Consider the following 57,671-nt stretch of genomic DNA (forward strand, 5'->3'; position numbering starts at 1 on the left):
CAGCGGCAGCAGCAACAAACCGCCCAGGGCACCTGAGCCGCCACCCGTGGAAGCCGCCGGCTGGCTGGGCGTACCGGGGTTGCTGCCCGTCCCGCCCACGCTCACCGTCGCCTTGGCCGTCGCGGTGGATTCGTCACTGGCCGTGACCATCAGGCTGGGCTCGTAGCTGCCCGGTCGGGTGTACACGTAGGTGGCCGTGTCTTCGGTCCCACACTGCGGGGCCTCACCGTCATCGAAGTCGAAGCAGTACTCGGTGATGGTTTCCCCTTCGCTGGTAAACGACTGCGAGCCGTCGAAGACCACCTGCAGCGGCGCCGGCCCCGAAGTCTCGTCGACCGTCAGCTGCGCCACCGTGCCGTTGTCGCCGCCCACCGTGATCAGAATCGTGGTCTCGATCATCACTTCATTCGACTCAGCGGAGTTACCGAATTCATCGACGACGATAACGTAAGCGGTGTATGTGCCGGCCGCCTCATACTCATGCGTGACCACGGCCTCGGTGGTCGGCGCCGAATACTCTTCGGAAGAGGCCTCATCACCAAACACGAACTGGTAGGTGAACGCATTGCCCTCCGCGTCTGCATAGGCCGAATCCGAGGCGTCGAAAGTTAGCGTCGCAGGGGCCTGGGCCTCGACTCGCTCCGACTGATCGTTGACGCGCAGCGAGGCACTGATACTGGAACCCGGTCCGGGCTCGTTCCCACCGGTTTCACCGCCGGTCACGGTGATGCTGTGGCTCGCGGTATCCATCGAACCTTCAGGATCGGTAACAGTCACCGTCACCAGGTAATCACCAGCCTCCTGGTACCGATGCAAAACAGTTGCATCGGAGGAAGGCGGCGTGACGGTGCCATCACCCAGATCGAAACCGTACTGCAACGAATCGCCATCGGCATCCGTAGATTCTGCTGCCGTGAAAACGACCTCTTCGTTGATCTCCGCCACCGTGGGCCCGGTCAGCACCGCCACCGGCGCAGCGTTGTCCCCGCTACCGATCTGCCCCGAGCCACCCGGATCATTGGATTCCGGATGCGTCGGCACCATGGAGTCGCAGTAGATGAACGGATCTTCTTCTGGCGTCTGCCCCGTGAGCTCACCGCCTGTCACGGTGGGAAGCTGAGGCGCGATATCGTTCCAGTACGTCTGACGCTGCAACAGCAGTTCCGTCTGGAACTCGCAGAACCCCAGATCCTTGACACGATCCTCGCCCTGGAAACCCAGGTGAGCCAGTGCGGAATCCACCACGCCTTTGGCTGGAACAGCCGAGAGTTCACCCCAGGCAATCTGCAACCACGGCGCAAGCGGATTGATCGGCGTCGATGTCGATAAGGGGTCCGTTAGCGAGCCGACCACGCCGAAATCTCCACCGGACGGGATGTAAGCCGCCTGCTCCATGGCGCGCCGGATAAACCAGTTGTTCATGGTCACCCCATTGGCGTCGACCATGGCCATCGCACCCTCCCCGGAGTCGACAATCCCGCCACTGTGCCCGAGACGCTTGCGTGCTTCGAGCAGGACGGCGGAGGTGACCCCTGCGGCCAGTGGCGTCGAGAAACTCGTGCCGGGAACGCTGGAGTTGATTTCGGTTTCGCAGTTCATGCAGTAAGGCAAGGCCTGCGTGTAGTCCGAGACGAAATCGGGAAGAATGCCCGAGAGCAACTGATCGGATTCGCTGCCCGGCTCTGCCTCGGGATCTTCCTCGATACCCGACACGCCGATCGACCACCAGGGTCCGGCTCCCGCTCGAAGATTGGAGAAGCCGACGTTGTTACCGGCTGAGCTGAAGTGCAGCTTGCCTTTGCCCACAACCGACTCGTAGGTGTGCTCGAAAGCGCGATTCTCCGGCAGCTGGAAGCCCGTGCCGGGAATCGAGACGCCGTAGCTCGTCGAGACGATATCGACCGCCGGATGAAGGAATGCCGCGCGATGCGATTCCTCACTACCCAGGGCGCCCTCCGACTCCACGAAATAAATGATGGCTTCAGGATTACCCGCCAGCACGGAGGAGCTGGTGCCCACGCCATGCGAGCTCTTACTGGATTCAGGAAGCAGCGGATTGATGCCTGCACCTGCGTATGAAGTGGCGATGATGTTCGTGCCGACAAAGTGATAGGGCGTGTTCGGCTCGACAGCGCTCCAGAAGGCGGCATCGGCAGCCAGATCCGCGGCGAAGTCACCGGTGCGGGTCAAGGCCACGACGTTCTCTGGACTGACACCGAGCTCGGCCAGCACCTCCTTGGTCACCGTCGATGGCTGCTGGTAGTAACCATCGTGGTACGGGTTGATTGCCGAGTCGATCACCGCAACAACAACCCGAGGCTGAGCCGGAACGGACGGCACGAGATCGTAGGCGTCGCCCGGCTCCACCTCCGATCCTCCCCCATCTCCATTGCCCGATGGCTCCCGCACAACCAGCTCGACGGCGCCGCCGAATCCAGCCGGTACGCCGAGATACAGATTGAAATCAACGGTGTAGCTGGTGAGCCCGTCCTGCACGAGGAACGAGGCCGTTTCGGGGTTGCTCGTCGTCACCGCCGAGGTCACCGTGGCACCGGACGCGTCCTCGCGCACAACGAAATCGTAGTCGCTTGTGGACTCGAGACTGATCTCAACCGTGGACCCGGGGAACTGCTCTGTGAACCCAGCCGGTACATCCACCGTCAGGGTCAAGCGGTCGCACTCGGCCAAGTTGGCGCCGGGGCATGCGCCCAGCGGATTCGAAAGCAACATGTCGCCGCCGGCAAACTCGACCCGCGGATTGGACGCCGTGAGTTCGGCCGTGGCCGGGCTGGTGTCGAATGCTGACACCGCCGGTGAAAGACACAACAACAACGCTGGCAGACTGCCTGCCAGAAAAGACTTACGCATTATGACTCCCCAAGTGGGTACAGAGACCCACAGACCAAGATCGGTTCCCGGTGCCGCTGACACCGAGCGCCAGTGAATATTCCGTTAACGGGAGCAAGATTGGGACCGTTGCCACCGGCGCTTCAAGCCGTGGCCGCAGCTTCCCACAAAAAAAGGCGGACCCCGGAGGGTCCGCCCTTGTAAGCCTCGAGCCCCGGGCGTAGCCGGGAACTCTTAGCCGATTACTTGCCTGAGGGCGCGAACTCCGGATAGGCCTCCATGCCGCATTCGGAGATATCCACACCTTCGGCTTCTTCTTCCTCGGAAACCCGTAGACCCATGACGGCCTTGAGGATGCCCCAGACGATGAGGCTGGTGAGGAACACCCAGAAGAAGATGACCGCCGCGCCGACCAGCTGACCGACGACGCTGGCGCCACCGGTCACACAGACCGCCATGACACCGAACAGGCCAACCACGCCGTGCACGGAGATGGCACCGACCGGATCGTCGATCTTCAGCTTGTCCAGACCGATGATGGAGAACACCACGATGACGCCACCCAGGGCACCGACGATGGTGGACATCAGCGGCGACGGCGATGCCGGATCGGCCGTAATGGCCACCAGCCCGGCCAGCGCGCCGTTCAGGGCCATCGTCAGGTCAGCCTTACCGAACAGGATCTTGGCGACCAGCAATGCCGCGACCAGACCACCGGCCGCAGCCGCGTTGGTGTTCAGGAACACGTTAGCGACTTCGTTGGCCACGGCGATACCGCCCAGCTTCAGCGTGGAACCACCGTTGAAGCCGAACCAGCCCATCCACAGGATGAACGTGCCCAGCGTCGCCAGCGGCAGGTTGGCCCCCGGGATGGCCTTGGCCTTGCCGTCTGCGCCGTACTTGCCCTTGCGGGGGCCCAGCAGCAGCACGCCAGCCAGTGCAGCGGCCGCGCCGGCCATGTGCACGATGCCGGAACCGGCGTAATCGCTGTAGTTCAGTTCGAACAGACCGAAAACGGCATCGCCATTCCAGGTCCAGGAGCCTTCCATCGGGTAGATGAAGCCCGTCATGACGACGGCAAAGGCCAGGAAGGCCCAGAGCTTCATGCGCTCGGCAACGGCACCGGAGACGATGGACATGGCCGTGGCCACGAACACCACCTGGAAGAAGAAGTCCGAAGCGCCTGCGTACTCGCCCATGTCGCCGAAGCCGGCTTCGTTGGAGGCGGCGAGAATGCCTGCGATGGCCTCTTCATCCATGCCGGCAACCGTGGTCACACCGGAGAGGAAGAAACCGCCGTCGTACATGATCTGGTAACCGCAGACCAGGTACATGATGGAGGCGATGGCGTAGAGCGAGACGTTCTTCGTCAGGATTTCCGTGGTGTTCTTGGCGCGGACGAGGCCGGATTCCAGCATGGCAAAGCCGGCGGCCATCCACATCACGAACGCACCACAGATCAAAAAGTAGAACGTGTCGATCGCGTATTGAAGCTCAAAAATTTCGTTTTGCATGATTCAGTCCTGTGCTCAGGGTTGAATAAAGACAGCCTGATCGCGATCGATCAGAGTGCGTCCTTGCCCGTTTCGCCAGTTCGGATACGAATGGCCTGTTCCAGCGGGACGACGAAGATCTTGCCGTCGCCGATCTTGCCGGTGTGGGCGGACTTGCTGATCGCCTCGATGGCTGGATCGAGCTGGTCGTCGTCGACGGCGACCTCGATCTTCACCTTGGGCAGGAAATCCACGACGTATTCAGCGCCGCGATACAACTCCGTGTGTCCCTTCTGCCGACCGAATCCCTTTACTTCCGTGACCGTGATGCCCTGGACCCCGACTTCGGAAAGAGACTCGCGCACTTCGTCGAGCTTGAAGGGCTTGATGACTGCTACGAGTAATTTCATGGTTATGACTGCTCCTTTCATGTGGTGGTAGAGCCGTCATCCCGCCGGCTCTGAACAGCACGGACGGTGAACGCAACGGGCGTGCCACCCCTCTGCCTCACCCCGGAAGACACGCGCCATCACGTGGGTTGGGTAGACTGTCGGTCTGAATCCCACATCGGATGCCCCCGTTGGATACCCGACAAATCGACGAAATCGCCCAGCGCTTGGCCATGACCCTGCCCCCAGGGCTCAAAAGCCTACGTAACGAGTTGGCCGACAACTTCAGGGCAATCCTGCAAAACCAGCTGGAACGCCTGGATCTGGTCAGCCGTGACCAGTTCGAAGCCCAGGCAGCGCTGCTATCGCGCACCAGTGCACGACTCAAGAGCCTGGAGTCGCGCGTCGAGGAACTTGAGGCCCAGCAGCGCCAGCGCGGCTAGCCGCTAACTCACGCGTGGGGCTGGCCACCGTCGCATCCCGAGCCCAGAACGGGCTGGAAGCCACCGCTGTGGCGGTGGAAGTCCATGTCGCTGGCGGCCTGCCCGGCATGACGATTGTGGGACTGCCCGAAGCGGCGGTCCGTGAATCCAAGGACCGGGTCCGCGCGGCCCTGGTCAACGCGGGGTTCCAGATGCCCCCTAGCCGGATCACGGTCAATCTCGCTCCGGCCGACCTGCCCAAAGAGGGCGGGCGATTCGACCTGGCCATCGCCATCGGCATCCTGGCCGCCAGTGGCCAAATTGATGACGCGCGCCTCGGCGACTGCGAATTACTGGGTGAACTGTCGCTGTCGGCCGAACTGCGCCCCATCCGCGGCGCCCTGCCATCCAGCGTACATGCGGGCCGAGCCGGCAAGACGCTCATCCTGCCGCAAGACAACGCCGCAGAAGCCGCGCTGGCAGGGCAGACGGTCGTCCGTGCCGCCGGCCATTTGCTCGAAGTCTGCGGCTGGCTGGCTGGACAAACCGACCTTCAGTCGGCCACCCCGCCAGCACAGTCGACCGCCGTCCAGCCCATGCCCGACCTACAGGATGTGCTGGGTCAACATCAGGGCCGTCGCGCGCTGGAGATCGCCGCCGCGGGGGGACACAGCCTGCTGATGATCGGGCCACCGGGCAGCGGCAAGTCCATGTTGGCCAGTCGACTGCCGGGCATCCTGCCGCCGCTGTCCGAAGCCGCGGCCCTGGATTGCGCCCAGGTTCAAAGCATTGGGCGCGACGGTTTTGACCCCCGGCATTGGGGGCAACGCCCCTTCCGGGCACCGCATCACACCGCCTCGGCGCCCGCCCTGGTGGGCGGGGGCGCCCCGCCACGGCCGGGGGAGATCACGCTCGCCCACCAGGGGGTGTTGTTTCTGGATGAACTGCCCGAGTTTCAGCGGGTCGTGCTGGAAGCCTTGCGCGAGCCGCTGGAGTCCGGACATGTCGTCATCTCCCGAGCCGCGCAACAAACCACCTACCCGGCTGACTTTCAGCTCGTGGCCGCCATGAATCCCTGCCCCTGTGGCTATGCGGGCGACCCGGAGCAGGCCTGCCGCTGTACGCCCGACCAGGTTTCACGGTATCGCGGGCGCCTGTCCGGGCCGCTACTGGACCGCATCGATATGCAGATTCATGTCCACCGTGCACCGATACGTGAGCTGGCCACGCAGCACGAGACGGGTGAACCGAGTGCCAAGGTGCGTCGGCGCGTCGAACAGGCACGCGCAACGGCGTGGACGCGGCAGGGCTGCGCCAATGCACAGCTGGTGGCAACCGCGCTGGACGCGCACACCCGGCTCTCCGATGCCGACCGCGATTTTCTGATCACGGCCGCCGAACGTCTCAAACTCTCGGCGCGCGGCCTGCACCGCACACTCCGGGTGGCTCGCACCATTGCAGACCTTTCGGGCGAGGACCGCCTCAGCAAAACGCACCTGACTGAAGCATTGAGCTACAGAAATCAGCTTAATACCTGAGATTTGCAACCACCGCACCATGGCGGTGCGCCTCGCCTGCACCACTTTCTTGCAGGCATGAAAAAGCCCGCAACTGCGGGCTTGTTCGAACCGGGACCACATTCGCCAGTGTGAATTACTCGACCGGCAACGCCCAGCTATACCCCACGATGGTGGAGAAACCCCCACCGGAACCTTCCAGATAAGTGAGCGCTAGAAAGTAGTCTTGGATATTGAGAGAAACGCCAAAGTCGAAGCGACCATCGTCAGCATTCTTGACAAAATTTGGGTCGCTCTCTGGTAACGAAGCCCGAACTTCGTAGGCATCGCCAAGAGGCTCCACATAGCCAACATGCCAGCCCAGCGACGTGCTGTCCGTCAGCGGTGTGTCGACATTGAGGTCGACATAGAGATACTCGTCATCGTCCGGCCCATCGACGCCAGCGGGGGCGTACCAGAGATAACCTGTGAACGGCCCGATGGCCGTGCCCGCGTAGATTTCGGTGATGCTGGATCCGCCCTGGCTGGGCTGTGACGGGTAGGCGTAGTAAATCGCCCCGAGGTCGACCAGACCGTTGCCCCAGCCCGCATAGAAGTCGACTTCCTCGTTACCATCAGCCACGGAATCGACCTGTCCATCACCGTCGGAATCCAGACCAAATGCGCTGGTGTTCGAGACCCAAACGCCCCCGTAGGCGCCGGATCGATGGCTGTAATCCAGCCCGCCCCACACCTGCGGAGAACCCGACGCCAGACCACGGAACACGTACTCGGAGGCCACGCCGATGCTCGCATCCAGCTCGGCCTGTGCGGGCAGCGCCGCGCCTATTCCAGCGACGGACAGCGCCGCGACCATTGTCGATTTCAGTTTCATTCAGTCCACTTCCCTAGACGTGCAATTCATCGCGAAGGACCTGCGACGGGACCAGAGCATATCAGCCTGGGCCGGTGATCAGAACACGCGAGCGCGCCGCCCCTCACAAACGAAAAGGGCCGCGAAAGCGGCCCTTTTCTACTTGCAGTCGTCTGCGCGTCGATTAGATGTCGAACGCGAATCCGCCGCTGACGATGACTTTCATTTCATCCTCAAAATCGTCTCCTGGCCCGAAGGCATTCGGCGACTCAATGTCAGTACCAACCAGCGACAGCCCCATGAAGAGACCACTTTCTGACTCAGCATTAATGCCGATCGAATAATCAATATAGCTGTCGTCTGTGGAGCCAAGTGATTGGAGGATCAGTTCGTTACCATCACCAGAGTTGTGCTGCAGGCTCACATCAAATGTCATCGCGTCAGTGATGGGCGCGGAAAAACCAACGCTGATGCCAATAGCCTCGCCATCGAAGGAGAAGTAAGTGTCTGGCGCAAAATACAAGCCCAGCGAAAACATACCAGCCGAAAGACTTCCGTACAGCTCAAAGGTATTGTTAGAAGGGTCTGGCTCGTTCGCAGAGGAAACCGCTTCATCCTCTTCTGAGTAGTAGTAGTAGATCGCGCCAAAGTCGTAGCCCAGAGTCTCAGATTCGCCAGAGAAACCAGCGTATAGGTCCAGCTCTGAACCAGCACCACCTGCACCGCCAGCGAATCCGATCTGAGCAGCCCAGGCTCCAGCATAAAAGCCCGAAGCATCCGCGTAGTCAATACCACCGAATGCCGCGGTGCCGCCACTTTGCGGAATGCCACGGAAAAGGTAGTCGCTCATGAAGCCTGCATTGACGCTGGTTTCGGCCGCAGCAGTGCTGGAAAAGACTGTCGCGCCAACGATTGCTGCGCTCAAGATTGAACGTTTGAATTCCATTTGGTTACGCCCCTTACTCCTAAACATTGATAGTTCCGCGGAACACAGCCCAGTGACTGCGAACCCGCTCATGCGTAGCAATCCACATGCCACGCAAGGTGGCGGATTCGCTACTCAGGCCGCTATGGCCCCCTGTGGGCTCTGATTCCTCGAACCCCGCCGAGTGCTGTGATCCCCTGATTCAAGTTGTAGAGACTCAGTTCGACGTTTACTGTCCGCGCCGCAAACTCATCCCGCGACCCGGTGCTGCGGCGCACAACGCGCGGCCGCCCTCTCCTCGAAGCAAGGCCCATGCCGAAACTGAACGACCGACAACAGGCTGCCGTCGAGCATGTCTCCGGCCCACTGCTCGTGCTGGCAGGCGCGGGCAGCGGCAAGACCCGCGTCATCACTGAAAAAATTGGCTATCTCATCGAGCATGCCGGCGTCGAACCGCGGCATATCGCAGCGGTGACCTTCACCAACAAGGCCGCCCGGGAAATGCGCGAGCGCGTGGGCAAACGCGTGCGCCGCGATGCAGTTGGGCAGATGACGATTTCCACCTTCCATCGCCTGGGCCTGGACCTGCTGCGCGAAGAGCACGACGCCATCGGCCTGCGCGCGAACGTGTCGATTCTGGATGCCGAAGACACCTCGGCGCTGATTCGCGACCTCGGTGTCACGGAGCCCGATCGCATCAAAATCGCCCTGCGGTGGATCTCGGATCAGAAGCAGCTGCTCCTCAGTCCGGCGGACACGGCTGCGGCCGCAGAATCCGAAGCCGACGCCACGTTGGCCCGCCTGTACGAGCAATACGAAGCGCATCTGGCGGCCTATAACGCCGTGGACTTTGATGACCTCATCGTCAAACCCACTCGCCTGCTGCAGGACGACGAATCCGTCCGCAACCGCTGGCAAAGGCGCATCCGCTACCTGCTTGTCGACGAGTACCAGGACACCAACCCCGTGCAGTACGCGATGATGCGCGCACTCGTGGGTGTACGGGCCCGGTTCACCGTGGTGGGCGATGATGACCAGTCGATTTATCGGTTTCGCGGCGCTCGGCCGGAGAACCTCGCCGATCTCAAGGTGGACTACCCCGAGCTGCAGGTCATCAAGCTGGAACAGAACTACCGGAGTACCAGCCGGATTCTCCGATCGGCCAACTCGGTCATCGAGCGCAATACGCGCCTGTACGAAAAGACGTTGTGGAGCGCGCTGGGCGAAGGCACCAAGGTTCGCGTGCTCAACGTGCCGGATGACACGGTCGAAGCCGAGCGGGTGGTCTCCCGCATGCAAACCCATCGGATTCGCAGCAACGACAACTGGTCTGACTACGCCATCCTGTACCGCAGCAATCATCAGGCGCGACTCATCGAGCAGGCCCTGCGGGCCCAGGGCATCGCCTACAAAATGACCGGAGGCCGTTCGTTTTTTGATCGCGCCGAAGTCAAGGACCTGGTGGCCTATCTGCGCCTGCTGGCCAATCCGGACGACGACCGGGCCTTTTTGCGCATCATTAACGTGCCGCGCCGTGAATTGGGCCCAGCCACGCTGCAGCGGCTGGGCAACTACGCTCAGGAACGCGGCTGCGCCCTGTTGCAGGCAGCCCAGGAAGCCAGCGCGCTAGGGCTGATCAGCGGCCGGCAGGGCGCGGAGCTGGCGCGCTTCTGCAACTGGCATGAGCGGCAATCACGCACGACGGCCCATATGCGTCCCGACCACATCCTCGCCGAAATCATCGCCGAGTTGGCCTATCGAGACTGGCTGGCCGCGACCACGCCCGACAAGGTGCGCGCGGACCGCAAGCTCAAGCTGGTCGACGAACTGATGGACTGGACCCGACGACTGGCCGAGGACGAGCGCAGCCTGGACGACGTAGTCAACCATTTCAGTCTGGTCGACATGCTGGAAAAGCAGGATGACGGAGAGGGCAAGGACGAGGTCCAGCTGGCCACGCTGCATGCCTCGAAGGGCCTGGAATTCCCCAACGTGTTCATCGTCGGGATGGTCGACGGCATTCTCCCCCACGAGAACACCGAAGACGTGGACGAGGAGCGGCGCCTGTTCTACGTGGGCATCACCCGCGCCCAGGCCACGCTGACGCTCACGGTGCCCCAGCAGATCAAACGAGGCGGTGAGCTCGTGGACGTCCCGCCCAGCCGGTTCCTGCAGGAACTCCCCGAAGCCGATGTGGACTGGCCCGATGCGGCCGCCGATGCCGCAGAACAACAGGCCCAACGTCAAAAGCAGATCGAAGCGTTACGGGCCCGCTTCGGGGCCCGCTCGGCGCAGAACGCCGAGTCGGACTAACCACCGGGCATCCCATACAACAACGGCCGCAAAAGCGGCCGTTGTTGGACAATACTGCCGCGCCTGCATGGCACGGGCAGCAAGCGGAGGTTTAGACGCCCGCCTGTTCCAGCATCAAGTCCACAGACTCCTGAACCTGGGCCTCGGAGAGCGAGGGATCACCGGCCATCGGCGGCATCGCGCCCTTGCCATTGATCACGCTGTTCACGAGCCCGTCGCGACCTTCGGCATCCAGACGTGCCTGCCAGGCTGCGGTGTCATCCAGTTTGGGCGCACCGGCCACGCCGGCGCTGTGACAGCCGGCGCACAAGCCCTGGACGATGTCCTCGGCCGAACGCGCATCCTCACCACCCGCGTCGGCGCTGCTGGCAACCTGAATCGCATTCGGGTCGGTGATGACCTGGCCCACAGGCGCAATCCGTGACTGCACGCGCTCGCGGGTGATCTGGCGAATCTCGTCGGTGTCTTCTTCGGAGGTGATCACACCGGCGATCACCGCGATCACCACGGTCAGCGCAACCAGAAAGCCGATTACGCCCAGAAATGTTGTGACAAATACCTTGTCGTGGTTTGAGTCCACGGCTACGCCTCAACCGATCAGATGAATTCTTGGTTCCGGCCGCGAGTGCGCGCCGGCATGGGGCGCGGATATTAGCATGAGCCAGCCGGATCGCGCCGGGCTGTACCCGCCAGCCGGCGACGACTTCATCATGACCGGCCGTCTCGACATGCTGGCGCGGCGTACCGGCAAACCGCAGACTAAACGCCATCGGGGCACACCACCGGATCGACAGACGGGGGATGGGGATTCAAATCGACTATTCGGGGCTGCGCTTTGCCTCGAAGCCATCGGAGCGGGAATTTAGGACCCGCTTCAGAGACGGGGGGCGACTGGGCCGCTGGGCCATGGTGATCGCCTGCCTGGTGCTAACCGTCCCGCGTCCGCTGCTGGATACGGCGCTGCTGGGCGCACCCGCCAGCGTGCATGAGGGTTGGCAGGCGTGGACGGTCTGGCTCATCCCCCTCGCCGCCCTGGCCTGCGCGGCCACCCTGCTCCACCGGCCCTGGTATGCCCTGTCGACGGTGGCCACCTTCACGCTGGCTGCCTTGGGCCTGGCGTACAGCGCACAGCTAACCGTGGCGCTGGGACGCCTCAGCCCGGACCAGCCACTCACCGGGCTGGCACTTTGCCCGCTGCTTTTTTGCGTACTGGTTCGAGCCCGCCTGCTGTCGGGTGTGCTGATGGCGATACTGACCCTGGCCACCGGCTCCGCCGCCATGCACGCCGCCCCGGAGGCCTTCGCCACACGCGACTATCTGGTCTTTGTCTGCCTCTGTGCCATTGCCGTGGTCGCCAGCCTGTCCGTTGAGCTGACCGCGCGCCGTGCCTGGATGGCCCGCGAATCCCTGATGTGGTCGGCGACGTATGACGATCTCTCGGGCTTGCTGAACCGGCGCGCCTTTGAGGACCAGATGGATCGGGTGCTGCGCATGGCCATGCGACAGCGCAATTCCCTCTGCCTGCTCTGCGTAGACATCGACCACTTCAAACGAGTGAATGATCGGTACGGCCACCTCGCCGGCGATGAGGTGATTCGCTGCGTGGGCGAGGAATTGCGCATCGCCTGCCAGCGTCCCCTGGATCTGGCCGGGCGCATGGGCGGCGAAGAATTCCTGCTGGCGTTTTACGAGGTGGACGCCGCGCAAGCGGTGGTGCTGGCTGAACGCGTCCTGCACCGGATCCGCAATCTCGTCGTCCACCCGGACAGCGAGCAGCCGATCCGGGTCACCGTCAGTATTGGTGCCGCTGTGGGCACGCCTCTGTCGCACTCGACCATGCGGGATTTCATGTGCCTGGCCGATCGCCTGCTGTATCAGGCCAAGCGGGCGGGACGTGATCGCGTCATCCACGGCCAGCTGGACTCAAGCGGCCATCAGACCGCGACGCCAGTCACGAATCCCGCAGGCCTGCAGCCCTGAGCGCAACCAAAATGTCACGCGCCGGGCGGATACTGGCGGCCTGCACCCACCGCGCGTTGGCGCAGACGGGTTGATACCGGGCCCGTCACTCCTCCCGGTTGCCAGTGACGCCATCCGTCAGGAGGCTGCGATATGTCGATCCGGCACATCACACCCGCCCCGCGCTTGCGCAATCCGCATCCGCTGGTCTTTGGCCACCGCGGTGCCCGCGGTCACGCTCCGGAGAACACACTACTGGGCATCGAAACCGGGATACGCCTGGGCGCAGACTGGATCGAGGTCGACGTTCATCTCAATGGCGGACGCCCGGTGCTCATGCATGACATGACACTGGACCGCAGCACCAACGGTCGCGGCCGGGTTGCCGAAGTCACCCCGGACTACCTGGACGCGTTGGATGCCGGGCGGGGTCAACACGTACCGACGGTGCAACAGGCCATCGAGTGCATCGACCGCCGAGCAGGCCTTAACCTGGAACTCAAGGCGCGTGGTTTGGCGGAGGTGATCGTGCACCAAATTCGCCACGCCGTGCAGGTCCTGGGTTGGGACTGGTCCGAAATCCTCGTCTCGAGCTTCGACCTGCATGAGCTTCGGCAGGTCAAGGCGCTAGAGCCACGCATCGCCGTCGGCGCGCTTTACTGCGGTGTACCGCTGGACTACGCAGCGAGCGCCGAGGCGCTGGGCGCGGTCTCCGTCCATTTGTCGCATGAATTTCTGGCGCCCAACCTGCTCGCGGACGCGCGGGCACGCGGGCTGGCGATTTACGTCTATACCGTGAATCAACCCGAGGAGATCGAGCGGCTCCGCGCCCTGGGCGTCGACGGGCTGTTCACGGACTACCCGGAACGCGTGGCCGTGCTGGACCGGGCCGCCTAATCCGCCCCGGCCCAACCCGTGTCGCTACCGCTGCTGGTGGCGTGACCGAAAGCGCGCCATCAGGGCCTCGGGCCGCCGGGTCTTATTGTCGTCGTTGAGGACGTAAACCACCGTACGATTTGCCGTGCCGGCGCCAATCTCGGTGAACCGATAGGGCGCCTCCCAGGTGACCTTAAACGCCTGCAGGTCTTCCCAGCGATCGAATACGTAGAACCGACCGTCGTAAAGCACTTCGCCGTAGAACGGATCCGTGCCCGACAGCTCGCCATCGTATAAGGCGACCGAGGCAATGCCCTCACGCTTGGCCTTGTCCTCATCGGTCAGACCAAAGACCAGGGTCTGGCCGTCCGGCCCCTCGCCGATGCGTACGAGCCGGTAAGGCGTATGGCCGTACTCCAAAAACGCCTTGTACGTCGTGAAATCGTCGAATACATAGACGCGCCCTTCGTGATGCGCCTCGTAGTAGTCCGACGTGTCGATGACCGGGCCGGCCGGCTCGGTGATCGCCGGGGGCATCGCATCCGTCCCCTGATAGGTATGCGGAACCGCGCAGCCGGCGGCGGCGAGGGTCGAGAGGGCGGCCAGCGAGTAGGCCAATCGTGTCTGGGTCATGGTGTCCTCCTGAACTGGCGCGCAGCTTGCCGATTTGATTTGACAGGGCCGTGACACGCATTCTTCATCGGGCTGTCATACAGCAATCGCAGGCTCATACGTTGGATGCATCCCTGCCACACGCACGCGCTTTCCCGCATGCAGTGCAACACATTGCTGACCCGAGCTAAAGACACCTCATGACCGACAACGCGACGCCCGCCGCGGATAGCTACCAGCCAGACCACTACATCAACCGCTGGCTCTCGCTGCTGGAGTTCAACCAGCGCGTGCTCGAACAGGCCAAGGACGACCGTGTTCCGCTGATCGAACGCATGAAGTTTCTTTGCATTTCCTGCTCCAATCTCGACGAGTTCTACGAGGTGCGCGTGGCAGGTCTCAAGCAAATGGCCGAGGTGGGTGCAGTCCAGACGGGGCCGGACAACATCCTGCCCACAACCTTGCTGGGGCAGATCAGTGAACGCGCCCATCGACTCGTTGCCGAGCAGTACGGAACCCTCAATGCGGTGCTCATCCCTGCACTGGAGCAGGAGAACATTCGCTTTGTTCGACGGGTGGACTGGGCCTCCAACGCGGCGCAAGACGCTTGGCTGCGTGAGTACTTTCACCAGGAACTGTTGCCGGTGCTCTCGCCCATCGGGCTCGATCCAGCCCATCCGTTTCCGCGCATCATCAACAAGAGCCTGAACTTTGTCGTCTCGCTCGATGGCAAGGACGCCTTTGGCCGCACCGCGCGATTCGCCGTGGTGGGGGCGCCGCGTTCGCTCCCCCGGCTCATCCAGATTCCGCCGGAGGTGCCGGGCACCGGGCCCCACGATTTCGTGTTTCTCTCGTCGGTGATTCACGCGTATGTGGATGAATTATTCCCCGGCATGACGGTGTCCGGTTGCTACCAGTTCCGTGTCACCCGCAATTCCGAGCTCTTTGTTGACGAGGAAGAGGTCGACGACCTGCTGCTGGCATTAGAAGGTGAACTGCCGCAGCGGCAATACGGCGATGAGGTCCGGCTGGAAGTGGCACACAACTGTCCCGACGGCGTCTGGCAGTACCTGCTCGACAAGCTGGGACTGACCGAGGATGACTTGTTCCGCGTCGACGGCCCCGTGAACCTCAACCGACTGATGGCCCTGGGTGATCTGGTCGATCGACCCGACCTCAAATATCCACCGTTTACCGCGCGTCTGTCGTCCAGCCTGGGACAGGACCGCATCTTCGACACCATCAGCCGCAAGGATGTCCTGCTCCACCATCCGTTTGATTCGTTCGCGCCGGTCGTCGAGCTGCTACGCGCCGCGGCCCGCGACCCGCAGGTCCTCGCCATCAAGCAAACCCTTTACCGCACCGGCACCGACTCGGCCGTGGTGGATGCCCTAATCAAGGCGGCCCACGCCGGCAAGGAGGTCACCGTCGTGGTCGAGCTGCGTGCCCGTTTTGACGAGGCGGACAACATCGGCCTTGCCGAGGCCCTGCAGGAGGCCGGCGCCCATGTCGTCTATGGTGTTGTGGGGCACAAGGCACACGCCAAGATGGTGCTCATCGTGCGCCGCGAGCAGGGACGGCTGGTGCACTACAGCCACCTGTCGACGGGCAACTACCACCCCCGCACGGCCCGCCTCTACACCGACTATGGCCTGTTGACCGCCAACCCGGCCATCGGCGAAGACGTGCACCGCGTGTTTCTTCAGCTCACCAGTCTCGGCAAGGTCCTGAAGCTGGACAAGCTGTTGCAATCCCCCTTTACCTTGCACCCCGGTGTGATCGAGTGCATTGAGCGCGAGGCCGAGCATGCGCGGGCCGGACGCCCGGCCCGGATCATCGCCAAGATGAACTCGCTCACCGAGCGCTCGGTGATTGACGCCCTGTACGCCGCCTCAGCCGCAGGCGTGGAAATCGATCTGGTCATCCGCGGCATGTGCTGCCTGCGGCCAGGCGTTCCGGGCCTGTCGGAGCGCATCCGCGTACGCTCGGTCGTCGGCCGTTTCCTCGAACACACCCGGGTCTACTACTACGCCAATAACGGCCAGCCGGCGCTGTACGGCTCCAGCGCGGATTGGATGGAGCGCAATTTGTTCCGGCGGGTGGAAACCGCATTTCCGGTCTTGGACAAAAAGCTCGCGCAGCGCATCGTCGACGAGCTGGAGCTGTATCTGGCCGATAACACCCAGGCTTGGGAAATGGCTGCCGATGGCAGCTACACGCGAGCGCCGGCGGGCGAACCCGCAATCTGTGCACAACAGGCCTTGATGGAAGGCTAGGGCACAGGCTGCTTGATCGGCCCCGCTGTGCTCAGGCCTCGCGCACGCGCAGCTTGTACCCCGCCGGCTTGAGCAAGGCCTGCTCTTGCTCGAGGCCGGCTCGGGTCAGCGCATGATCAGCCAGCCACTGGGCATCGAACTGGATGCTCACCTGCTGTTCCCGCACCTGAATGACAACGGCAGGCATGGGATCATGCGTACGACCGCGGCGCAGAATCACTGCCAGTCGCAGCAGAATCGCCAGCCGCAGGATCCGCTCACGGGCCGGCTGCGGGACGCCATCGAGTACCGAAGGTCGGAACTTGCCTCGGTGCAGGCGCACCAGCGCCGCCAGCATGCGCTGATCCAATTGCGAAAATCCGTGGAGGTCACCGTTGCGCACCAGGTATTCGCCGTGCTTGTGATACGAGCCATGCGCGACGAATAAGCCGATCTCGTGCAACTGGGCGGCCCAACTCAGCAGCTGCCGGGCAGCGGTGTCACCCGCCAGCTCTGACCAACCGTCCTCCACACCGTCCAGCATCGCCATGGCGGTGGCCCGCACACTGTCGGCATGCGCAGCATCCACACCGAAACGGCGTGCAAGCCCCGCCACCGTGTCATGCCGGACATCGTGATCGCTGAGACGCCCGAGCAGGTCATAGATCACGCCCTCGCGCAGGGCGCGATCCGAGACGGTCATACGTGTGATGTTCAGCGCATCGAACAGTCCGGCCAGCACCGCCAATCCTCCGGGGAAGATGGGCTTTCGGTCCTCGCGCAAACCATCGAGGTTCAGCGCATCGATACTGCCCAAGCCCACCATGTGATCGGCGAGCTGGTCGAGGCCTTCCGGGGTGATGGCACCATCACCCCAGCCACAGCCGGCAATGACTTTTGCGATGGCCCGCACCGTGCCCGATGCACCGATACAAACGTCCCAGCCGGCGGCCCGGTAGTCGGCCACCAGATACTCCGTCTCCAGCCTTGCGGCCATGCGCGCGGCCACGAACCGCTTTCGGGTGATGTTGCCGCCGCCAAAGAATCGATCGGTAAACGACACACAGCCCATGCGCACGGATTCAAGCAAACGGGGCTGATCACGCTCGCCGATGATAACTTCGGTGCTGCCCCCACCAATATCGATCACCAGGCGGCTCGGTTGCTCCGCACCCAGGCCGTGGACCACACCACCGTAGATGAGCCGGGCCTCTTCAACGCCGGAGATCACCTCCACTGGATGGCCCAGTGCCTGCTCGGCTGCGCTCAGAAATTGTTCCGGCCGCCGCATGCGCCGCAGCGTGTTGGTCCCGACGATACGCACCCGCCCCGTCCGAATCGGCCGCAGCCGCTGCCCGAATCGCTCCAGGCAGGCCATCGCCCGTTGCTGGGCCTCGGCAGACAGCTGCTTGTCGGCATCTAGCCCCGCGCCCAGTCGCACCGGCTCTCGCAGCTTGTCGACAACCGTAATCTCCTGTCCGCGCGGACGGGCCACGATCATGTGAAAACTGTTGGACCCGAGGTCGACAGCGGCCACGTCATCGACGGTCTCGCGGGCCTCGGTCACGCCAGGGCCTGGGTCAGTCCAGCGATCAGTAACCACACGGCCACCACCAACGCGCTGAGATACGTCAAACCGGCGCCCACCTGGCGGGATCGACTGAAACTGCGACGCAGCAACGCCGTGGAGAACAACAGCCGCGCGAACACAAACACCAAACCCAGCACCCACACAGCCAAGGCAGGCGCCCACTGCTCCAGCAGCAACAACATGATCAGGAAGATCGGTGTGTGCTCGGTCGCATTCGCATGTGCACGAATAGCCCGCAATAAGGGGGCATGCCCGCCATCACCCAGCGAGACCTGATGCTGGATGCGGAGCTGGGACACACGCAGGGCAAGAATCAGGATCAACAGGCCGCTTAAGGCCGCCGTCACCGCGGTCGCGGTATAGAGCATTGCGGGGGCTCCGGTTCAATGGAGCGGCGATAGTAACGTAGCCTTTGGACAGGCTCGGTGACTGATGTTTTCCGTGGCGCAGCCCGACGCCCTCGCCGACGGTGCCTGCCGACCCAGAACAGGCCAAGCAGGGGCGATCAATGGTATCCTCCGTGATTGACTCCATTTGATGCTTCGCGGACCATTGCGGCCCCGCTGGCAGCGCTTGCCTCAACTTCCTTGACGACTTAATCCGATGATTCGACTTGCGAAACTCGCCTGCGTGGTCGCGCTGGCCTCTGTCTCCACGGTCTGGGCTCAGGATGGCGACGCCGAAAAAGGCGAAGCGCTGGCCTACACCTGTGCTGGCTGCCACGGCATTGCCGGCTACACGAATGCCTATCCGACCTTTCGCGTCCCGCGCCTTGGTGGTCAGCACCCCGAATACATCGTGGCAGCGCTGACGGCTTACAAGACCGGTCAGCGCAAGCACCCGACCATGGTCGCGCAGGCGGCGTCGTTGACCGAAGAGCAGATCAAGCACATCGCCGCCTATGTCACCCAGGCACCGCAGGTGGGTGATGATGTGGATGTGGTCCCCACTGGAGACCCGGCCAAGGGCGAACAGCTCTCACAGGCCTGCGTGGCCTGCCATGGCGCCACCGGCGCATCCGGAATCACCCAGTACCCGATTCTTGCCGGACAGCATCCTGACTACCTGGCCCATGCGCTCACGGCCTACAAGACGGGCGAGCGCAACAACGCCATCATGAAGGGCTTCGCAGCCAACCTGTCGAAGGACGACATCAAGCACCTGGCTGCCTGGTTCGCCTCGCAGAACGAGCCGCTGTACACCCCGAACTTCGACGACTAGCCGGTCGCGGCAAGCCTGCCGCCCGCTCGCCTCACCAAACGCCCCGTCATGGGGCGTTTGTGTTTGCACTGCAATAGTGCATGCCTTTAGGCTCCGTACGGCTGCATCAACCAAGATCTTTCTTCGTTCTGCAGCACAATGGCAATATGCCTGTCACCCGGCGCGGGAAGAATGCCGGGATTCCACGCACACGCCTGTTCGGAGAAGCGCCCCATTGTGGGGCGGGCAGCGTGTGCACGCGGTTGTATCTAAAGGAGTCGAAATGAACAAACTGCTTTTGGGTTCTCTTCTGGCCAGCCTGCCGATGGCAAGCATGGCGTCAGATCCGTTCCAGCACGTCGATGCCTATCTGGTCTCCACCAACCTGGAGATTGGCGGCGTCGACGATGACGGCGATGGTTTCGGCATTTCTGGCTCATTCCGAGTGGGCGAGCAAGCTTTCATCGACGCGGAATATCAAAGCGCAGAAACCGATGACTTCGAGATCGAAATTGACCAGCTCCGTCTCGGCCTTGGATTTCATTCCATGGAATCGACCGCAGGACTGACCTTCTACGGTCAGGGCGAATACCTGCAGTTTGACGGTAACGGCGACGACGAAGATGGCTTCGGATTGCATGGAGGCATCTTGATTGCGGCCACCGAGCAGCTGCGGTTCAAGGGCGAGCTGGGCTACCTCACGCTGGACGATGTCGATGGCCTGGAGTACACCCTGGGCGCCAGCTTCGACATCACCCCCAATATCGGCCTGTTCGCTGACTACCGTCTGACCGGACTCGAAGACGACAACAACAACGAATTGGACCTCACCGACGTCAAGCTCGGCGTCAGCATGCTGTTCTAGGCTGAACCGGCGGTCATCGCCAACACCCAGAAACGGCGGGCCCAGCGCCCGCCGTTTCTCGTTTCAACAAGCCCATTTTGCCAATCCGTCCGGCAACTGGCAGATTGGCGCCCGATCTTACAATCAAGGGAATGATGCTCTGATGTCTTTCAAACGATTGGCCGCGGGTCTCGCGCTCGCCCCGTTCGCAGCCGCCGCACAAGGCCCCTCTTACGATTACCTTGATATCAGCTACATCGATTCCGAGGCGGAAGACGACACCGAGGGTGATGGCTTCGGCGGAGAGATGGTGGCGTCGTTTGCCGACGGCGCATTCTTCATCGGCGAGTACTCCACCCGCGAATTCGAAGACGGCGGCTCCTCGCTGGAATTGTCCGTCCTGAGCCTGGGCATCGGGGTGGCCGGGCCAGTCGGAGAGAGTGAACTGATCAGCGCCTTTGGCGCGCTGACCTATGAGGATGCCGAGGTCGAGGTGAACGTGCCCGGCTTTGGTTCGGGAGACGAGAGTGAAAGCGGATACGGGCTGCAAGGTGGCCTGCGTGCCATGTTGTCCGACAACTTTGAACTGCACGCGCGATACAAGCGGCTCGACATCGACGACGACAATGAAACCTTGGTGCGTTTTGGAGCGGTGCTTGGCCTCGACCAAGGATTCAGCGTGACGTTGGACTACGAAACCTATGATGAGGCAGAAATCGACGAATTAATGCTGGGCGTGCGCTTCGATTTCGGCGTCTAATTTCTTAGCAGGCATTAAAAAAGGCGGGCTTTTGCCCGCCTTTTTTGGACTGCTAACCGGCTTAGAGCGGTGTAACGTTCTCAGCCTGCGGTCCCTTCTGACCCTGCACGACGCGCATGGTGACCTTCTGGCCTTCATGCAGCGTCCGGCGTCCGGAGCCATTAATTGCGCTGAAATGGACAAACACGTCTTTGCCGCCTGCGCGCTCGACAAATCCGAATCCCTTCTCGTCATTGAACCACTTGACGGTTCCTTCGATCTCTTCAGACATTCCTTCTCTCTTTCAAACAACGGCGCTGGACATTTCAGCGTCTTCAATACTGACCCGGACAGGCCAGCTCAATCGCATTCTACGCATGCGATCAGGAAAACCATGCACGATTGTATGACATCCGACGAACGGTCACCTTAGCGGTTGACTCCGCGTATTCCACCGTTCAAAACAAATTTGACGGACCGTAGGCCGATCAATGGCGGGCATCTAGGACGACCTGGGGAAGCCCGGGCCGAGTCACATAAACCCTAGAACTTCAACAACATCCCCATGTATCCGCCGCGAAACTCGGCGTCGACGGCATAGTTGCTGGTCGTAAAGCGATAACGGCGGGACTGCAGACCAAACTCCAATCCCAGCGGGGCGATGACAGGCCACAACAGGCTCCCCCGGGCGTGGATGGCCCGGTCGGCGCCCGATTCGACATAGGCGGCTTCGACCCGCAACGTAATCGGGCCGAACGGCGCCACATCCGCCCGCAGCAACGCCAGTGGATACGTCTCGTCGTATCGGTCGGTCTGCGCGGCTTCTCCGTCCTCCTGGCGCGTCACCAGGCCATCGACGTTCTCGATCATGACGCCCAGGCCGAGCCGAACACCCTCTGTAATCAACGGCAGCGTCAGGGATAAGGCCGTCAAATCGAAATCCGCACGGGCGGTTCCCGTCGATCCCGGCAAGATCAGCGCGCCGTCGGTCTGTCCGGTGGCACCTGCCTGCAGCCCCTGACGCTCGAGCAGCACATCGGGCCACCAACGCCCCGGCGGCGAGGCGCCTAAACGGAAATAGGATTGCCCGTTGCCTTCGTTGGACAAATCCGTGAAGTCGACCTGATCGGAGGTATCCCGCACCTGGCCGCTGGCATCGAAACTCCACTGCCCCAACGCAAGCTCACCGTGCCAGGCGGCCGCCTCCGCGCCCGCCAATCCGGACCAGAGGCCAACCAGCAACCCAAGACACCACCGAGCCCATCGCGTATCACACATGCCAGCCTCCCTGCCGAATGATCAAACCCTGAAGGCGTTAGGGAAACACGCTTGCCGACCGCTGCGCCACCACAGTGCCGCCCCGAACAGGCGACCAGACCCGTCTCGCCTAGGCGCCGCGTCTCTGCATGAACACCAGCTTCTCGAACAGGTGGATGTCCTGCTCGTTCTTGATCAGCGCTCCGTAAAGCGGCGGCAGCGATTGCTTGCTACTGGCCTCACGCAGCGTGGAGGCGTCGATATCTTCAGCCAGCAGCAGCTTGAGCCAGTCGATCAATTCCGATGTCGATGGCTTTTTCTTAAGCCCCGGCGCCTCGCGCAGGTCGAAGAAGATTTCCATGGCCACCCGCAGCAGTTCCGGCTTCAGCTTGGGGAAATGGACATCGACAATCGCCTGCATCGTGTCCTTGTCCGGGAAACGGATGTAATGAAAAAAGCAGCGGCGCAGGAAGGCGTCCGGCAATTCTTTTTCATTGTTGGAGGTAATGATGATGATCGGCCGGTATTTTGCCGTGATGGTTTCACGGGTTTCGTAAACATCGAACTCCATGCGATCGATCTCGCGCAGCAAGTCGTTCGGGAACTCAATGTCGGCCTTGTCGATCTCGTCGATCAGCAGCACGGGCTGCTCGTCACACTGGAAGCACTCCCACAAAGGCCCACGGACGATGTAGTTGGCGATGTCGTGAACCTTCTCTTCGCCCAACTGGGAGTCACGGAGCCGCGAGACCGCGTCGTATTCGTAAAGCCCCTGCTGGGCCTTGGTCGTCGATTTGATATGCCATTCGAACAAAGGCTTGCCAAGCGACTGAGCCACTTCCTGCGCCAGCAGCGTCTTGCCGGTCCCGGGCTCGCCCTTGATCAGCAGCGGACGGCCCAACGCCACCGCCGCATTCACGGCCAGCTTCAAGTCATCGGTGGCGACGTAGCGTTCGGTTCCCTCAAATCGATTGGTCATGGTGTCCTGAGTCTTTTGAGCATCGGTGGAGCGCACGGCGCGGCGCTAGGGCTGTGGCCACCCGCAGCCGGGGGCGCTCTGCGTCTAATCCTAGAGTATCCCGGCAGCCGATGAGCAGGCGCTCCGGCCGCCGGGCGCAAGACGGCTAGGCGCGGGCCTGCAGCATGGCGACTGCGGGCAGCGTCTTGCCTTCCAGGAATTCCAGAAAGGCGCCACCGCCCGTCGAGATATAGGAGACCTGCTGTTCGATGCCGTACTTGTCGATGGCCGCAAGGGTGTCGCCGCCGCCCGCAATCGAAAAGGCATCTGAGCCTGCGATGGCCTGGGACATGGCCTCGGTGCCGCCGGCAAACTGATCGAACTCGAACACGCCGACGGGGCCGTTCCAGACGATGGTGCCCGCACCATCGAGCAACGCCGCCAACGTCTTGCGGGTATCGGGCCCCACGTCGAGCACCATGTCCTGCTCGCCAATCTGGTCCACCGGCTTCACCGTGGCTGGTGCGTCGGCAGAAAACGCAGTGGCAACGACCACGTCACTGGGCAGCGGAATATCGCCGCCCTTGGCCTTGACGGCGGCCATGATTCGCTGGGCCGTCTCGATCAGATCCGGCTCATGCAGCGACGCCCCTACGGTCACACCGGTCGCGGCCAAGAAAGTGTTGGCGATGCCGCCACCGAGCACGAGCTGGTCGACTTTGTCGATAAGCGATTCGATGACACCCAGCTTGGATGACACCTTGGACCCGCCGATGATCGCAACCAGCGGCCGCGCGGGGTCGCCCAGCGCCTGGCCCAGCGCATCCAACTCAGCGGCCAGCAGCGGCCCGGCGCAAGCCACCGGGGCAAACTTGCCGGCGCCATGCGTCGACGCCTGGGCCCGATGCGCGGTGCCGAAGGCGTCCATTACGTAGATGTCGCACAGCGCCGCCATGCGCTTGGCCAGCTGCTCGTCATCGGCCTTCTCCCCTTCGAGAAAGCGCACGTTCTCACACAACACCACATCGCCAGGATTCGGCGCATCCATGGTGAGCCAGTCGGTAATCAGCGGCACGGGCGCGCCCAGGGCTTCGCCCAGCCACTCGGCGACAGGCTGCAGGCTGTACTTGGCCTCGGGCTGACCCTCGGTGGGTCGGCCGAGATGAGACATGATCATGACGCGGGCACCGGCATCACGCGCCGCACGAATCGTGGGCAGGGCGGCCTTGAGCCGGGCGTCAGAGGTGATGCGACCGCCGTCCAGCGGCACATTGAGATCTTCGCGAATCAGGACCCGCTTATTGGCCAGGTCCAGGTCGGTCATGCGTTTCATGCAGTGCTCCTCGAAGCAGGCCATTCGCATCCGGCGAACGGCGGGCGCGGGCAGCTCGACATGCCGACGCCAGAAAATAGGGGGACCCGCTGAAGCCATACAGGCGGCCGACTCAGATCGAGCGGGCCGCCTGCACGGTGGGATCGCGGGCGATGACGGGTGGGCGCCCCATGCGCTCGCCACCCGTCACGGCGCCATCGGCCTGGATCAGGCCTTGGCCAAGGCCAACGTGGTGTCCAGCATGCGGTTGCTGTAACCCCATTCGTTGTCGTACCAGGAGCAGACCTTGATCAGACCGCCATCGATTTCGCGGGTCAGGCCGGCATCAAAGGTGCTGGAGGCGGCATCGTGGTTAAAGTCGATGGAGACCAGCGGTGCGTCGTTGTAGTTCAGCACGGCGGACAACGGACCGGAGCTGGCGGCGTCCTTCATGATCTGGTTGATCTCGTCCGCCGTGGTCGCACGACCCGGCTTGAAGGTCAGGTCAACAATGGACACGTTGATCGTCGGCACGCGGATCGCGAAGCCGTCGAGCTTGCCCTTGAGTTCCGGCAACACCAGACCCACGGCCGCGGCGGCACCGGTCTTGGTCGGAATCATGGACTGCGTGGCCGAGCGCGCACGACGCAGATCCGAGTGATAAACGTCGGTCAGCACCTGGTCGTTGGTAAACGCGTGGATCGTCGTCATCAGGCCCGACTCGATGCCCACGGTGTCCTGCAGGGCCTTGGCAACCGGCGCCAGGCAGTTGGTCGTGCAGGAGGCGTTGCTGACGATCTGATCGCCAGATTCCAGCGTGTCGTGGTTGACGCCATAGACGATGGTCTTGACGTCGGAGCCGGCCGGCTGCGAGACAACCACGTGCTTGGCACCGCCCTGGATGTGGGCCATGGCCTTGTCCTTGCTGGCGAAGAACCCGGTGCACTCCAGCACCACGTCCACGCCCAGCTCGCCCCAGGGCAGCTCGGCCGGATTGCGGTTAGCCAGCACCTTGATCTTGTCGCCATTGACGACCATGGAATCGCCCTCGACGCTGACCGTGCCCGGGAACTTACCGTGGGCCGTGTCGTACTGGGTCAGGTGCGCATTGGTGTTGGCATCGCCCAGGTCGTTGATGGCAACGATCTGGATTTCGTCGGTGCGGCCGGACTCGTACAGCGCACGCAGGACATTGCGGCCGATGCGGCCGTACCCGTTGATCGCGATCTTCGTAGCCATGTGTTCTCTCCTTGGTTAGTCGGTTAGTTCAACAAGTCGCGCACGGTGTTCGTGATGCGATCTGTCGTCAGGTCGAAATGTTGGTAAGCGTCACCAGCCGGTGCCGACACGCCGAAGCTGTCGATACCGATGACCGCCCCGGTCGCTCCCACCCAGCGCCACCAGGTCCCGGTGGAACCGGCTTCGATGGCCACACGGGTGGTCACGGCCGCCGGCAGCACGCGCTGCTGATACTCGGGCGTCTGCCGCAGGAAGACTTCCTCGCAGGGCATGGACACCACGCGCGTCGGCGTACCCTCGGCCGACAAGGCCTGGGCAGCGGCGACGGCCAGTTCCACTTCGGAGCCGGTGGCAATGACCACGGCGACCGGTTCGGCATCCGGTTCCCACAGGGTGTAGGCGCCGCGACGCACATCTGCGAGCTGCTCGGCCGTGCGCGGTTGGTGCTCGACGTTCTGGCGGGTCAGTGCCAGCGCCGTCGGCCCATCCTGGCGCAGCAGCGCGGACTCCCAGGCCACGGCCGTCTCGACATCATCACAGGGCCGCCAGACATCCAGGTTGGGCATCAGCCGCAGGCTGCCGATGTGCTCGATGGGCTGGTGGGTCGGGCCGTCCTCGCCCAGCCCAATGGAATCGTGGGTATAGACGAGAATATTTCGAATGCGCATGAGCGCAGCCAGGCGCACGGCATTGCGGGCATAGTCCGAGAAGGTCAGGAACGTGCCGGAAAACGGCAGGAACCCGCCATGTAGCCGGGCCCCGTTGCCAATCGCCGTCATGCCGAATTCGCGCACGCCGTAGTTGACGTACTGACCCTTGACCGTCTCTGGCGTCACGGGCTCCACGCCCTTCCAGATCGTGCCGTTGGAGCCCGTCAGATCCGCCGAACCGCCCAGCAGTTCGGGCATGCCGGGTGCAATGGCGTTGAGCACGGCCTGTGAGGCCTTGCGCGTCGCGTTCTTCTTGCCGTTGGCCTGAACGTCTTCGACCAACCGGGCGAGTTTGTCGACGAGATCGGCCGGCAGATCACCCGCCATCCGACGCTCGAATTCGGCGGCCTTGTCCGGGTGAGCCGCACGATAAGCAGCCAGACGCTCGTTCCAGGCAGCTTCCGCTGCGGCGCCTTGCTCCCGTCGATCCCAGGCCGTGCGAACCACCTCCGGAATCTCGAAAGCCTCGCCATCCCAGCCCAGCGTGGAGCGGGCGGCCGTAATGCCATCACCACCCAGCGGGGCGCCATGCGTATCGGCCGACCCGGCATTGGTGGCACCGAAACCGATGATGGTTTTGCAGCAGATCAATGTCGGCTTGCCTGTCTCGGCCTGGGCCTTGGCCAGCGCTGCGCGCACGGCCTCGGCATCATGGCCATCGACGTTGCGGATCACCTGCCAGCCATACGACTCGAAGCGGGCCGGCGTATCGTCGCGGAACCAGCCATCGACCGAGCCGTCGATGGAAATGCCATTGTCGTCGTACAGCGCAATCAGCTTGCCCAGCCCCAGGGTGCCGGCCAGCGAACAGGCCTCATGGCTGATGCCCTCCATCAGGCAGCCGTCACCCAGGAACACATAGGTGTGATGATCGACGATGTCGTGGCCATCGAGATTGAACTCGGCGGCGAGCAAACGCTCGGCCAGCGCCATGCCCACACCGTTGGCAATACCCTGCCCCAATGGCCCGGTGGTGGTTTCCACGCCCGGCGTCTCGGCATACTCGGGATGACCGGGCGTGCGCGAGTGCAGCTGACGGAAGGCCTTGAGGTCGTCGATGCCCAGGTCATAGCCGGTCAGGTGCAACACCGCATACAGCAGCATCGAGCCATGACCGTTGGACAGCACGAAGCGGTCACGGTCCGCCCATGCCGGGTTGTTGGGGTTGTGCTTAAGCACATCGCGCCAGAGGACTTCGGCAATATCGGCCATGCCCATGGGCATGCCGGGGTGACCGGAGTTGGCGGCCTGGACGGCGTCCATGGCCAGAGCGCGGATGGCGTTGGCGCGAAGACGCGGGGACGTGGAGTCAGCCATGAACCTGGGGCCTGAAAGAGCGGTGATGGACTTGGCGAGCAAAAAGGCCGGCGAATCACCGGCCTTGCTGCGCAAAATGGGGCGATATTCTGGCCGAGACGCCCGGTCTAGGCAAGGCAGGGGGCAAGCTGGTATATGCTCGGCCCTTGCATCGACCAGAGCCGATTCATCGGCCGGACCCAATCGTTTCAGGGAGGAGACACCCATGGGAACCCAGGACAGACTCGGCCTGCACACAGGCCCGCGCACCGCAACCATTGCCCTGCTCGGGCTTGGCCTGACGCTCGCCGCATGCTCCGGAGAGCGCGACACCACCGCCGCGCCGCCTGCAAAGGCGGCTGAAGAACGCACCGCCTGGGTCGATGGTGACCGGATCCGCGCAGCCAACGAAACGCCCGGCGAATGGCTGAGCCACGGGCGCACCTACGACGAGCAGCGCCATTCGCCGCTGGACCAGATCAATACCGACAATGTCGATCAGCTCGGGCTGGCCTGGCACTTCAAGCTCGATGTGGACCGCGGCACGGAAGCCACGCCCATTGTCGTCGACGGGGTCATGTACACCACCGGCCCCTACAGCATCGTCTACGCGCTCAATCCCGTGACCGGCGAGCTACTGTGGAAGTTCGATCCGGGCATTGACCGCTCGATTGCCGGCCGCGCCTGCTGCGGCGTGGTCAACCGCGGTGTGGCTCCGTGGAAGGGAAAAATCTATCTCGGCGCCTTTGACGGCCGGTTGATCGCCATCGACGCCAAGACCGGCGAACAGGTCTGGGCCACCCAGACGGTCGACACCACGAAGAACTACACGATCACCGGCGCGCCGCGGATCATCGATGGCAAGGTCATCATCGGCAACGGCGGCGCCGAACTGGGCGTCCGCGGCTATGTCTCGGCCTACGATGCCGAGACGGGCGAGCAGCTCTGGCGCTGGTACACCGTGCCGGGCGATCCGAACAAGCCAGCGGAAAACGCGGCCATGGAAGCGGCCCAGAAGACCTGGTTCGGCGATGTCTACTACAAGCAGGGTGGCGGGGGCACGGTCTGGGATTCCATGGCCTACGACCCCGAACTGGATCTGCTCTACATCGGCACGGGCAACGGTTCGCCCTGGAACATCAAATACCGGTCCGAAGGCAAGGGCGACAATTTGTACCTGTCGTCCATCGTCGCGCTAAAACCCGACACAGGCGAGTATGTCTGGCATTACCAGACCACACCGGGGGACACCTGGGACTACACCGCCACCCAGCACATCGTACTCGCCGACATGGAAATCGACGGCGACACTCGGCCGGTGCTGATGCAGGCCCCTAAGAACGGCTTCTTTTACGTGCTGGACCGCGCCACGGGCGAACTGATCTCTGCCGAGAACTTCGTCCCGATCAATTGGGCCAGCGGCATCGATATGGAAACGGGCCGGCCGATTAAAACCGGCCTGGCGGACTACAGCGACACGCCCAAACTGGTCGTCCCCAGCCCCTATGGCGCCCATAACTGGCAGCCGATGAGCTACAACCCGGACACCGGACTGGTCTACATACCGGCACAGATCACCGGCCACCTGTTCGAGGATGAAGGCAAGGTTCCCGCCCATGCGCTCAACCTCTGGAACGTGGGCCTGCTGCCGATGAAAATCCCGGAAGACCCGGCGGCATTGCAGGCCGTTGGCCAGCAATTCTCCGGCAAGCTGCTGGCCTGGGATCCGGTTAAACAGGAGGCCGCCTGGGCGGTCGACTATGCCTCCCCCTGGAATGGCGGGACCTTGACCACCGCGGGCAACCTGGTCTTCCAGGGCACCGCTGACGGCCGGGTCACCGCGTACAGCGCCGATGCGGGCGAACTGCTGTGGGAGTCGCCTGCCAACACCGGGGTCATCGCCGCGCCGATGACCTACGAAATCGATGGCGAACAGTACGTCACATTCATGGCCGGCTGGGGCGGCACCTTTGCGCTGGTGGCGGCTGGTGCTGCTGAAGACATCGTGCGACGCCAGTCCGAGTCCCGCGTGCTGACCTTTAAACTGGGCGGCAAGGCCACACTGCCCCCGCCCAAGAATGACCCGATCACCCTGCCCAACCCTCCGGCACTGACCGCCAACGCAGAACAGATCGAGGCCGGGCGTCAGCTCTATCACGGGCTTTGCGCGGGTTGCCATGGGGCGGCAGCGATTAGCAGCGGCCTGGTGCCTGACCTGCGCTACATGTCCGATGACACCCATGCGATGTTCAATCAGATCGTGGCCGGTGCGCGGGCCGACCGCGGCATGCCGTCGTTCGTGCACCTGCTGCCCGTCGAGCAAATGGCGCTGTTACACCAGTACCTGATCAAGCGCTCGCATGATCTGGTGGCCCTGCACGACAGTCGCGAAGCCGAATGAGGCGAACCCAACTGCTTTGGGTGCTGGCGTTCTGTGCGCCGGCATCCGCCCAGACCCTGCAATTGGACCCCCTGCTGGTTGAAGGCGAGCGCGAGCCGCCGGCGGCCAGCGTGAGCTCCCAGGACCACCAACCCGGCGAGACCTCGGCCGGCCTGAGTCTGGCGGACTGGCTGGACGCCGTGCCCGGCATTTACGCGCAAAACCGCTACAACCTGGCCCAGGGCCTGCGGCCGGCCATCCGCGGTTTCGGCGCCCGTGCCGCCTTCGGTGTCCGCGGTATCCAGGTGCTGGTTGATGGGGTGCCGCTCACCCTGCCCGACGGCCAGACCGAGCTGGACGTGCTCGACCTGGAACAGGTGGCGCGCGTCGATGTGGTGCGCGGCCCGGCGGCCGCGCTGTTCGGCAACGCCGCTGGCGGTGTCATCGCCATCGAGACTCGCCCCATCCCGGAGCAGGCAACACACCAGGCCCAGCTGACCGGGGGCGAGCTGGGCTTGCGCCGCTGGCGGCTGGCCAGTGGCGGACCGCTAGGGAAACCGTCAGGCAAACCGGTCACCGCCGCCATCCAGCTGGGCGAGCAGCGGCTGACCGGCCATCGAGACCATGCCAGCAGCCGTGTCCAGCGGGCGAACGTCCAGGGCGAGACCCGCCTGGCGTCGGGCCAACTTCGCCTGCGCGCCAGCGCGCTGGACGTGCAGGCGCAAGATCCCGGTGCACTGACGCGAGCCCAGGCGGAGCAGGACCCGGGCCAGGCGGCGGCGCGCAATCAGAGCTTCGATGCCGGCGAGCGGATTCGGCAGCAACGTGTCCAGCTGCGCTGGCAGCCCATCACTGCAGCCGACCACGCCGGTTCGTTACAGCTCTACGCCGGTCAGCGGCTGTTCGAGAATCACTTGCCGTTCGAATCCGGCGGCCAGGTCGCCTTTGACCGTCGATTTGGCGGCATCGGCGCTACGCTGCAGCGCGACCTCGCAGCCTGGAGAGTCACGACCGGCGTGGATTTGCAGCACCAACGCGATGATCGCCGGCGCTACGACAACCTCGCCGGCGTGCGCGGCAGCCTGACGCTGGACCAACGCGAACAGGCCACAGCGGCCGGGGTTTATGCCTCCGGCGAGCGTGGCCTGGGCACAGGGTGGTCACTGGCACTGGCGCTGCGAGTCGACCACCTGCGCATTGCCGTTGACGATCACTTTCTGTCCGATGGTGAAGATTCAGGCGATCGGCGCTTCGATGATCTGAGCTGGTCGATGCAGCTCAATCGCCAGCTCGGTGGTCACTGGCGCGCGCACCTACGCGCCGCCAGCGCCTACGAATCACCCACCGCCAGCGAGCTGGCGAACCCGAACGGCGGCGGCTTCGATCCCAGCGTGGATGCCGCCGACGCCTTATCCCTGGAGACCGGTGTCAGCGGTTGGCTGGGCGCGCATCAGCTAAGCCTGGTCGCGTTTGCCATGCGCATTGATGACGAACTGGTCCCCTATGAAGTTGCGGGGCAGCCCGGGCGTCGCTTCTTCCGCAACAGTGGTCAGTCGCAGCGTCGGGGCGTCGAGTTGGATTGGTCCTGGTCGCTGTCCACGCAGTGGACACTGCAGGCCAGCTACACCGCCAACGACTTCCATTTCGTCACCTATCAACGCGATGGGCAGGATTTCGGGGGCAAGCGCCAACCCGGCACGCCACGGCAGCAAGGACAGCTCGCCTTGGCTTGGAAAACCGCCGCTGCGGGCAGCCGGCTGAGCCTGTATGCCGTGGACAGCGCCTATGCCAATGACGCGAATACCGTGCGTACGCCCGGCTATGCCCGTCTCGACCTCGGCGCCTGGTGGCAGCCTGCCGGGGCCTGGCGCCTGCAAGGCGGCATCAACAACCTCGCCGACGTCCGCCATATCGACAACACCCGGATCAACGCCTTTGGTGGCCGTTACTTTGAGCCGGCGCCCGGCCGGCATGTCTACGCGGAACTGGCCTGGCGCTTCTAACCAGACCCGGCACGCCTCAGACCAGAAACAGCACCAGCAGCAGGATGCCCAGCACCAGGCGATAGGCCACAAACGGGGCGAAGCCCATTCGGTTGATGGCGCCCAGGAACAGATGGATGCAGGCGTAGGCGCTAATTGCGCTGAGCACCGTGCCACCGGCAATGGCCGCCCAATCCACCGGTCCATCCAGCGATAAGAGCTCCAGGGTTTTGAGCCCACCGGCCAGCACGATCAGCGGGATGGCCAGCAGAAACGAAAACCGCGCTGCAGCCTCGCGCTGCATGCCGAGCATCAGCGCGGCGGTCATGGTGATGCCTGAACGCGAAGTGCCGGGGATCAAGGCCAGCGCCTGCGCGACCCCGATCCAGAGCCCATCGCGCCAGGTCATGTGCTCGACGGTTCGTGCCCCGCGCCGGGTATCCGCCCACCAAAGCAGCAGGCCGAAACCGATAGTGGTTGCTGCAATCACCAGCGGACTGCGCAAATACAGCTCGATGGGGTCGTTAAACAACAGCCCCGCCAACCCGGCGGGAATCGTGCCCAGCACCACCAACAACCCCAACCGGGCATCTGGATTCATGCCCCGGCCGCCCAACCAGCCCAGGGTGCCTTGGCTGACCGACCACACATCGCGCCAGAAGTAGCCGACCACCGCGATGAGCGAGCCGACATGCACGGCCACATCGAATGCCAGCCCCTGGTCCTGCCAGCCCAGCAACACGGGCACCAGAATCAAATGCGCAGAGCTGGAGATCGGTAGGAATTCGGTGATGCCCTGAACAAGCGCGAGCACGAGAATCTGGAGCCACGTCATACTCGCGGGCCCTCACTTGTTTGCAGCATCAGACCTAATCCAGTGAATGCGTTAACAGACCATCCCCCTGTTGCCCTGATCACCGGGGCCGCCCGACGCGTCGGCGCGACCATCGCTAGACGGCTTCATGCAGAGGGGTATCAGGTCATTGTCCACTACGGACGGTCATCAACGGAAGCCGAGGCCCTGGTCGATACGCTGAACCAGCAGCGCGACGACAGCGCGCAGGCCTTACAGGCGGATGTGCGCGACACGACCGCCTTGCAACAGTTGGCCAGCGCGGCGCAGGCGCGATGGGGGCGGCTGGACCTGCTGATCAACAATGCCTCCACCTTCTACCCCACGCCCCTGGGCGAGCTCACCGAGTCCGGTTTCGATGATTTGATCGGCACCAATCTCAAGGCCCCGTTATTCCTGACACAGGCTGCCGCACCGGCACTGCGCGCCAGCGGAGGCTGCGTGATCAATATTGTCGACATCCACGCGCAGCGGCCTAAACGTGGCTTCACGGCGTACTGCGCTGCCAAGGCCGGCCTGGACATGATCACCCGAGGACTGGCCGTGGAGCTGGCGCCGGCGATACGCGTCAATGGCATTGCACCGGGCGCCATCCTGCCGCCGCCCGATTTCGACGGGCCACCCGAAGACTGGGAGCAGGCCGCTGCGGCCCCCGTTCCGCTGGGCCGCACGGGTCAGGCCGAGGAAATCGCCGGTCTGGTGCTGTGGCTGGCCGGCCCCGCCGCGGCCTATGTCACCGGCCAGATCATTGCCGTGGACGGCGGCAAGTCTCAGGCCTAGGCCTGCCGTTGAAAGCGGATGGATGATTCGCCCTGCGGCTGACCATCCGGGCCAAAGCGACGTTCTGCGATGTCCACCTGGCCGCTGGCCGCCCAGCGCAGGGCGGTGCTGGCTCGGGTGCCGTAGCGGGCACCGCAAATGAACATGGGCGCAAGAAAGCGCTCCAGTTCCAGGCCCACCCCGGTGTCCGGCAGCCGGGCATCCTCGGCGCTATCGCGATGACTCATGATGTCGAGCAACGCGCCCGTGTCCCCGCCCGCCGCCAGCGCATCGGCCAACAAGCTTCGCGCCTGCTCGACCTTGGGCCAGGGAGAATTCAGCGCGCCGTTGGAGAGCGCGTGGATGCCCGGTTCGATGCGCTGGACCCCGCGCGACTCGCGATTGCCAACAAACCCGAACGTGTCGCCATCGAACAGCAGGAGGCTGAAACCCGCGTAGCGATCCAGATCGATGGCTTCACCATAGGCCAGCGTGGCCATGTCGCCGCGCAAGAAATCCGCGACCAATGCGCCACGTGACGGGGCATCGCCCTCGGTTTGCTGCATTTCCCGGTAGTTGGTCAGGGCAGCAAAACGCCCGCCACGTGCCACACCCAACCAGGTGCCGCCCGCTCGCAAATCGCGGCCTGCAACCACATTCGGGGTATCCGGCCACCAATCCAGGGGCTGCGCCGGCCGGTCATGAAATTCGTCCCGATTGGCGGCCACCACCAGGGGACAGGCCTGGTCAGGCTGCCAGGCAAACGCGATCAGGCACATGGCCTCGTCCAAGGTTACAGGGCGCGCAAGCATTCGAAGCCTGGGGGCCGATGTCAACTCGCAACAGGATGAAGCCTGCCCGGCATCCGGCGTACAGTAGGCGCCATGAGTGAGCATCCGATCACGGACGCCGACCGCCTTGCCGCGGTCCAGGCCTGGGAGCAACAGCCGCCCAGTATTGGCATTCGCGGCCTGGGCCAGACCAGCCATCGCGTGGCCCGTTACTTTCGGGGTGCGATCCCGGTCAGCCTCATCGAACTGGCATTGAACTCCGCCAATGACCTCGCCATTCGCTCGGCATCGACCGCCACCCTGCTACGCCGCGCCGAGGTCGATTCAGTCGATGCCCTGCGCACGGCGCCCCTGGACCACTGCGACGTCCTGGCCCGTCGCATTCAGCGCGAGGCCATGGCGGCTGCAGCCACCATGGGGGCCACGACCGGGCTCGGTGGCGCGGCACTCATGGCCGTGGACATTCCGGCGCTGCTGACACTTTGCCTGCGCACCATCCATCGCACGGGCCTGAGCTATGGCTACGCACTGGAGGGCGAGTCCGGGCGCATGATGGCCATTGCCTTGTTCGCGCTGGCCTCCTCGAACGGCATGCAGGACAAGCAGGATGTCATTGCCACGCTGTCCGGAACCCGACCGGATGCGCCGACCGCCAACCTGCTGGAAGCGGCTTGGCGCGAGGGCTTTGAACGCGCATCGGAGCGAGAAATGACCAAGCAGGCCGTCGCGTTCTCGATCGCCAACCTCGGCCGCCAACTGGGTTGGAATATCGCCCAGCGCAAATCCGCTGCGGCCATTCCGGTGCTGGGTGCGGTGATCGGCGGTTCGGTCAACGCCTGGACGGTTTACGACCTTGCGCGCACCACACGGTACGCCTTTCACGCCTGGCGCCTTGGCCATTGGGCACCGCGACCGGCTCTCGAAGGCCATGCGCCCGAACCCGCGCTTCCATCACCCGAACCGCCGCCCAGTTAAGCCGCATTTTCTGCACGCTCGGGTGCACCGCTGGGCTGTCGATGCTTGCACCGCCGCCGGCCAGAGCGCAGGATTTCATGGCCGCGCCGCCCAAGTTATGGCTTTGACTTGTTTACTCATAACTGAACGGGGATGAGTTGGCGGCCGGCCACGTGGGCTGCACGGGACCGGTCACCGGACCGGCGAGCAACCACTCCAACAAGAACGCAAAAATCAGGAGGAGATTCATGCGCCGCATGACGCCGCTCGACGCTGCTTGGCTAACCGTCGATTCCCGCGATACACCCATGCACGTCGCCACCCTGGCGATCCTGTCCAAACCCAAGAATGCATCGCCGACCTATCTCCAGGATCTGGTCAAGGAGTTTCAGGGTGCACGCAGCTTTGTCCCGCCCTGGAACCTACGCATCCGGCAATCGCCGCTGAAGAATGTGCTGCCGGTGGTCGAAGAAATCCACGACATCGACATGGAGTACCACGTCCGTCATTCGGCGCTGCCCCACCCGGGCGGTGAGCGCGAATTGGGTGTGCTGGTCTCCCGTCTTCACGCCCACCAGCTCGACCTGTCACGCCCGCTGTGGGAGTGCCACATCATCGAGGGCCTGGAGAACGACCGCTTCGCGCTCTACACCAAGATGCACCATGCGCTCATCGATGGTGTGGCCGGCGTGCGCATCATGCAGCAGTCCTTCTCCGAGAATCCGCGTGAACGGGGCATGGTTCCGCCGTGGTCCAAGCGCGCGGCCACGCAGGCGCGGCGCGAGCGGGTCTTGGAGGACGCGGCGTTCAGCCCCACGGGCTGGGCGCAGCATGCACTGGCCAGCACCCGGTCCAAGGCGCGCAGCGTCGCCGGGCTGGGCAAGACACTCGCGCATTTGGTGGGTGCCTCCGGCAACCGGGAAAATGCGCTGACCTCGCCCTACGACTCGCCGAAATCGGTGCTCAATAAGCGCGTGTCACCACCGCGGCGCTTTGGCACCCAGCAGTACGACCTCGACCGGCTCAAGAAGATTTGCAAAGCCGCAGACGTCAGTCTGAACGACGTGGTGCTGTGCATCTGTGGCGCGGCGCTTAGACGCTTCCTGCTCGAATCCAACGCCCTGCCCGACAAACCGCTCACCGCCGGTATTCCGGTGTCGGTACGCCCGGCAGGCGACGTGCAAGTGGGCACGGCCATTAGCTTCATCCTGTCGACCCTGGGCACGGACATCGCCGACCCCGTGCTGCGACTCAAGGCAATTCACGCCTCGACCGATAAGGCCAAGCAAGAGTTGCAGGCGCTGACCCGTAAGCAGATCGACGCCTACACACTGATGGTCATGGGGCCGTTTATCGGCTCGCTGGTCACCGGCCTGGGCGGCCGGACCCGCCCGGTGTTCAACCTGACGATTTCGAACGTCCCGGGCCCACAAAAGCCGCTGTACTTCAACGGCGCCCGCATGGAAGGCATCTTCCCGGTGTCGCTGGTTGCGCACGGCCAAGCCCTGAACATCACCTGCCTGTCCTATGCCGGCAAGCTGAACTTCGGCTTCACCGCCGCGCGCGACACCCTGCCGCATATGCAGCGGCTCTCGGTTTACACCGGCGAGGCGCTGGATGAGCTGGAGGCCATTCTGGTGCCGTCCGGCAAATCTCGATCGACGAGCAGCACCAAACGCAAGGCGGCCGCCAGCTAATTCCGCCGACGCAGGCATAGAAAAAGGGGCGCCGAAGCGCCCCTTTTTCATGACCGGCTCATCGCCGACAACCTACCGCAGCGGGAACGCACCCCCGCTGCTGCAGGCATCTGCGTTCGGGTAGCTGTCATCGACCACATTGTCGATCCAGTCCACCAGCAGGGCATGGGCCTCATCGTGCACCACGCTACGCGCGATCGGCGGCATGCGGGCGGCGATGGTGTCAGCCTCGGGCCCGATGCGGTACGGCACGATGGAATCCGAGGCATCGCCCGGGTGGATATCCACCGAACGGCCGCCACGACCCTCGGTCCCGGTCGCCGTCGGTCCCTTGCAAATGCCGTAGACGCCATCGACCGGACGTGCCCAATCGACGTAGAAGCCGGTATTCGAGGCCTGGCCCTGGCTGTTATGGCAATGGGCGCAGTTAATCTCGATGTAGGCACGGGCCCGCGCCTCGATATCCTCATCGGAGCCGGCCGGATGCCCGGAGTCACCCGGCACATTGAAGATCGGCAAATGCTCCACGTTGGCCGCAACCATGGTCGTGGCATCGACACCAAGATCATCCGGGCAATTGGTCATGAAGCCGTTCTCACACCAATAGGCGATCTGGTTGGCCCCGTTCACCGGATGCTGCTGCTGGCCGGAGGGTAGCGGCGAATCGGTCCGGTAGGCCCGGTTGAGATTGCGCGGTTTGGGCCCGATCGGGGCAGCCCCGGTTTCGGCGTCGTTGTTGCCATGACAGGTAATGCACTGGTTGGCATTCGGGAACAGGTAACTGTCCGTGGACCCGGTATGGCGCACACCGCTGTCGACATCGGTGTAATCCCAGCTAACGGAACCGGAGCCGCCGCCCAGCTTCAGCTCGGCGACACGCTGGCCATCCACCTCCGTCCAGATGTACTCCAAACCATCCCAGTAGACCTGGCCGTCGCTGCGTTGACGCTTGATGAGCAAGCGGGTTTCGGCAGCCACTTCGGTGCCGGCCGTCTCGTCGGCGAAGGCGAAGGTCTTGGCGATGATCGTGCCCACCGGGAACAGAATCGTGGCGTTCACCCCGTCATCGGTATCCCGGTACTGCGCGGCCATGCCATCGGGGATGTAGGCGACGCGGTACTTGGTCGAGTAATCCGAGAACAGCTTGCTGTTGAGGGTGAATGGCAGACCGCGGCCATTGGGCAGGCTGAGCGGGTCCTGCGGGTCACTGAACAGATGGTACTGATCCAGTGTCGGGCAGTTGACCTTGAACGCCGCGGCATTGATCTGGCCCACGGCCACCTCGGCACCACAAAGACGCGCGATCTCTTCCTCGGTGGGCGCCGGGTCCACATCACCCGAGGGCACGAACGGCGGGATGACGACCGGCGGCAACGGCGGCAGATTGCTGCCATAGGCCGTCGGGCAGTCATGCGGAGCCATATCGAACGTGGATGGGAAGTCGGGCAGGCTGCTGGCCACTTCCTGCAACGTGGCCGGGTCCAGCAGCGCCGTCGGATCGCCGCCAGCCAACACGAACGCCGCTTCCAGCCCTTCGGTGCCATGGAAGTTGGCGAAGGTCAGACTGTCATCGGCAAAGTTGTTGTTGCTGTCGATGCAGGAGAACCACCAATCCGGCTTGAGCCGGTTGCCCTCGCTATCGAACTTGTAGGCGTTGTAGCGGCAATCGGGGTTGGGGTACTGGTTGCCCTGGATCGGACGCCCCTCATCGTCCTGCGGAATCGGCTGGCCGTTGTTGTCCACCGGATAGGGACAGTCGGCGTCCAGCTCATCCATATAACCGTCCCAGACAATGTGCGCCCCCCGATAGCTTTCGCCACCGGCCGCATTCTTGAGACCGACCAATGCGGGGAACGCCGAGGTGATCTGCTCACCGCCCGTGGTGACGATGGCCTGCAGATCCGGTGGGGGCAGATTGTTGCCGTTGTTAATAAAGGTGTTGTTGTACACCCGCATGCCTTCGGTATACATGTCGAGCCGACGGTCGCCAGGCACACCGAGCAGCTCATAACTCGTGTGGACAATGCCTGCGGTGTCGTGATTCTCGAAGGTGTTATCGAAGACTTCGATCTTGTCGTAGGCCAGCGTGATCATGCCGACACCCCGAGGCACGTTCGAGACGATGGTGCCCGGTTCTGCGAAGTTGTACGTGTTGTTATTCACCGCGGTGTTGCGATACATCCGCGTGGCCTTGCCGTACCGGGTCAGACCGTCCAGGTCGTACACCAGGAAGCCACCGGTGTTGCACTCGGCGAGGTTGTCGACGTACTCGCCGCCGCGCACGTTTTCGATCTCGAAACCGAAGACGTTATAGGCCGCGCGCGAGTTGCGGATGATCGTATTGTCGGTCTGGCCAACATAGATACCGGCATCCGATGCACCCACCGACTCGGTGAACTCCACGAGAATATTCTCGGATTCCACCGGGTAGATGCCGTAGCGGCCTGAGGCCACCGATACGCGATAACCCGGCTCACCGGCCCCGATATCCTGGGACCCATCAGCCGACCGCTGCGGATTCACACAGGCCACGTTGAGCTTGTCGGCATAGTTGTCGGCCGTGATGGTGTCTTCATCCTCGGTCAGACGACCGCTGGACCACATGGCCCGAACCCGACGCAAGGTGCCGTGATTCACGCCCTTGAGCTTGAACGCGTCACCGGGCGAATCCAGCACGGTGAGGTCTTCGACCACCACGCCCCGCACGTTAATGGCCAGAAAACCTTCCTGTGCCTGGCTGTTCTTGAACGACAACACGGTGTCGTCGATACCACAGCCCTTGACCAGCACATCTTCGGTATTCGTCAACTGGAAGCCGGTGTCCAGCTCGAAGTAACCACAGTCGAATTCGATGGTGTCCTTGGGCCGTGCCTGGACCATGGCCGCGACCATGTCGGCCGTGGCCTCGGGCCCGGGTGAGATCAGAAACGTACGACCGACGGTCTCTTCGCCGCCGTCGCCACCACCAACGGGCTCACCGCCCGGATTACTGCTGGTGCCGCATCCGGCCAGCAGGCCCGCCGCTATCAGCCCGATTGCGGCATATGTTTGCTGTCTCATCGTGTTACTTCTCCAGTCTCACACCAAGATGGTCGAGGGGCGATTTACCATTTGTTTACCGTACACCGCCGACGGTCGCCCTCTCTTTAGTAAAAATGCCCCATCACGTCAGGCATCCCACACCGAATACGACTGACGGGGCAGCGCTTCAGGCGGAAGGTAGCCGCTCGATCAGCCAGCGCCCGATATCGGTGATTTGCTGCGGGCACACCTGATGCTCCATGGGATAGTGCTTCCATTCCACAGCGTAGCCCGCCGCCTGCAGGCGATCGCGTGAGCGGGTTCCGAATTCAGGAACAACCACCGCATCAAAGTCACCATGCATCATCAAAATCGGCAGCGCCTGGTTCGCGGCGTGTCGATGCGTGTCCAGCCGGTCCTGCAGCGGTAGATACGTCGATAACGCCAACAGCCCGGCCAGAGGCAGCGGGTAGGCCAGCGCCGTGTGCAGCGCCACGGCGCCGCCCTGCGAAAATCCCGCAATCACAATGCGACCGGTATCAATGCCGGCGTCGCGCTGCTCGGCGATCAAGCCATCCACCCGTCTCGCCGACTCGGCAATGCCCTCGGCATCTTCCCGACCTTCGACCGTCAGGGACTTAATGTCGTACCAGGCGCGCATGGGCATGCCACCATTGAGCGTGACGGGCCGAACGGGGGCATGCGGAAAGATGAACCGCACCCTATGGTCTGATGGCAGCCCCAGCATCGGCACGATGGGCACGAAGTCGTTGCCGTCGGCGCCCAAGCCATGCATCCAGATGACGGCGGCATCTGCCTGGCCGGTGGGTTCGAGCACAACAGCATCTTCGGTCGACATAGGGTTCACGCGGGTTCGTTAAACTGGACCGCCATTGTCGACGGGCCTCTGGAGGCCGACAAGCAGATGCGCGATTCCTCGCGGATGAATCCGGCCCTGTTGCCGGCGACACTGATGGCCCTGGTGATGACGGGTTGCGGCCAGATGGGGCCGTTGACCCGGCCCAGCGAGCCCCCCCGCGCAGCGAGCCCGGCCGAAACGCCCGCAATGCCGGACAGCGAATCCGACACCAGGCCACCCGCCTCGCAGGGCACGGCTTTGCCTGATGCGCCGCCTGCAGACCCCTGAGCCGGGACAGCGCGTTCGCAGGCAGCGTCTACGCCCTCGCGCCGCGGCGCCCTGGCAGGGGCACCGGAACACATGGACGCCCTGACCAGCAGCCTGCCGCTCACACTGGCCGCCCTGTTGTTGGCCGGTGGCGTCGTGCTGGTCGCCGGACTGGCGCTGACCGCCCGCGCCGAACGGCTGGCCGAGATCACCGGCCTGGGGCAGGCGATCCTGGGCGCCGTGTTCCTCGGCGCGGCGACCTCGTTGTCCGGCACGGTCACCTCTGTGGCGGCGGCCTGGGCCGGCGAAGCCGAACTGGCCTACGGCAACGCGATTGGCGGCATCGCGGTCCAGACCACGTTTCTGGTCGTCGCTGACCTGGTCTACCGCGGTGTCAACCTCGAACACGCGGCGGCATCGGAACAGAATCTATTGCAAGGGGTGCTGCTCGTCGTGCTGCTGGCCCTTGCGCAACTCGCGATGTTTGGTCCGGGCATCACCCTGCTGGGCGTCGATGTCCTGTCCTTTGCCCTGGTCATCATGTACATCTTCGGCGTGCGACTGATTTCCGCGGCGCAGCAGCAGCCGATGTGGCACCCGCGCCGGACCCGCCATACCGCAGCGACTGACACCACGGCGCCCACCCCGGCCGCGGCGGGCGAAGCCGGTCGACTATGGCTGAGCTTTATCGCGCTGGCCCTGCTGGTCGCCGGTGCTGGCTGGGTGATTGCCGAAACCGGCGTCGCCCTGGCCGAGCGCACGGGACTCAGCAAGACGCTGGTGGGCACGGTCTTGACCTCGGCCATCACCTCGACGCCGGAGTTGGTCGTCGCCGTGGCCGCCGTGCGCCGCGGCGCGCTGACACTGGCCGTTGGCGACATTCTCGGGGGCAACGGCTTCGATGTGCTGTTCCTGGTGCTGTCGGATATCGCCTATCGCGCCGGCTCGATTCATCAGGCGGTTAGTGACAAGCAAGCCTTCTGGCTGGCCCTTAACGCCCTGCTCGTGGGCGTGCTGCTCCTCGGTCTTCTGCGACGCCAACGACACGGCATGGGCAACATTGGCTTCGAAGGCGTGCTGGTACTCGGTGGGTATGTGGCCGGAGTTGCCATGATTATTGCGGGCTGACGCCGCACGGGATCAGCTGACCGGGCCGGCATCTTTTACACTACGCGGCCGTCGACAGCACCCGGATCACGCGTGGACCATTTCAATCTTCAAGACGGCGTGCTGCACGCCGAAGCCGTCGCCATCCCCGACATCGTTGCCACGCATGGCACACCCTGCTTCATTTATTCCCGCGCCACGCTCACCCGCCACTACCGGGTGTTCGACGAGGCGCTGGGCGGCTTGGAGCATCTGGTTTGTTATGCGGTGAAGGCCAACAGCAACCTGGCCGTGCTCAACGTGCTGGCACGACTAGGCTCGGGTTTCGACATCGTGTCGGTCGGCGAGCTGGAACGGGTACTGGAAGCCGGCGGTGCGCCGGACAAGATCGTGTTCTCGGGCGTCGGCAAGACCGAGGCGGAGATGGCCCGCGCCCTGGACGTGGGCATCAAGTGCTTCAACGTCGAATCGCTCGCGGAACTGGAGCGGCTCAATGCCGTGGCCGCTGCCAAAGGCGTGCGCGCGCCGGTGTCACTACGCATCAATCCGGATGTCGATGCCGGTACACATCCGTACATTGCGACAGGCCTCAAGGACAACAAGTTCGGCATTGATATCGCGGAGGCCGACGCTGCCTTCGAACGCGCCCGCGACCTGCCCGCGCTGGACATTTTTGGCCTGGATTGTCACATCGGGTCACAGCTCACCACGCTCCCGCCGTTTCTCGATGCACTGGATCGCTTGCTGGTGCTGATCGACCGGCTCGCCGAACGCGATATTCAGATCCGGCATCTGGACCTGGGCGGCGGGCTGGGCATTCGCTACCAGGCGGAGGAGCCACCACTGCCCGCCGCTTACGCCGACGCGATCAAGCAAAAGCTGGGAGACCGCGGCCTGGAGATCCTCATCGAGCCCGGCCGTGCCATTGCCGGCAATGCGGGGGTGCTGGTGACACGCGTGGAATTTCTGAAGCAGCAGCCGGCCAAGCACTTCGCCATTGTCGATGCCGCCATGAATGACCTGATCCGGCCGACGCTCTACAACGCCTGGCAGAACATCGTGCCTGTGCAGCCGCGGGAGGATGTACCCGCGCAGCGCTACGACATTGTCGGCCCGGTCTGCGAGTCCGGCGACTGGCTGGGCCGCGACCGTGACCTGGCCATCGCGCCCGGCGATTTACTGGCGGTCCGCTCAGCCGGCGCTTATGGATTCACCATGAGCAGCAACTACAACTCACGCCCCCGGGCTGCCGAGGTCATGGTCGATTGCGAGACCGCCTACCTGGTCCGCGCCCGCGAATCGATTACGGATCTGTGGCGCGGCGAGACGGTGCTGCCGGCATGAGCCAACAGACACCGACCCTGTTTCTGCTCGACGGATCGAGCTGGCTGTACCGCGCCTTTCATGCCCTGCCGCCGCTGACCAATGCCCAGGGCCAGCCCACCGGAGCGGTATTCGGCATGGGCAACATGCTGCGCAAGCTGCTGGCCAGCGAGTCCCCCGAACATATCGCGGTGATTTTCGACCCCCGGGGCAAGACCTTTCGTCACGAGCTGGACGCGAATTACAAGGCGAACCGGCCGCCCGTCCCGCCCGATCTGTCCGATCAGTTCGAACCCATTCGCGAGATGGTGGACGGTCTCGGGCTGCCGATACTGCAAATCGATGGCGTCGAAGCCGATGACGTCATCGGCACGTTGGCGCGCCAGGCCGAGGCCGCCGGCTGGAACACGGTCATCGTGACCGGCGACAAGGACATGGCGCAGGTCGTCAGCGACCAGACGGTGCTCTACGACACCATGAAAGACCGGCGCATGGACCCGGCCGGCGTGGTGGAGAAATTCGGGGTGGGACCGGAACGCATCATCGACCTGCTGGCCCTGATGGGGGACAGCTCCGACAACATTCCCGGCATTCCCAAGGTGGGCCCCAAAACCGCGGCTAAATGGTTGAATGCCCACGGTGACCTCGACAGCATCATTGCGAATGCCGAGGCCATTGGCGGGAAGGTCGGCGAGTCACTGCGCGAGCACCTGGACCTGCTGCCCAAGTCACGCGAGCTCGCCACGATTCGCTGCGACGTGGAGCTGCCGCTACGCTTTGACCAGCTCAAACGTGGCCCCAGCCAACCGGAGGTGCTGCGGGAACTCTATGCCCGCATGGACTTCCACCGCTGGCTGGCCGAGCTCAACGACGCGGAGGCGCCCGCCGAGGCGACGCCCGAGGCGCCAGCCGAACCCGAACAGACCCATTACCACACCGTATTAACCCGCGAAGCACTGGACGCGCTCGTCGAGCGGCTCCAGGCCGCAGACCTGATCTGCCTGGACACCGAAACCGATGCGCTGGATGCCATTACCGGCGGACTCGTCGGTTTGTCCTTCGCCGTGGAGCCCGGCGAAGCCTGGTACGTGCCGGTTGCCCATGACTACATGGGCGCCCCCGAGCAATTGGATCGGGACGAGGTGCTCGATGCCCTGCGGCCCGTGCTGGAGGCTGAGCACCCGCCCAAGGTGGGCCAGCATCTGAAGTACGACATCAATGTGCTCGCCCACCATGGCCTACAGCTGGCCGGCGTGGACTTCGACACCATGCTGGAGTCCTACGTGCTGGACCCCACCGCAGGCCGGCACGATATGGACTCCATGGCCGAGCGCCTGCTGGGGTTGAAAACCACCAGCTTCAGCGACATTGCAGGCAAGGGCAAAAAGCAGCTCAGCTTTAATCAAATCGATTTGGAGCAGGCCACGCCCTATGCGGCCGAAGACGCGGACATCACGCTGCGCTTGCATCAGACCCTCTGGGGGCGACTCGCCGAGCAAGCATCTCAGCGCAAGGTCTTCGAAACGCTGGAGATTCCGCTGCTGCGAGTGCTCGCACGCATGGAGCGTCGCGGTGTGCTCATTGACGCCGGGCATCTGCAAACCATCACCAATGAGATGGCGGAGACCATGCGCCAGCTCGAACAATCGGCCTATGAGGCGGCCGAGGGCGAATTCAATCTGAATTCACCGGCCCAGCTCAAGGACATCCTGTTCGAACGACTTGGCTTGCCGGTCAAACGCAAGACGCCCAAGGGCCAGCCCTCCACCGCGGAAGACGTGCTGTCCGAACTGGCGGCCGAACATCCGCTGCCCCAGATGATTCTGGACTGGCGCGGCCTGGCCAAGCTGCGATCGACCTACACCGAGCGGCTTCCCGAACGCATCAACCCAATCACGGGCCGGGTCCATACGTCGTATCACCAGGCCGTCGCAGCCACGGGCCGGCTATCGTCTTCCGAGCCCAATCTGCAGAACATCCCGATCCGCAGCCAGGAAGGCCGGCGGATTCGCGAGGCATTCATCGCCCCGCCGAATCACCGGCTGGTGGCCATCGACTACTCGCAAATCGAACTGCGGCTCATGGCCCACTTCTCCGGCGACCGCTCGATGATCACGGCTTTTGTCGATGGCCGCGACATCCACCGCAATACCGCCGCCGAGGTTTGGGGCATGGCCCTGGACGCCGTCACCGATGAGCAGAGACGTGCCGCCAAGGCGATTAATTTTGGGCTGATCTACGGCATCTCCGCCTTTGGCTTGGCCCGCAATCTGGGCATTGGCCGGGACGAGGCCCAGTCACACATGAACGCCTTTTTCGACCGTTACCCCGGCGTGCGTGACTACATGGACCAGTGCAAGACCACGGCGGCTGAACAAGGCTATGTGGAAACCCTGGCGGGCCGCCGCCTGTACCTGCCGGACATCAAGGCCCGCAATCAGCAGGCGCGGCAGTACGCCGAACGCACCGCGATCAATGCCCCGCTGCAAGGCACGGCGGCCGATCTCATCAAGCAAGCCATGATTGACATCGACCAATGGCTGACCGATGAGCACCCGGATGTCCGCATGATCATGCAGGTCCATGACGAGCTGGTCTTCGAGATCCCCGAAGACCGGGCCGAGGAGATGGCACAGGCGCTGGCGCGACGCATGGAAGCCGTTGGGCAAGGGCTGGCCGTGCCGCTGGTGGCCGAGTTCGGCATCGGGAACAACTGGGACCAGGCGCACGGCTGAGGGGCGGCCGATCAGCGGTCGATCGAGACCGATAAACGGACCGGGCGAAACCCCAATTTAATCTTTTTATTCAAACACTTAGGTGATTCTCGGATTTTTTACCCGGAAATGAACTTCGCCCGTCACAGCCGGTCTTATTCCGTGAGCGCTTTCCCCGGCGCTCTCCGCCTCCACTCCCTGGGCGGAACAAGCAATCGGCTCCCCAGCCGATACTGCTTCCCCGGCGCGGTCGTCCCCGGACCCGCCGGGGATTTTTTTGTCTGCGATCCGGCGCTTGAGCAGCCGCTACACGCTTTGCGGTAGCAGCAAATCGATCACCGCGCGCTGAGCGGCATCCAGCCCCGTTCCCGTGCGGGCCGACACCAACTCCACGGTCGCCGCCCCTTCGATGGCCCGGATGACCTGCTGCTTGGCTGCACCCGCGGCCCCCTTCGATAGCTTGTCCGCCTTATTCAACAGAATGATGCATGGCAACGGCCGTGCGGCACACCATTGCAGCATCTGGATGTCGGTCTCCGTCAGCGGACGTCGCGCATCCATGATGATCACCAGCCCGACCAGGCTGTCGCGCCCCTGTAAATAGCCCTCGATCATGCGGTGCCAGTCACGGCGCAGCGAGGGTGGCGCCTTGGCAAACCCATAGCCCGGCAGATCAACCAGGCGCGCCTCGTCGCGCAGCGTGAAGAAATTGAGCAACTGGGTCCGACCCGGCGTCTTGCTGGTCCGTGCCAGCGACTTTTGCCGGGTTAGCCGGTTGATGACACTGGACTTGCCGGCATTCGACCGCCCGGCAAAGGCAACCTCGGGGCGATCTGGCGGCGGAGTCTGCCGCAAGGCGGCCGCCGAACACTCGAATTGGGCGCTGGCGAGCAGCCGCTGGGCGAACGCTGTTCTGTCGTCGTTCATCGGTACGGTACAATAGGACGATTCCCATGATATGACTTTTCGGCGCGCTCAGTTCGCCGCCTGCTGGAGCCGATGAACCCATGATCGACGTGTTGCGCACTTCTGCTGCCGCCCTGGCACTTGCCTTGGCCGGAACCGCCTTCGCGGCGGATGATCACCACTCCCTCGCCCAGGGCGATGCCAAGGCGGGCGCCGACAAGGCCGCCACCTGCGTGGCCTGCCACGGACCCGACGGCAACAGCGTCAACCCGGAGTGGCCCAAAATCGCCGGCCAGTCCGCCCGCTATCTCGAAGGCTCGCTCGCGGCCTATAAGAGCGGTGACCGCAAGAACGCCTTGATGGCTGGTCAGGCCATGAATCTGTCCGAACAGGACATGAAAGACCTGGCTGCACATTACGCTGCGCAGACCATGACGCCGGGCGCAGGATCTGAATCGTCGATCGAAGTGGCCGAGCCGCTATACCGCGGCGGCGACACCGAACGCGGCTTGCCGGCCTGTCTGGCCTGCCACGGCCCGGCGGGTGGCGGCAACGCAGCAGCAGGCTGGCCGGCAATTGGTGGGCAGCATGCAACCTACCTGGCCACCGCACTCAAGGCCTACCGCAGCGGGGAACGGAACGCCTCGGCCAGCGGTCAGATGATGACCGCCGTGGCGCAGGACCTGACGGACGCCGAGATCGAGGCGCTCGCTGGCTACATCGCCGGGCTCCAGTAAACCCAATAGGCTGAGACCATGCTCAAGCATCGCATCCGTGCGAGCGCTCTCGCGCTCGCAAGCTTCGCATTACTGCCCCTGGCCTGCAGCGCGCAGGACGGGCCGCTGCGCTACCAGGAAAACCAGCACTACAAACGCGTCAATCAGGCTGAATCGGTCAGCGACGCGGGAACGGTGCAAGTGGCCGAAGTGTTCTGGTACGGCTGTAGCCATTGCTATCGCTTCGACCCCATCGTGCATAAATGGGAAGCCGACATCCCGGCCGACGTCGAATTCGTGCGCATTCCCACCTCCCTGGGCCGCAAGCAGGCGCTGAATCACTCCCGCGCCTACTACACGGCGGAAGCCCTGGGCGTACTCGACAAGGTCCATCCGGCGCTGTTCAAGGCCATCCATCAGGATGGCAAATCGCTGTATTCAGTGGACCAGATTGCCGAGGTGTTCGAGGACCAGGGCGTCGACCGCAAGACCTTCGACAACACCTTCACCAGCTTTTCGGTTGAGAACAAGGTTCGGCGCGCCGAGAAACTGGTTCGCCAGTTTGGCGTCACCGGTGTTCCCGCCATCGTCGTCGATGGTGAATACATGACCAGCGCCCGTTATGCCGGCGGTTTCCAACAAATGCTGGATGTTGCCGACTTCCTGGTCGTCAAACAGCGCTAGCGAAAGACGCCAGCCCATGCCGGAATCGAAAAAGCCCGCTCGCTGCGGGCTTTTTCTTGTCTGGCCACCGAGTGGATGACCGTGGCCGGGCGTTGGCGATGCAGCGCAGCGGCCCGGACGACAGACTGCGCCGCCTCACAAGGCGAGGCCGCGCGAGCGACTAGCCAGCGGCCTCCTCGACGATCTCCCAGCGACCTTCCGAGGTCAGCCGCCAGTACTGCGCCTTCGTCGCCTCACGTAGCAGGTCATCGCTGATGTAATGCTGGCGAAACCGCGCCACGAACAGCAGCTCTTCGACGCCCGGATAACGGTAGAGCTCCAGGTCATTGATCTCGACCTGAACAAAACTGCGCGCCTGATTCACGCGCCGCTTATGGTCAACAAACGCCGCGCGACTCATGCCATCTGCCGTGAAATCCTCGGCGTAGTGCGACAGGTAGGCGTCGGTATCCAGCGATTCCCAGTCACGCCGCCAGGTCATGATTTGATTGCGCAGCGAGGCGGCCAACAGGTCAGAGTCGGACTCCCGCACCCACTGGACCGCGTCGACCAGCACCACCGGGGTCACGCCGGGCTCGATGAATGGGCCCAAACCTTTGAAATCGATATTGGGCAAGGCCACACAGCCCTCGCTGGCCAGCGGGACTCGACTGTAGGTATCACTGGGCACGCCATGCACCCAAATGCCGTAACCCGTGCGCCCCAGCCGCCGATCCCAGGCGTTGGGGTAATTCACCGGATAGGCACCCGCCCCGTACAAATCGGGCAGCTTGGCACCATCCAGATGTTCGGTCACATGGTAAATCCCCACGGGCGTCCGCCCATCGCCTTCCACCTGCTTGCCGATACCCCCCCGGCCGATGGAGGCGTAGTGGTCGCGCACCATGCGAAAACCTTCCGGCGTATTTTCGAGCACGTAGAGTCGCGATGCCGCAAGGTCCACCACCACGACATAGCGGTGACGTGGCGGCAGCGACAGCACGGACTGGGGCACAAGCCCCTGAAGACCACGCCCGAGTCGGTGGGCCCAACGACGTTGCGCCTCGCTGCTGAGGCTGGCAATCGTCTGGCCGGCTGCGTCGGACAAGACCTGCGGCGGCCGCCCGGAACGAGCATCCAGCAGGCTGGCGTACAGGTACTGCGCCAGACGAAAGTCGGGCTGCTGGCGCGTCAGCAAGCTCAGATTGGCCAGCGCGGCATCGGCCCGGCCCGCATTGAGGTGATCCAGCGCCACCAGCAAATGCGCCTCGGGCGCCGTCGCCGGCATGAGCAGGCCCGGATTAGCCCCGGCAGCCCCCGAAACCAGCAAACTCAGGGAAAAGAAAAACCGTTTCACAGCTCGGCAACAACAGCCTCGCGGTAGATTTTCCACTCACCGTTCGCGGGCCGCATGATCAGGCGCTTGCGCACCCGGTCACTATAGCTATCCGACTCGTAGATCTGGATGAAGGTGACGCTGGCCTCCTCAGCACTCACGACCTCGACACTGGGCTCGACCAGACGCACCTTGATGCTGTCCGGCGCCGAGACACGGGCCCGGCGCACACGGGCCCATTGCGCGCGTGTGCTGCCGTCTTCCGGGTCGAACTCGGGATGATAGGCATCGAGATAACCATCCACATTCTGGTTCGACCAGGCACTGGCCCAGCCAAACAAGGTGCGTGTGACCCCATCTGAAATCGCGTTATCGGCGGCCGCGACCGGCGCAGGCTCGGGCGTTTGCACCGGCGTGGGCGTGGTTACGGGCGTGGGGGCCGGCGTCGGCGCCGCCGTCTGCTCAACCGCAGAGGGCACTTCAGCGGCCGCAACCTCGGTCGTCGGCGTAGTGCCTTCCATCTGGTTCAACAGATTCAGCTTCACGCGAATCGCGTCATTGTCGCGATCCAGCACCAACGCACGGTTATATGCCGCGGTCGCCAGCGCCGTGTACACGTCACCCAGGTTCTCGTGCGCGGTGGAATAGCTGGGGTGCGTGGACAGCGCCGCCTCGAGCGCATCGCGCGCCCGTTCGTAGTCCCCGCGCTGGGCGTACAGCACCGCCAGGTTGTTGTACGGCTCGGGCAACTGCGGAAAATCGCGGGTCAGATCGGCGAATACCTGGATGGCCTCATCCGTGCGCTGCATGCGCACCAACACCAGACCGCGGGAGAACCGGGCTTCGGCATCCTGCGGATTGGCCTTGAGGTGGCGATCAAGAATGCCAAGCGCCTGCGCATAGCGGCCTTCGTTAATCGCCTGTCGAGCGTCGGCCATATTGGCCGCAGCGGGGTACGAGAACAGCGTGCCGGCCGCCACCAGCAGACCCGCGAGCAGGTGTCGTTTACGTGTGGGGAACATGCCGAAAAACCTTCAGAGGAAGAGGCGAAAACCCTGGAATGCTGAAATGATAACAACAAGCTCATTGGTTGAGCAGGTCGCCGGGCCTACAATGCGGGTTATTGCAACCAATGCAGCGACCATTCGCCATACGGGGAGTACGGGGTGCAGAGACTGTCTTTTCTGATTGAAGCAGGTGGGCCGGTGATTCTGGTGCTCATCCTGCTCTCCGTGCTGTCGCTGACGATCGCGCTGGTCAAGATCTGGCAGTTTGTGCGCCTGCGCGTGGGCGATCAGCAATTCGTGACGCCCGCCATCAACCTCTGGATGCGCGGCCGCCACGACGAGGCCATCGCCATGGTTGACGGCCACCCCAGTCCGATTGCCCGCGTCATCGAATGCGCCATGAGTTCACATGGCCGCAGCCAGGACGCGCGCGCAGCGGAGGTTGCGCGTGTGGCATCCGAAGAGCTGGAAGGCCTGCGCGCGTTCCTGCGCCCGCTGGAGGTGGTTGCCTATCTCAGTCCGTTATTGGGCCTGCTCGGCACGGTGATCGGCATGATCCGCGCGTTTCGCGAACTCGAACAAGCCGGCGCGCGGATTGACCCCTCGTTGTTGTCCGGTGGCATCTGGGAGGCATTGCTGACGACAGCGGCCGGCCTGATCGTCGCCATACCCGCGGTCATCTTGCTGCAGTGGTTCGACCGGCGGATCGAGCGGATCAGCCATCGTATGCGCGATGCAGCCACGCGGTTGCTCTATGCGCCCGAGGCCTGACCAGCTCCTCACCCTGACGCACTGGCTGGTCGCAGCTGGGATAGCCGGCGCCGCGCATCTGGCGGTATTCCTGCCCACGGCGGGCAACTCGTTGGTTGACCACGTGGAGCCACAGGACGCCGGGGTGACGCTGGACCTGCGGGTCGCCGCGCCAGCAACCCCGGCCGCCCCGCCCGCCAAGCGCCCCCCGCAAGAGGCCAGACCCACGTTGCCCGCGACGGCCGCACACCGCCCCCAGCGGCTCAGCCGCCCATCGGCCACATCGGCCACATCGGCCACATCGGCCACATCGGCCACATCGGCCACATCGGCCACATCGGCCACATCGGCCACATCGGCCACATCGGCCACATCGGCCACATCGGCCACATCGGCCACATCGGCCACATCGGCCACATCGGCGGCATCGGCGGCATCGGCGGCATCGGCGGCATCGGCGGCATCGGCGGCATCGGCGGCATCGGCGGCCGGCCGCCGGACGCAGGACGACTACTTCACGATTTTGCAGCAGTGGCTGGCGCAGTTCCGGACTTATCCTGACGCTGCGAAGCACCAGGGCTGGGAAGGCGTGGTGGAACTGAGCTTTTCCATCGACAGCAGGGGCAGCATTCGCGGAGCCACCATGACCCGCTCATCGGGTGTTGCTTTACTCGACAATGCCGCGTTCGAGTTGCTCGATCGGGCCTCGCCCTTACCCCCGCCCCCCGCGGACGAGGCGCCATTGCGCGTGACCGTGCCGGTCGCCTATCGCCTGGGCGTGCCTGAATAGGGGCACCTGCTTCAATAAATGGGCGCAGCGCCCTCCGGACGCTTTTTGAACCGCCGATGCATCCAGAAGTACTGCTCCGGGCATCGCCGAATAGCGGTTTCCAGCGACGCGGTGATGCGTTGCGTATCCGCCAGCACATCTTCGCCAGGAAAGTCAGCCAGCGGCGGCTCGAAGATTATCCGGTACCGATGGCCGGGCAGACGCTCGGGATAAAACGGAACCACCTGGGCGCGGCCCATTTCCGCAAGCCTTGACGTCGCGGTCAGCGTCAGCGTCGGCACCCCGAAGAAGGGCACAAACGCGCTGTTGCGGTGGCTCAGAGTCTGGTCCGGCCCGTACCAGACCGCGCCGCCCCGGCGCAGCGTCTTGACGAGCGCCCTGAGATCACGTCGCGGCACGGAGGGCCGACAGGACCGCGCTTCCCGTGCCCGGGTCGTGACGACATCCCAGAACAGGTTGTCCAGCGGACGGTACATGGCGTGAAAGGGGCGCTGCATCGCCACGAATCGTGCGGCCAGTTCCAGGGTCGTGAAATGCCCGGTCAACAGAATGACACCACCCTGCTCCAGCGCACGATCCAGGTGGTCCAGACCAATAACCTCGCCCCGCGATGCCAGCTTGCGGTCGGACCCCCACCAGGCCAGCGAGGCCTCGACCAGCCCCCGCCCCATTGCCTGAAAATGCGCCCTGGCCATGTCGGCGCGCGCATCGGCAGCCATATCCGGAAAGCATACGCGCAAGTTGGTCTCGACCACATGTCGCCGAGAGGCTGACAGCCACCGGAACAGGTCACCGATGCGCGTGCCAATCCACATCAGCACCGGATAGGGCAGCAAGAGGCACAGGCGTAACAGGCCGTAGATCAACCAGTCGACCCAGTACCGGGGGTGCGCCGGCGCGGAGCGATTAGCAAGCCGCTTCATCGCGCCACCCGCCGGGGCTGACTGGGGCTAGGCCGGGGATTCGCGCACAATGCGCAGCTGTCAAATCAGCGTCGCCGACTCCAGCGCATGGGGAGGCAACGCCCCCACGAACCTGTTCACGGGACGACGCATGTCGGTCACGATTCGCGAAGCACGCTTCCAAGATCATCACCACCACATTTTATATGACCCAGCCTTGCTGCCCGAACCGTCGGCCGCCTGCTTCGACCCCGATGATTGGCTGCAGCAAGCGGCCTGCACACCGGTGGGCGCTGGCCGCGGTACGGCGTGGTTCGTCGGCCCGCAGCCCCATGCATGGGTGTTGCGACGCTATCGCCGTGGCGGGTTGCCCGGCAAGCTCATTCGTGATCACTACTGGCATAGCAGTCTGGCGCTGAGCCGCCCCTGGCGAGAGTTCCGAATTTCTGCACGGCTGTACGCACTGGGCCTGCCCGTCCCTCGCCCCGTCGCCGCATGCCTGACGCGGCATGGACTCACCGATACCGGCGCGCTGATCACCTGCCGAATACCCGATGCCCAGAGCCTGGGCGAACGCATGCTGGCAGGCGGGCTCACACCGAGCGACTGGCAGGCCGTCGGTCAGACCATCGCGCGCCTGCATCGCGAGCAAGTCTGGCATGCGGATTTGAATGTTCATAACCTGCTCTGCGATCCGCAGGACATCTGGCACATCATTGATCTGGACCGCGCGCGATTTCGTCGCGGCCACTTCTGGAGAGCCGGCAATCTGCAACGGCTCAGACGCTCGGTCGACAAGCTCCGCAAGCAGGCGCCTGATGCCGGCTTCACCGAGAACGACTGGGCCGCGCTCATCCACGGCCACACGGAGGCACTGTGAGCCGGCCACGCATGGAGGTGGTCTACACCACGCTGGCCCGGTGGTCCTATACCGCGTTGTTTTATCTGTCGGTGCCGCTGCTGCTGCTCAACCTGCTCAATCGAAGCCGACGCCAGCCGGCGTATCGCCAGCGATTGGCCGAGCGCTTTGGCTGGTGCACGCGAGCCCAGACCCCCACACCCGTCTGGTTACACGCCGTTTCGGTCGGAGAAGTCGAGGCCGCCGCCCCGCTGATCCGGCAGCTAATCGGCCGCTACAACAATGTACCGCCGCTGGTGACCTGCGGCACGCCGACCGGTTCGGAGCGGATTCGTCAGCTCTTTGGCGATCAGGTTCGACATTGCTATCTACCCTTCGACCTACCAACCAGCGTAGATCGCTTCCTGGCCCGCAACCGACCGGAGCGCGCGGTCATCGTGGAGGCTGAGCTCTGGCCCAACCTGTACGCCGCCTGCCACCGGCGCGGTGTGCCGCTGGTTCTCGTCAACGGTCGCATGTCACCGGGCTCGTTTCGAAACTGGAGCCGCGTGCCGCGACTGGCGCGGGTGATGCTGGGACGCATCACGGCCGTTCTCGCCCAGCATGGCGATGATGCCAAACGCTTTGTCGCCCTTGGTGCACCGGCCGGCCGGGTACAGGCTTCAGGCAACATCAAGTTCGACAAGGAACTGCCGGAGAACCTCTCCCAGCGCACCGCCGACCTACGCAGGGCCCTGGCCTGGCCAGACCCCACCCCACCCACATGGATCGGTGCCAGCGTCCACCCCGGAGAATGGCCGGTGCTGCTGGACGCGTTCCAGCGCCTGCGAGCGGATTGGCCAACGGCGAGACTCATTCTGGTTCCGCGCCACCCGGAACGGTTCGATGCGGCGCGGGCCGCCGCCGAAGACGCCGGCTGGCGGGTTCGGTTGCGCTCGGAGGCCGATGGCCCCAAGGATTACGACGTGCTGATCGGCGACACCATGGGTGAATTGCTGGTGTTGCTCGGCCTGGCCAGCGTTGCCTTTGTCGGTGGCAGCCTGGTCCCTGTCGGGGGGCATAACGTGCTGGAACCCGCCGCGCTAGGCATGCCGGTGCTATTCGGTCCGCACCGGGACAGCTTCCGCGCCGCCGGCGATGCACTGGTGGCCTCCGACGGTGGCTGGGAAGTCGAGGATGCGCACGCGATCGTCCGTCACGTCCACCGCCTGTGGAGCGAGCCGCAGGCCTTGCAGGCCACCGGCGAGGCCGCCCGTTCGGTGGTCACGCGCAACCGGGGCGCCGTGGCGCGCGTGATCCAGGCACTGGATGCCATCGCCGCGCCCTCCGCTGTGAAAGACTAACGCCGGGCCAGCACCCAATCCTCACGCAAGGCGGCTTGCAAAGACTGCAAGGCCTGTGCGGTCGCATCGGCCTCAGCACGTCGGCGCAGCCGTGCATCGCCCCAGGTCTTGGCATCAACGCCCAGCTCCGAAGATACCTGCCGGGCGTCGGTCACTTGTCCTGAAGCCAGGTCGATGACAGCCATGTCGATATATGTCAGCAGGGTTTGCGCTGACAGGTAGACATCTCGCGCCCCGGTCGCCGTGCCAACACGGACGAGTCCTGGCGCATCTGCAGGCTGAAAATGCCGATCCAGCGACAGCAGTACGACCGTATCCACGCCAAACAGCTGTCCTGTTTTGCGCAGATTGGCCAGCCCACGCCCGGCCTTGAGGTAACTGTCATCGATGGGCCGCACAGAGACGCCGGGACGGGCCTTGTCCAGCGCGGCCCGTACCGCCGCAATCATGCCCAGGCGCGTGGACTCATCCTGTGCGCCAATGGCCTCGCTCGGGACGACGCCCACGCCTACGCGCAGCGCGGCCTCGCGCCCCCCTTCATCCAGCGGAGACTGCGTGAAGTAACCCGCCAGCCGGGTATCGATCTGTGCCACAGGCTCCGGTGTGGATGCACAACCGCCCATGGCCAGCACCAGGAATAAGACGCCCAGCTTTCCGCGAATCACAATACGCACTCCCCAAGGCGTGGATGGATAAGAGCCATGATCGTGTACGGAGACGCCCGCTCGGGCAACTGCTACAAAATTGCACTGCTTGCCAGCCACCTGTCGCTGCCGCTGGAATGGCGCGAGATCGACGTGCTATCGGGTCAGACGCGACAGCCCTGGTTTCTGCGCATGAACCCTTTTGGCAAGCTGCCCGTGGTCCAGCTTGATGACGGCACGTATCTGGCGGAATCCAACGCGGTACTCATCCACCTGGCGCAGCACTCAACCTGGTGGCCCACTGCGCCACTTGACCAAGCACGCGTTTTGCAATGGTTGTTCTGGGAGCAGTATTCCCACGAACCCTACATTGCGACCAGTCGCTTCTGGTTGACCATCAGCGGCCGGCCCGAAGCCTTCCGCGCTCAACTGGCCGACCGCCACCCCGGTGGTAACGCGGCGTTGGATGTACTGGACGCACACCTGGCCACCCACCCTTGGCTGGTCGGCCGGTCACCGACCGTGGCGGATATCGCCTTGTATGCCTATACGCATGTCGCCCACGAAGGCGGCTTCGACCTGGCCCCGCGACCCGCGCTGCGCGCCTGGCTGCAACGGATGCAAGACACCCCCGGTCATGCGGCGATGCGCAGCCCGGGCCCGCACTGGAGCCCGCCACAGGGGCCCATGGCATAACAATGGCAGCGCTCCGGCGAGCAGTCGTCGTACCATGGCGTCCACGCCTGCACCGAACTTCATGACCGTCATGCTGCCCAGACGCCGATCACATGCGCTGCTCGTCCTGACCCTGAGCGGCCTGGTGGCAGGCTGCGCCGCCACACCTCAACAACCCGCTGCGGAGCCCGAGGCCTATCTCGATCGACAGGCCCAACGTGTCGAGTCCGAAGGTGTTGCCCTGCTGGGCGATGGCTGTGTCATCTCCGACAAACCCGGACGAGACGACGCCGTCATCCGCAATCTCTCCATCCGAATTGGCGAGGCCGCCGCCGACGGTCTGCGCCGCGTCCTGGAAGATGCCGGCGCGCCACCGCAGCAGCTACGACAACCCGGCTTTTGCGCGGGCGCCGAGCCCGTCGAGGCCGATCGCCGGATCCGGATTTCTGAGACCGAACGCAAGCCCGTGCGGCGACGGCGTGTCAGCGACACATTTATCGCCACCGATGACACCGACCGGACACTGGCCGAGTATCGCCTGATGGACCGGGTCAAACGGACCGCGCTACAGGACACGCGCACCGAGTATGGTGCACGTCCGCTCGAGCTTGCGGACGCGGATCTCGCCACACTCCGCGGCCACTACGACAGCCCGCTGCTTTGGGTTTATCGGGTTTACGGGGTGGCCGTGGATGAACGCGCGGCGACGCGGGCCCGCTATGGTCAGCGCAGTTCGTTCGACCGTTTTGCGCCGACGCCGGATGGC

Annotated in this window: 50 protein-coding genes (1 of these 50 running past the window's edge); 26 read left to right on the plus strand and 24 right to left on the minus strand. The window is 63.8% G+C overall.

Translation table 11 applies throughout. The features are described from left to right. The 3 genes from DEH80_RS08735 to glnK all read right to left on the minus strand — a co-directional run. On the minus strand, nt 1-2,868 hold a 2,868-nt coding region (locus tag DEH80_RS08735), incomplete at its 3' end, for a PKD domain-containing protein (RefSeq protein ID WP_119254155.1). Between the two features lie 221 nt (nt 2,869-3,089). Next, complete coding sequence (locus DEH80_RS08740; protein ID WP_109720119.1) at nt 3,090-4,361, minus strand: ammonium transporter family protein; 1,272 nt, start codon at nt 4,359-4,361, stop codon at nt 3,090-3,092. A gap of 50 nt (nt 4,362-4,411) precedes the next feature. Beyond that, entirely contained in the window at nt 4,412-4,750 is a 339-nt protein-coding gene (glnK, locus tag DEH80_RS08745) for a P-II family nitrogen regulator (protein ID WP_109720120.1), read from the minus strand. A gap of 170 nt (nt 4,751-4,920) precedes the next feature. Here glnK and DEH80_RS08750 point away from each other — a divergent pair, with 170 nt between their 5' ends. Next, nucleotides 4,921-5,172, plus strand: coding sequence for an accessory factor UbiK family protein (locus DEH80_RS08750; RefSeq protein WP_243412780.1), 252 nt, complete (start codon nt 4,921-4,923; stop codon nt 5,170-5,172). Between the two features lie 14 nt (nt 5,173-5,186). Then, nucleotides 5,187-6,689: a YifB family Mg chelatase-like AAA ATPase gene (locus tag DEH80_RS08755; protein ID WP_109720122.1), complete on the plus strand. Its 1,503-nt coding sequence runs from the start codon at nt 5,187-5,189 to the stop codon at nt 6,687-6,689. Between the two features lie 115 nt (nt 6,690-6,804). Here DEH80_RS08755 and DEH80_RS08760 read toward each other — a convergent pair whose 3' ends face one another. Beyond that, on the minus strand, nt 6,805-7,542 hold the full coding sequence (locus DEH80_RS08760; RefSeq protein WP_109720123.1) for a TorF family putative porin: 738 nt from the start codon (nt 7,540-7,542) through the stop codon (nt 6,805-6,807). Between the two features lie 163 nt (nt 7,543-7,705). Next, a complete protein-coding gene (locus tag DEH80_RS08765) occupies nt 7,706-8,467 on the minus strand; it encodes a TorF family putative porin (protein WP_165831384.1) in 762 nt (253 codons plus the stop codon). Nucleotides 8,468-8,758: 291 nt separating this feature from the next. Here DEH80_RS08765 and DEH80_RS08770 point away from each other — a divergent pair, with 291 nt between their 5' ends. Then, on the plus strand, nt 8,759-10,759 hold the full coding sequence (locus DEH80_RS08770; RefSeq protein WP_109720125.1) for a UvrD-helicase domain-containing protein: 2,001 nt from the start codon (nt 8,759-8,761) through the stop codon (nt 10,757-10,759). Nucleotides 10,760-10,850: 91 nt separating this feature from the next. On the opposite strand, the gene DEH80_RS17695 is transcribed toward DEH80_RS08770, so the two are convergent. Then, the gene (locus tag DEH80_RS17695; RefSeq protein ID WP_109720126.1) at nt 10,851-11,339 is read right to left on the minus strand and encodes a c-type cytochrome; all 489 of its coding nucleotides are present in this window, start codon (nt 11,337-11,339) and stop codon (nt 10,851-10,853) included. Between the two features lie 221 nt (nt 11,340-11,560). Between DEH80_RS17695 and DEH80_RS08780 the strand changes: the two genes are divergently transcribed. Both DEH80_RS08780 and DEH80_RS08785 read left to right on the plus strand, forming a co-directional pair. Next, a complete protein-coding gene (locus DEH80_RS08780; protein ID WP_109720127.1) occupies nt 11,561-12,739 on the plus strand; it encodes a GGDEF domain-containing protein in 1,179 nt (392 codons plus the stop codon). A 132-nt stretch (nt 12,740-12,871) separates the two neighbouring features. Continuing rightward, nucleotides 12,872-13,615, plus strand: a complete 744-nt coding sequence (locus tag DEH80_RS08785) for a glycerophosphodiester phosphodiesterase (RefSeq protein WP_109720128.1) — start codon at nt 12,872-12,874, stop codon at nt 13,613-13,615. Nucleotides 13,616-13,639: 24 nt separating this feature from the next. Here the strand turns inward: DEH80_RS08785 and DEH80_RS08790 are convergent, their stop codons facing one another. Beyond that, nucleotides 13,640-14,227, minus strand: coding sequence for a hypothetical protein (locus DEH80_RS08790; RefSeq protein ID WP_109720129.1), 588 nt, complete (start codon nt 14,225-14,227; stop codon nt 13,640-13,642). Nucleotides 14,228-14,406: 179 nt separating this feature from the next. Here DEH80_RS08790 and ppk1 point away from each other — a divergent pair, with 179 nt between their 5' ends. Continuing rightward, nucleotides 14,407-16,482: a polyphosphate kinase 1 gene (ppk1, locus tag DEH80_RS08795; RefSeq protein ID WP_109720130.1), complete on the plus strand. Its 2,076-nt coding sequence runs from the start codon at nt 14,407-14,409 to the stop codon at nt 16,480-16,482. Between the two features lie 31 nt (nt 16,483-16,513). Here the strand turns inward: ppk1 and ppx are convergent, their stop codons facing one another. Both ppx and DEH80_RS08805 read right to left on the minus strand, forming a co-directional pair. After that, complete coding sequence (gene ppx, locus DEH80_RS08800) at nt 16,514-18,028, minus strand: exopolyphosphatase (RefSeq protein ID WP_109720131.1); 1,515 nt, start codon at nt 18,026-18,028, stop codon at nt 16,514-16,516. Then, nucleotides 18,025-18,420, minus strand: coding sequence for an MAPEG family protein (locus DEH80_RS08805; RefSeq protein WP_109720132.1), 396 nt, complete (start codon nt 18,418-18,420; stop codon nt 18,025-18,027). Before DEH80_RS08805 ends, ppx begins: the two co-directional genes overlap by 4 nt. A 235-nt stretch (nt 18,421-18,655) precedes the next feature. On the opposite strand from DEH80_RS08805, the gene DEH80_RS08810 reads away from it, so the two are divergent. The 3 genes from DEH80_RS08810 (at nt 18,656) to DEH80_RS08820 (ending at nt 20,856) form a co-directional block, all read left to right on the plus strand. Further along, entirely contained in the window at nt 18,656-19,273 is a 618-nt protein-coding gene (locus tag DEH80_RS08810) for a c-type cytochrome (RefSeq protein WP_109720133.1), read from the plus strand. A gap of 262 nt (nt 19,274-19,535) precedes the next feature. Next, nucleotides 19,536-20,117, plus strand: a complete 582-nt coding sequence (locus DEH80_RS08815) for an outer membrane beta-barrel protein (RefSeq protein ID WP_109720134.1) — start codon at nt 19,536-19,538, stop codon at nt 20,115-20,117. 142 nt (nt 20,118-20,259) lie between these two features. Then, nucleotides 20,260-20,856 carry an outer membrane beta-barrel protein gene (locus DEH80_RS08820; RefSeq protein WP_109720135.1) on the plus strand — a complete coding sequence of 199 codons (597 nt, stop codon included), beginning with the start codon at nt 20,260-20,262 and terminating at the stop codon, nt 20,854-20,856. 61 nt (nt 20,857-20,917) lie between these two features. On the opposite strand, the gene DEH80_RS08825 is transcribed toward DEH80_RS08820, so the two are convergent. The 6 genes from DEH80_RS08825 to tkt all read right to left on the minus strand — a co-directional run bounded on the left by DEH80_RS08825 (nt 20,918) and on the right by tkt (nt 27,628). Beyond that, nucleotides 20,918-21,127, minus strand: coding sequence for a cold-shock protein (locus DEH80_RS08825; RefSeq protein ID WP_109720136.1), 210 nt, complete (start codon nt 21,125-21,127; stop codon nt 20,918-20,920). A 251-nt stretch (nt 21,128-21,378) separates the two neighbouring features. Further along, nucleotides 21,379-22,113 carry a hypothetical protein gene (locus DEH80_RS08830; protein WP_133249183.1) on the minus strand — a complete coding sequence of 245 codons (735 nt, stop codon included), beginning with the start codon at nt 22,111-22,113 and terminating at the stop codon, nt 21,379-21,381. Nucleotides 22,114-22,222: 109 nt separating this feature from the next. Then, a complete protein-coding gene (locus DEH80_RS08835) occupies nt 22,223-23,071 on the minus strand; it encodes an AAA family ATPase (RefSeq protein WP_109720138.1) in 849 nt (282 codons plus the stop codon). 145 nt (nt 23,072-23,216) lie between these two features. Further along, nucleotides 23,217-24,383 (minus strand): phosphoglycerate kinase, encoded by a 1,167-nt coding sequence (locus tag DEH80_RS08840; protein ID WP_207774543.1) that lies wholly within the window; start codon nt 24,381-24,383, stop codon nt 23,217-23,219. A 207-nt stretch (nt 24,384-24,590) separates the two neighbouring features. Continuing rightward, on the minus strand, nt 24,591-25,601 hold the full coding sequence (gene gap, locus DEH80_RS08850) for a type I glyceraldehyde-3-phosphate dehydrogenase (protein ID WP_109720141.1): 1,011 nt from the start codon (nt 25,599-25,601) through the stop codon (nt 24,591-24,593). A 23-nt stretch (nt 25,602-25,624) separates the two neighbouring features. Continuing rightward, nucleotides 25,625-27,628 carry a transketolase gene (gene tkt, locus DEH80_RS08855; RefSeq protein WP_109720142.1) on the minus strand — a complete coding sequence of 668 codons (2,004 nt, stop codon included), beginning with the start codon at nt 27,626-27,628 and terminating at the stop codon, nt 25,625-25,627. A 205-nt stretch (nt 27,629-27,833) separates the two neighbouring features. Between tkt and DEH80_RS08860 the strand changes: the two genes are divergently transcribed. Then, nucleotides 27,834-30,008: a PQQ-dependent dehydrogenase, methanol/ethanol family gene (locus DEH80_RS08860; RefSeq protein WP_109720143.1), complete on the plus strand. Its 2,175-nt coding sequence runs from the start codon at nt 27,834-27,836 to the stop codon at nt 30,006-30,008. Further along, nucleotides 30,005-31,990, plus strand: a complete 1,986-nt coding sequence (locus DEH80_RS08865) for a TonB-dependent receptor family protein (RefSeq protein ID WP_109720144.1) — start codon at nt 30,005-30,007, stop codon at nt 31,988-31,990. The genes DEH80_RS08860 and DEH80_RS08865 overlap by 4 nt, the downstream gene beginning before the upstream one ends. A gap of 16 nt (nt 31,991-32,006) precedes the next feature. Here DEH80_RS08865 and DEH80_RS08870 read toward each other — a convergent pair whose 3' ends face one another. Then, a complete protein-coding gene (locus DEH80_RS08870; RefSeq protein WP_109720145.1) occupies nt 32,007-32,804 on the minus strand; it encodes an undecaprenyl-diphosphate phosphatase in 798 nt (265 codons plus the stop codon). 42 nt (nt 32,805-32,846) lie between these two features. Here DEH80_RS08870 and DEH80_RS08875 point away from each other — a divergent pair, with 42 nt between their 5' ends. Further along, nucleotides 32,847-33,602, plus strand: coding sequence for a pteridine reductase (locus tag DEH80_RS08875; RefSeq protein ID WP_109720146.1), 756 nt, complete (start codon nt 32,847-32,849; stop codon nt 33,600-33,602). Here the strand turns inward: DEH80_RS08875 and DEH80_RS08880 are convergent. Then, nucleotides 33,599-34,360, minus strand: coding sequence for an NRDE family protein (locus DEH80_RS08880; protein ID WP_109720147.1), 762 nt, complete (start codon nt 34,358-34,360; stop codon nt 33,599-33,601). The genes DEH80_RS08875 and DEH80_RS08880 overlap by 4 nt on opposite strands. A 105-nt stretch (nt 34,361-34,465) precedes the next feature. Between DEH80_RS08880 and DEH80_RS08885 the strand changes: the two genes are divergently transcribed. Beyond that, the gene (locus DEH80_RS08885; RefSeq protein WP_109720148.1) at nt 34,466-35,347 is read left to right on the plus strand and encodes an EcsC family protein; all 882 of its coding nucleotides are present in this window, start codon (nt 34,466-34,468) and stop codon (nt 35,345-35,347) included. A 227-nt stretch (nt 35,348-35,574) separates the two neighbouring features. Continuing rightward, nucleotides 35,575-37,023 carry a WS/DGAT/MGAT family O-acyltransferase gene (locus DEH80_RS08890; protein WP_109720149.1) on the plus strand — a complete coding sequence of 483 codons (1,449 nt, stop codon included), beginning with the start codon at nt 35,575-35,577 and terminating at the stop codon, nt 37,021-37,023. Nucleotides 37,024-37,095: 72 nt separating this feature from the next. Here the strand turns inward: DEH80_RS08890 and DEH80_RS08895 are convergent, their stop codons facing one another. Both DEH80_RS08895 and DEH80_RS08900 read right to left on the minus strand, forming a co-directional pair. Beyond that, nucleotides 37,096-40,083, minus strand: a complete 2,988-nt coding sequence (locus DEH80_RS08895) for a parallel beta-helix domain-containing protein (RefSeq protein ID WP_109720150.1) — start codon at nt 40,081-40,083, stop codon at nt 37,096-37,098. 148 nt (nt 40,084-40,231) lie between these two features. Beyond that, nucleotides 40,232-40,903, minus strand: a complete 672-nt coding sequence (locus DEH80_RS08900) for an alpha/beta hydrolase (protein WP_109720151.1) — start codon at nt 40,901-40,903, stop codon at nt 40,232-40,234. 66 nt (nt 40,904-40,969) lie between these two features. On the opposite strand from DEH80_RS08900, the gene lptM reads away from it, so the two are divergent. From lptM to polA, 4 genes are all read left to right on the plus strand, one after another. Next, nucleotides 40,970-41,191 carry an LPS translocon maturation chaperone LptM gene (gene lptM, locus DEH80_RS17170; protein ID WP_133249184.1) on the plus strand — a complete coding sequence of 74 codons (222 nt, stop codon included), beginning with the start codon at nt 40,970-40,972 and terminating at the stop codon, nt 41,189-41,191. Between the two features lie 72 nt (nt 41,192-41,263). Further along, on the plus strand, nt 41,264-42,298 hold the full coding sequence (locus DEH80_RS08910; protein ID WP_109720153.1) for a sodium:calcium antiporter: 1,035 nt from the start codon (nt 41,264-41,266) through the stop codon (nt 42,296-42,298). 72 nt (nt 42,299-42,370) lie between these two features. Beyond that, on the plus strand, nt 42,371-43,621 hold the full coding sequence (gene lysA, locus DEH80_RS08915; RefSeq protein ID WP_109720154.1) for a diaminopimelate decarboxylase: 1,251 nt from the start codon (nt 42,371-42,373) through the stop codon (nt 43,619-43,621). After that, entirely contained in the window at nt 43,618-46,335 is a 2,718-nt protein-coding gene (gene polA / locus DEH80_RS08920) for a DNA polymerase I (RefSeq protein WP_109720340.1), read from the plus strand. Before lysA ends, polA begins: the two co-directional genes overlap by 4 nt. Before the next feature lie 285 nt (nt 46,336-46,620). On the opposite strand, the gene yihA is transcribed toward polA, so the two are convergent. Continuing rightward, entirely contained in the window at nt 46,621-47,241 is a 621-nt protein-coding gene (gene yihA, locus DEH80_RS08925; RefSeq protein WP_109720155.1) for a ribosome biogenesis GTP-binding protein YihA/YsxC, read from the minus strand. Between the two features lie 80 nt (nt 47,242-47,321). On the opposite strand from yihA, the gene DEH80_RS08930 reads away from it, so the two are divergent. Both DEH80_RS08930 and DEH80_RS08935 read left to right on the plus strand, forming a co-directional pair. Then, nucleotides 47,322-47,957, plus strand: coding sequence for a c-type cytochrome (locus DEH80_RS08930; RefSeq protein WP_109720156.1), 636 nt, complete (start codon nt 47,322-47,324; stop codon nt 47,955-47,957). Between the two features lie 18 nt (nt 47,958-47,975). After that, nucleotides 47,976-48,620, plus strand: coding sequence for a thiol:disulfide interchange protein DsbA/DsbL (locus DEH80_RS08935; RefSeq protein WP_109720157.1), 645 nt, complete (start codon nt 47,976-47,978; stop codon nt 48,618-48,620). Between the two features lie 160 nt (nt 48,621-48,780). Here the strand turns inward: DEH80_RS08935 and DEH80_RS08940 are convergent, their stop codons facing one another. After that, nucleotides 48,781-49,956 carry a L,D-transpeptidase family protein gene (locus DEH80_RS08940; protein ID WP_109720158.1) on the minus strand — a complete coding sequence of 392 codons (1,176 nt, stop codon included), beginning with the start codon at nt 49,954-49,956 and terminating at the stop codon, nt 48,781-48,783. Further along, nucleotides 49,953-50,957: a tetratricopeptide repeat protein gene (locus DEH80_RS08945; protein ID WP_109720159.1), complete on the minus strand. Its 1,005-nt coding sequence runs from the start codon at nt 50,955-50,957 to the stop codon at nt 49,953-49,955. Before DEH80_RS08945 ends, DEH80_RS08940 begins: the two co-directional genes overlap by 4 nt. Before the next feature lie 144 nt (nt 50,958-51,101). On the opposite strand from DEH80_RS08945, the gene DEH80_RS08950 reads away from it, so the two are divergent. Next, nucleotides 51,102-51,713 (plus strand): MotA/TolQ/ExbB proton channel family protein, encoded by a 612-nt coding sequence (locus DEH80_RS08950; protein ID WP_109720160.1) that lies wholly within the window; start codon nt 51,102-51,104, stop codon nt 51,711-51,713. Next, complete coding sequence (locus tag DEH80_RS08955; protein ID WP_165831385.1) at nt 51,697-52,482, plus strand: energy transducer TonB family protein; 786 nt, start codon at nt 51,697-51,699, stop codon at nt 52,480-52,482. The genes DEH80_RS08950 and DEH80_RS08955 overlap by 17 nt, the downstream gene beginning before the upstream one ends. 11 nt (nt 52,483-52,493) lie before the next feature. Here DEH80_RS08955 and lpxL read toward each other — a convergent pair whose 3' ends face one another. Further along, a complete protein-coding gene (lpxL, locus tag DEH80_RS08960) occupies nt 52,494-53,405 on the minus strand; it encodes an LpxL/LpxP family Kdo(2)-lipid IV(A) lauroyl/palmitoleoyl acyltransferase (RefSeq protein WP_109720162.1) in 912 nt (303 codons plus the stop codon). 49 nt (nt 53,406-53,454) lie between these two features. Between lpxL and DEH80_RS08965 the strand changes: the two genes are divergently transcribed. Both DEH80_RS08965 and waaA read left to right on the plus strand, forming a co-directional pair. After that, a complete protein-coding gene (locus tag DEH80_RS08965) occupies nt 53,455-54,264 on the plus strand; it encodes a 3-deoxy-D-manno-octulosonic acid kinase (RefSeq protein ID WP_109720163.1) in 810 nt (269 codons plus the stop codon). After that, the gene (gene waaA / locus DEH80_RS08970; protein WP_133249186.1) at nt 54,261-55,586 is read left to right on the plus strand and encodes a lipid IV(A) 3-deoxy-D-manno-octulosonic acid transferase; all 1,326 of its coding nucleotides are present in this window, start codon (nt 54,261-54,263) and stop codon (nt 55,584-55,586) included. The genes DEH80_RS08965 and waaA overlap by 4 nt, the downstream gene beginning before the upstream one ends. Here waaA and DEH80_RS08975 read toward each other — a convergent pair. Beyond that, on the minus strand, nt 55,583-56,251 hold the full coding sequence (locus DEH80_RS08975) for a hypothetical protein (protein WP_133249187.1): 669 nt from the start codon (nt 56,249-56,251) through the stop codon (nt 55,583-55,585). The two genes, waaA and DEH80_RS08975, sit on opposite strands and share 4 nt — an antisense overlap. A gap of 36 nt (nt 56,252-56,287) precedes the next feature. Here DEH80_RS08975 and DEH80_RS08980 point away from each other — a divergent pair, with 36 nt between their 5' ends. Together DEH80_RS08980 and DEH80_RS08985 are read left to right on the plus strand one after the other, a co-directional pair. Further along, a complete protein-coding gene (locus DEH80_RS08980; protein ID WP_109720166.1) occupies nt 56,288-56,926 on the plus strand; it encodes a glutathione S-transferase family protein in 639 nt (212 codons plus the stop codon). Nucleotides 56,927-56,960: 34 nt separating this feature from the next. Continuing rightward, a protein-coding gene (locus DEH80_RS08985; protein ID WP_109720167.1) for a hypothetical protein crosses the window boundary here: on the plus strand, nt 56,961-57,671 show its 5' portion. 198 nt of this gene lie beyond the right edge of the window; the window shows 711 of its 909 coding nt (coding positions 1-711); its start codon is at nt 56,961-56,963; the stop codon falls past the right edge of the window.

Source organism: Abyssibacter profundi (genome assembly GCF_003151135.1).
In the GTDB taxonomy this organism is placed as follows: Bacteria; Pseudomonadota; Gammaproteobacteria; order Nevskiales; family OUC007; genus Abyssibacter; species Abyssibacter profundi.

Excerpts from the sequence above, each read along its gene's own strand:
- DEH80_RS08740 (WP_109720119.1), bottom strand. The coding sequence starts at position 4,361 with ATGCAAAACGAAATTTTTGAGCTTCAATACGCGATCGACACGTTCTAC.
- glnK (WP_109720120.1), bottom strand. The coding sequence starts at position 4,750 with ATGAAATTACTCGTAGCAGTCATCAAGCCCTTCAAGCTCGACGAAGTG.
- DEH80_RS08760 (WP_109720123.1), bottom strand. The coding sequence starts at position 7,542 with ATGAAACTGAAATCGACAATGGTCGCGGCGCTGTCCGTCGCTGGAATA.
- DEH80_RS08765 (WP_165831384.1), bottom strand. The coding sequence starts at position 8,467 with ATGGAATTCAAACGTTCAATCTTGAGCGCAGCAATCGTTGGCGCGACA.
- DEH80_RS08770 (WP_109720125.1), top strand. The coding sequence starts at position 8,759 with ATGCCGAAACTGAACGACCGACAACAGGCTGCCGTCGAGCATGTCTCC.
- DEH80_RS08780 (WP_109720127.1), top strand. The coding sequence starts at position 11,561 with ATGGGGATTCAAATCGACTATTCGGGGCTGCGCTTTGCCTCGAAGCCA.
- DEH80_RS08785 (WP_109720128.1), top strand. The coding sequence starts at position 12,872 with ATGTCGATCCGGCACATCACACCCGCCCCGCGCTTGCGCAATCCGCAT.
- DEH80_RS08790 (WP_109720129.1), bottom strand. The coding sequence starts at position 14,227 with ATGACCCAGACACGATTGGCCTACTCGCTGGCCGCCCTCTCGACCCTC.
- ppk1 (WP_109720130.1), top strand. The coding sequence starts at position 14,407 with ATGACCGACAACGCGACGCCCGCCGCGGATAGCTACCAGCCAGACCAC.
- DEH80_RS08805 (WP_109720132.1), bottom strand. The coding sequence starts at position 18,420 with ATGCTCTATACCGCGACCGCGGTGACGGCGGCCTTAAGCGGCCTGTTG.
- DEH80_RS08810 (WP_109720133.1), top strand. The coding sequence starts at position 18,656 with ATGATTCGACTTGCGAAACTCGCCTGCGTGGTCGCGCTGGCCTCTGTC.
- DEH80_RS08815 (WP_109720134.1), top strand. The coding sequence starts at position 19,536 with ATGAACAAACTGCTTTTGGGTTCTCTTCTGGCCAGCCTGCCGATGGCA.
- DEH80_RS08820 (WP_109720135.1), top strand. The coding sequence starts at position 20,260 with ATGTCTTTCAAACGATTGGCCGCGGGTCTCGCGCTCGCCCCGTTCGCA.
- DEH80_RS08825 (WP_109720136.1), bottom strand. The coding sequence starts at position 21,127 with ATGTCTGAAGAGATCGAAGGAACCGTCAAGTGGTTCAATGACGAGAAG.
- DEH80_RS08830 (WP_133249183.1), bottom strand. The coding sequence starts at position 22,113 with ATGTGTGATACGCGATGGGCTCGGTGGTGTCTTGGGTTGCTGGTTGGC.
- DEH80_RS08835 (WP_109720138.1), bottom strand. The coding sequence starts at position 23,071 with ATGACCAATCGATTTGAGGGAACCGAACGCTACGTCGCCACCGATGAC.
- DEH80_RS08840 (WP_207774543.1), bottom strand. The coding sequence starts at position 24,383 with ATGAAACGCATGACCGACCTGGACCTGGCCAATAAGCGGGTCCTGATT.
- gap (WP_109720141.1), bottom strand. The coding sequence starts at position 25,601 with ATGGCTACGAAGATCGCGATCAACGGGTACGGCCGCATCGGCCGCAAT.
- tkt (WP_109720142.1), bottom strand. The coding sequence starts at position 27,628 with ATGGCTGACTCCACGTCCCCGCGTCTTCGCGCCAACGCCATCCGCGCT.
- DEH80_RS08860 (WP_109720143.1), top strand. The coding sequence starts at position 27,834 with ATGGGAACCCAGGACAGACTCGGCCTGCACACAGGCCCGCGCACCGCA.
- DEH80_RS08865 (WP_109720144.1), top strand. The coding sequence starts at position 30,005 with ATGAGGCGAACCCAACTGCTTTGGGTGCTGGCGTTCTGTGCGCCGGCA.
- DEH80_RS08870 (WP_109720145.1), bottom strand. The coding sequence starts at position 32,804 with ATGACGTGGCTCCAGATTCTCGTGCTCGCGCTTGTTCAGGGCATCACC.
- DEH80_RS08880 (WP_109720147.1), bottom strand. The coding sequence starts at position 34,360 with ATGTGCCTGATCGCGTTTGCCTGGCAGCCTGACCAGGCCTGTCCCCTG.
- DEH80_RS08885 (WP_109720148.1), top strand. The coding sequence starts at position 34,466 with ATGAGTGAGCATCCGATCACGGACGCCGACCGCCTTGCCGCGGTCCAG.
- DEH80_RS08890 (WP_109720149.1), top strand. The coding sequence starts at position 35,575 with ATGCGCCGCATGACGCCGCTCGACGCTGCTTGGCTAACCGTCGATTCC.
- DEH80_RS08895 (WP_109720150.1), bottom strand. The coding sequence starts at position 40,083 with ATGAGACAGCAAACATATGCCGCAATCGGGCTGATAGCGGCGGGCCTG.
- DEH80_RS08900 (WP_109720151.1), bottom strand. The coding sequence starts at position 40,903 with ATGTCGACCGAAGATGCTGTTGTGCTCGAACCCACCGGCCAGGCAGAT.
- lptM (WP_133249184.1), top strand. The coding sequence starts at position 40,970 with ATGCGCGATTCCTCGCGGATGAATCCGGCCCTGTTGCCGGCGACACTG.
- DEH80_RS08910 (WP_109720153.1), top strand. The coding sequence starts at position 41,264 with ATGGACGCCCTGACCAGCAGCCTGCCGCTCACACTGGCCGCCCTGTTG.
- polA (WP_109720340.1), top strand. The coding sequence starts at position 43,618 with ATGAGCCAACAGACACCGACCCTGTTTCTGCTCGACGGATCGAGCTGG.
- yihA (WP_109720155.1), bottom strand. The coding sequence starts at position 47,241 with ATGAACGACGACAGAACAGCGTTCGCCCAGCGGCTGCTCGCCAGCGCC.
- DEH80_RS08930 (WP_109720156.1), top strand. The coding sequence starts at position 47,322 with ATGATCGACGTGTTGCGCACTTCTGCTGCCGCCCTGGCACTTGCCTTG.
- DEH80_RS08935 (WP_109720157.1), top strand. The coding sequence starts at position 47,976 with ATGCTCAAGCATCGCATCCGTGCGAGCGCTCTCGCGCTCGCAAGCTTC.
- DEH80_RS08945 (WP_109720159.1), bottom strand. The coding sequence starts at position 50,957 with ATGTTCCCCACACGTAAACGACACCTGCTCGCGGGTCTGCTGGTGGCG.
- DEH80_RS08955 (WP_165831385.1), top strand. The coding sequence starts at position 51,697 with ATGCGCCCGAGGCCTGACCAGCTCCTCACCCTGACGCACTGGCTGGTC.
- lpxL (WP_109720162.1), bottom strand. The coding sequence starts at position 53,405 with ATGAAGCGGCTTGCTAATCGCTCCGCGCCGGCGCACCCCCGGTACTGG.
- DEH80_RS08965 (WP_109720163.1), top strand. The coding sequence starts at position 53,455 with ATGCGCAGCTGTCAAATCAGCGTCGCCGACTCCAGCGCATGGGGAGGC.
- DEH80_RS08980 (WP_109720166.1), top strand. The coding sequence starts at position 56,288 with ATGATCGTGTACGGAGACGCCCGCTCGGGCAACTGCTACAAAATTGCA.